This window comes from Janthinobacterium longum (assembly GCF_051380735.1).
Taxonomy (GTDB): domain Bacteria; phylum Pseudomonadota; class Gammaproteobacteria; order Burkholderiales; family Burkholderiaceae_D; genus Janthinobacterium.
The window spans coordinates 253,816-311,486 of record NZ_JBNYXQ010000002.1 but is presented as its reverse complement, the minus strand read 5'-3'; the positions used below and the strand labels follow the sequence as shown (position 1 = coordinate 311,486).

The 57,671-nt window shown below is 61.8% G+C and carries 39 protein-coding genes (1 of these 39 running past the window's edge); 15 read left to right on the top strand and 24 right to left on the bottom strand.

Annotated features, from left to right (window positions below; all coding sequences use genetic code 11):
• From rplB to creB, 7 genes are all read right to left on the bottom strand, one after another.
• Positions 1-598 carry the 5' portion of a 50S ribosomal protein L2 gene (rplB, locus tag ACQ4WM_RS09615; RefSeq protein WP_065310150.1) on the bottom strand. It extends 230 nt beyond the left edge of the window, so the window shows 598 of its 828 coding nt (coding positions 1-598); it begins with the start codon at positions 596-598; its stop codon lies beyond the left edge, outside the window.
• Entirely contained in the window at positions 598-915 is a 318-nt protein-coding gene (rplW, locus tag ACQ4WM_RS09610; RefSeq protein WP_010394398.1) for a 50S ribosomal protein L23, read from the bottom strand. Before rplW ends, rplB begins: the two co-directional genes overlap by 1 nt.
• Positions 912-1,532 (bottom strand): 50S ribosomal protein L4, encoded by a 621-nt coding sequence (rplD, locus tag ACQ4WM_RS09605; RefSeq protein ID WP_312434005.1) that lies wholly within the window; start codon positions 1,530-1,532, stop codon positions 912-914. Before rplD ends, rplW begins: the two co-directional genes overlap by 4 nt.
• 3 nt (positions 1,533-1,535) lie before the next feature.
• Entirely contained in the window at positions 1,536-2,192 is a 657-nt protein-coding gene (rplC, locus tag ACQ4WM_RS09600) for a 50S ribosomal protein L3 (RefSeq protein ID WP_010394393.1), read from the bottom strand.
• A gap of 226 nt (positions 2,193-2,418) precedes the next feature.
• The gene (gene creD / locus ACQ4WM_RS09595) at positions 2,419-3,828 is read right to left on the bottom strand and encodes a cell envelope integrity protein CreD (protein ID WP_436546466.1); all 1,410 of its coding nucleotides are present in this window, start codon (positions 3,826-3,828) and stop codon (positions 2,419-2,421) included.
• A gap of 80 nt (positions 3,829-3,908) precedes the next feature.
• Positions 3,909-5,330 carry a two-component system sensor histidine kinase CreC gene (creC, locus tag ACQ4WM_RS09590; RefSeq protein WP_436546465.1) on the bottom strand — a complete coding sequence of 474 codons (1,422 nt, stop codon included), beginning with the start codon at positions 5,328-5,330 and terminating at the stop codon, positions 3,909-3,911.
• 1 nt (position 5,331) lies between these two features.
• Positions 5,332-6,045 (bottom strand): two-component system response regulator CreB, encoded by a 714-nt coding sequence (gene creB / locus ACQ4WM_RS09585; RefSeq protein ID WP_436546464.1) that lies wholly within the window; start codon positions 6,043-6,045, stop codon positions 5,332-5,334.
• A gap of 196 nt (positions 6,046-6,241) precedes the next feature.
• Here creB and ACQ4WM_RS09580 point away from each other — a divergent pair, with 196 nt between their 5' ends.
• On the top strand, positions 6,242-6,802 hold the full coding sequence (locus ACQ4WM_RS09580) for a tetratricopeptide repeat protein (RefSeq protein WP_436546463.1): 561 nt from the start codon (positions 6,242-6,244) through the stop codon (positions 6,800-6,802).
• An 11-nt stretch (positions 6,803-6,813) separates the two neighbouring features.
• On the opposite strand, the gene ACQ4WM_RS09575 is transcribed toward ACQ4WM_RS09580, so the two are convergent.
• From ACQ4WM_RS09575 to rpsL, 7 genes are all read right to left on the bottom strand, one after another.
• Positions 6,814-7,659, bottom strand: coding sequence for a DUF817 domain-containing protein (locus ACQ4WM_RS09575; RefSeq protein WP_436546462.1), 846 nt, complete (start codon positions 7,657-7,659; stop codon positions 6,814-6,816).
• A gap of 140 nt (positions 7,660-7,799) precedes the next feature.
• A complete protein-coding gene (locus ACQ4WM_RS09570; RefSeq protein WP_436546461.1) occupies positions 7,800-10,613 on the bottom strand; it encodes a TonB-dependent receptor plug domain-containing protein in 2,814 nt (937 codons plus the stop codon).
• Positions 10,614-10,992: 379 nt separating this feature from the next.
• Entirely contained in the window at positions 10,993-11,310 is a 318-nt protein-coding gene (rpsJ, locus tag ACQ4WM_RS09565; RefSeq protein ID WP_010394389.1) for a 30S ribosomal protein S10, read from the bottom strand.
• 179 nt (positions 11,311-11,489) lie between these two features.
• The gene (gene tuf, locus ACQ4WM_RS09560) at positions 11,490-12,680 is read right to left on the bottom strand and encodes an elongation factor Tu (protein WP_436546431.1); all 1,191 of its coding nucleotides are present in this window, start codon (positions 12,678-12,680) and stop codon (positions 11,490-11,492) included.
• A gap of 71 nt (positions 12,681-12,751) precedes the next feature.
• Positions 12,752-14,857, bottom strand: coding sequence for an elongation factor G (gene fusA / locus ACQ4WM_RS09555; RefSeq protein ID WP_436546460.1), 2,106 nt, complete (start codon positions 14,855-14,857; stop codon positions 12,752-12,754).
• A 107-nt stretch (positions 14,858-14,964) separates the two neighbouring features.
• Positions 14,965-15,435 (bottom strand): 30S ribosomal protein S7, encoded by a 471-nt coding sequence (rpsG, locus tag ACQ4WM_RS09550; RefSeq protein ID WP_065310159.1) that lies wholly within the window; start codon positions 15,433-15,435, stop codon positions 14,965-14,967.
• Positions 15,436-15,585: 150 nt separating this feature from the next.
• Positions 15,586-15,969 (bottom strand): 30S ribosomal protein S12, encoded by a 384-nt coding sequence (gene rpsL / locus ACQ4WM_RS09545; RefSeq protein WP_010394376.1) that lies wholly within the window; start codon positions 15,967-15,969, stop codon positions 15,586-15,588.
• A gap of 391 nt (positions 15,970-16,360) precedes the next feature.
• On the opposite strand from rpsL, the gene ACQ4WM_RS09540 reads away from it, so the two are divergent.
• Positions 16,361-18,202, top strand: coding sequence for a phosphoethanolamine transferase (locus ACQ4WM_RS09540; protein WP_436546459.1), 1,842 nt, complete (start codon positions 16,361-16,363; stop codon positions 18,200-18,202).
• 92 nt (positions 18,203-18,294) lie between these two features.
• Here ACQ4WM_RS09540 and ACQ4WM_RS09535 read toward each other — a convergent pair whose 3' ends face one another.
• Together ACQ4WM_RS09535 and ACQ4WM_RS09530 are read right to left on the bottom strand one after the other, a co-directional pair.
• Positions 18,295-19,890: a MutS-related protein gene (locus ACQ4WM_RS09535; protein ID WP_436546458.1), complete on the bottom strand. Its 1,596-nt coding sequence runs from the start codon at positions 19,888-19,890 to the stop codon at positions 18,295-18,297.
• A gap of 81 nt (positions 19,891-19,971) precedes the next feature.
• A complete protein-coding gene (locus ACQ4WM_RS09530; protein ID WP_436546457.1) occupies positions 19,972-21,522 on the bottom strand; it encodes a methyl-accepting chemotaxis protein in 1,551 nt (516 codons plus the stop codon).
• Positions 21,523-21,756: 234 nt separating this feature from the next.
• Here ACQ4WM_RS09530 and ACQ4WM_RS09525 point away from each other — a divergent pair, with 234 nt between their 5' ends.
• The 8 genes from ACQ4WM_RS09525 to ACQ4WM_RS09490 are packed head-to-tail and all read left to right on the top strand — an operon-like array spanning position 21,757 to position 30,665.
• Positions 21,757-23,022, top strand: coding sequence for an efflux RND transporter periplasmic adaptor subunit (locus ACQ4WM_RS09525; RefSeq protein ID WP_436546456.1), 1,266 nt, complete (start codon positions 21,757-21,759; stop codon positions 23,020-23,022).
• 33 nt (positions 23,023-23,055) lie between these two features.
• Positions 23,056-23,766: an ABC transporter ATP-binding protein gene (locus tag ACQ4WM_RS09520; protein WP_436546455.1), complete on the top strand. Its 711-nt coding sequence runs from the start codon at positions 23,056-23,058 to the stop codon at positions 23,764-23,766.
• Positions 23,767-23,775: 9 nt separating this feature from the next.
• Positions 23,776-25,086 carry an ABC transporter permease gene (locus ACQ4WM_RS09515; RefSeq protein WP_436546454.1) on the top strand — a complete coding sequence of 437 codons (1,311 nt, stop codon included), beginning with the start codon at positions 23,776-23,778 and terminating at the stop codon, positions 25,084-25,086.
• Between the two features lie 24 nt (positions 25,087-25,110).
• Positions 25,111-26,346 (top strand): ABC transporter permease, encoded by a 1,236-nt coding sequence (locus ACQ4WM_RS09510; protein WP_436546453.1) that lies wholly within the window; start codon positions 25,111-25,113, stop codon positions 26,344-26,346.
• Between the two features lie 17 nt (positions 26,347-26,363).
• Positions 26,364-27,698, top strand: coding sequence for a sigma-54-dependent transcriptional regulator (locus ACQ4WM_RS09505; RefSeq protein ID WP_436546452.1), 1,335 nt, complete (start codon positions 26,364-26,366; stop codon positions 27,696-27,698).
• A gap of 14 nt (positions 27,699-27,712) precedes the next feature.
• A complete protein-coding gene (locus tag ACQ4WM_RS09500; RefSeq protein WP_436546451.1) occupies positions 27,713-29,032 on the top strand; it encodes a sensor histidine kinase in 1,320 nt (439 codons plus the stop codon).
• Positions 29,029-29,808 carry a spermine/spermidine synthase domain-containing protein gene (locus ACQ4WM_RS09495; RefSeq protein WP_436546450.1) on the top strand — a complete coding sequence of 260 codons (780 nt, stop codon included), beginning with the start codon at positions 29,029-29,031 and terminating at the stop codon, positions 29,806-29,808. The genes ACQ4WM_RS09500 and ACQ4WM_RS09495 overlap by 4 nt, the downstream gene beginning before the upstream one ends.
• Before the next feature lie 38 nt (positions 29,809-29,846).
• Positions 29,847-30,665 carry a class I SAM-dependent methyltransferase gene (locus ACQ4WM_RS09490; RefSeq protein ID WP_436546671.1) on the top strand — a complete coding sequence of 273 codons (819 nt, stop codon included), beginning with the start codon at positions 29,847-29,849 and terminating at the stop codon, positions 30,663-30,665.
• Between the two features lie 45 nt (positions 30,666-30,710).
• Here ACQ4WM_RS09490 and ACQ4WM_RS09485 read toward each other — a convergent pair whose 3' ends face one another.
• The 5 genes from ACQ4WM_RS09485 to ACQ4WM_RS09465 all read right to left on the bottom strand — a co-directional run bounded on the left by ACQ4WM_RS09485 (position 30,711) and on the right by ACQ4WM_RS09465 (position 48,111).
• A complete protein-coding gene (locus ACQ4WM_RS09485) occupies positions 30,711-32,366 on the bottom strand; it encodes a serine hydrolase (protein WP_436546449.1) in 1,656 nt (551 codons plus the stop codon).
• 22 nt (positions 32,367-32,388) lie between these two features.
• Complete coding sequence (locus ACQ4WM_RS09480) at positions 32,389-34,248, bottom strand: M1 family metallopeptidase (protein WP_436546448.1); 1,860 nt, start codon at positions 34,246-34,248, stop codon at positions 32,389-32,391.
• 120 nt (positions 34,249-34,368) lie between these two features.
• Positions 34,369-36,741 carry a M1 family metallopeptidase gene (locus ACQ4WM_RS09475; RefSeq protein WP_436546447.1) on the bottom strand — a complete coding sequence of 791 codons (2,373 nt, stop codon included), beginning with the start codon at positions 36,739-36,741 and terminating at the stop codon, positions 34,369-34,371.
• 117 nt (positions 36,742-36,858) lie between these two features.
• Positions 36,859-45,570 (bottom strand): glycoside hydrolase family 94 protein, encoded by an 8,712-nt coding sequence (locus tag ACQ4WM_RS09470; RefSeq protein ID WP_436546446.1) that lies wholly within the window; start codon positions 45,568-45,570, stop codon positions 36,859-36,861.
• A gap of 501 nt (positions 45,571-46,071) precedes the next feature.
• Positions 46,072-48,111 carry an aminotransferase class V-fold PLP-dependent enzyme gene (locus ACQ4WM_RS09465; RefSeq protein WP_436546445.1) on the bottom strand — a complete coding sequence of 680 codons (2,040 nt, stop codon included), beginning with the start codon at positions 48,109-48,111 and terminating at the stop codon, positions 46,072-46,074.
• Positions 48,112-48,234: 123 nt separating this feature from the next.
• Here ACQ4WM_RS09465 and ACQ4WM_RS09460 point away from each other — a divergent pair, with 123 nt between their 5' ends.
• Complete coding sequence (locus tag ACQ4WM_RS09460) at positions 48,235-48,732, top strand: Lrp/AsnC family transcriptional regulator (protein WP_436546444.1); 498 nt, start codon at positions 48,235-48,237, stop codon at positions 48,730-48,732.
• A gap of 164 nt (positions 48,733-48,896) precedes the next feature.
• A complete protein-coding gene (locus tag ACQ4WM_RS09455; protein ID WP_436546443.1) occupies positions 48,897-50,828 on the top strand; it encodes a methyl-accepting chemotaxis protein in 1,932 nt (643 codons plus the stop codon).
• Here the strand turns inward: ACQ4WM_RS09455 and ACQ4WM_RS09450 are convergent.
• On the bottom strand, positions 50,821-51,330 hold the full coding sequence (locus ACQ4WM_RS09450; protein WP_436546442.1) for a thioredoxin family protein: 510 nt from the start codon (positions 51,328-51,330) through the stop codon (positions 50,821-50,823). The genes ACQ4WM_RS09455 and ACQ4WM_RS09450 overlap by 8 nt on opposite strands.
• A gap of 205 nt (positions 51,331-51,535) precedes the next feature.
• Here ACQ4WM_RS09450 and ACQ4WM_RS09445 point away from each other — a divergent pair, with 205 nt between their 5' ends.
• The 3 genes from ACQ4WM_RS09445 to ACQ4WM_RS09435 all read left to right on the top strand — a co-directional run bounded on the left by ACQ4WM_RS09445 (position 51,536) and on the right by ACQ4WM_RS09435 (position 55,710).
• The gene (locus tag ACQ4WM_RS09445; RefSeq protein ID WP_436546441.1) at positions 51,536-52,702 is read left to right on the top strand and encodes an HPP family protein; all 1,167 of its coding nucleotides are present in this window, start codon (positions 51,536-51,538) and stop codon (positions 52,700-52,702) included.
• Positions 52,699-53,796 carry a M48 family metallopeptidase gene (locus ACQ4WM_RS09440; RefSeq protein WP_436546440.1) on the top strand — a complete coding sequence of 366 codons (1,098 nt, stop codon included), beginning with the start codon at positions 52,699-52,701 and terminating at the stop codon, positions 53,794-53,796. Before ACQ4WM_RS09445 ends, ACQ4WM_RS09440 begins: the two co-directional genes overlap by 4 nt.
• Before the next feature lie 111 nt (positions 53,797-53,907).
• Positions 53,908-55,710, top strand: a complete 1,803-nt coding sequence (locus ACQ4WM_RS09435) for a DUF885 domain-containing protein (RefSeq protein WP_436546439.1) — start codon at positions 53,908-53,910, stop codon at positions 55,708-55,710.
• Positions 55,711-55,818: 108 nt separating this feature from the next.
• Here ACQ4WM_RS09435 and ACQ4WM_RS09430 read toward each other — a convergent pair whose 3' ends face one another.
• Both ACQ4WM_RS09430 and ACQ4WM_RS09425 read right to left on the bottom strand, forming a co-directional pair.
• Positions 55,819-56,658 carry an HDOD domain-containing protein gene (locus ACQ4WM_RS09430; protein ID WP_436546438.1) on the bottom strand — a complete coding sequence of 280 codons (840 nt, stop codon included), beginning with the start codon at positions 56,656-56,658 and terminating at the stop codon, positions 55,819-55,821.
• A gap of 75 nt (positions 56,659-56,733) precedes the next feature.
• Positions 56,734-57,348 carry an ArsR family transcriptional regulator gene (locus ACQ4WM_RS09425; RefSeq protein ID WP_436546437.1) on the bottom strand — a complete coding sequence of 205 codons (615 nt, stop codon included), beginning with the start codon at positions 57,346-57,348 and terminating at the stop codon, positions 56,734-56,736.
• Between the last annotated feature and the right edge of the window lie 323 nt (positions 57,349-57,671).

The window sequence follows — 57,671 nt, the reverse complement described above, 5'->3', positions numbered from 1 at the left end:
GTTCGGCATTGCCGACTTCGCCCACGGTTGCACGGCACTCAATGTGCACGCGACGTACTTCACCCGAGCGCAGGCGCACTTGAGCGTAGGTACCTTCACGAGCCATCAGCACGACGCCGGCGCCGGCGGTACGTGCCATTTGAGCACCTTTACCTGGCAGCATTTCGACGCAATGCATCACGGTACCGACCGGGATGTTACGGATTGGCAAGCAGTTACCCGATTTGATCGGTGCTTCCGAACCGTTCATCACGCTGTCGCCAACGGACATGCCTTTGGTTGCGATGATGTAGTGACGTTCGCCGTCGGCGTAGCACAGCAGAGCGATATTCGCGGTGCGGTTCGGATCGTATTCGATACGTTCCACTTTCGCTGGAATACCATCTTTGGTGCGCTTGAAGTCGATCAGGCGATAGTGTTGCTTGTGACCACCACCGATATGACGGGTGGTGATGTGACCGTTGTTGTTACGACCAGCGGTCTTGGATTTCTTTTCAACCAGGGCAGCGAACGGACGACCTTTGTACAGGTCCGGGTTCACCACCTTCACCATGCCGCGACGGCCTGGCGAGGTTGGTTTCATCTTAACGAGTGCCATTATGCAGCCTCCTCGGAGAAGTTGATTTCCTGGCCAGGCTTCAGGCACACGAAAGCACGCTTGGTATGGTTACGACGGCCGTTGAACTTGCCGGTGCGCTTTTGCTTGCCTTCGCGGTTTGCAGTTTGCACGGACAGGACTTCGACCTTGAACAGCAGTTCGACTGCTGCCTTGATTTCAGGCTTGGTTGCATCCGGCAGTACGCGGAATACAATTTGCTCGTTCTTTTCCGCGACCATGGTGGCCTTTTCGGAAATCACGGGCGCCAACAGCACCTTCATCAAGCGTTCTTCGCTATGTTTCAAAATCGCGCTCATGCCAGCATCTCCTCAATCTTGGCCAGTGCAGCTTTGGTGACCAGGATCTTCTTGTAGAACACCAGGGACATCGGGTCTGCATGACGTGGCTCGACGACGAGTACGTTAGGCAGGTTGCGCGATGCCAGTTCCAGGTTTTCGTTCAGAACGTCGGTGATGATCAGAACCGAATCAAAGCCCAGGCCGTTCAATTTTTGCGACAGCAGCTTGGTTTTTGGCGCGTCGATCGTCAGATCGTCGATGACGACCAGGCGCTCTTCGCGAGCCAGCTGCGACAGGATCGAGCAGACACCTGCGCGATACATTTTTTTGTTCACTTTGTGGGTGAAGTTTTCGTCAGGCGAGTTCGGGAAAATCCGACCACCGCCGCGCCACAGTGGCGACGACGACATACCAGCACGAGCGCGGCCGGTACCTTTTTGGCGCCATGGCTTTTTGGTCGTGTGGTGAACTTCTTCACGGTCTTTTTGCTTGCGGTTACCGCTACGTGCATTCGCTTGATAAGCGATCACGACTTGGTGGATCAGCGCTTCGTTGTAATCACGGCCGAAAATTTCATCAGCAGCGACGACGTTGGAGCCGGCTTGACCTTGCGCATTCAGAAGCTTGAGTTCCATCGTTTAAGCTCCCTTCTTGGCTTTGGTTTTGATGGCTGGCGAGACAACTACCTGGCCATTTTTCGCACCTGGAATCGCGCCTTTGACCAGCAGCAGCTGACGGTCGGCATCGATACGGGCGATCACGAGGTTCTGGATCGTACGATTCACGTCACCCAGGTGACCGGTCATGCGCTTACCAGGGAAAACACGACCTGGATCTTGCGCCATACCGATGGAGCCTGGCACGTTGTGCGAACGCGAGTTACCGTGCGTTGCACGGCCAGAAGCGAAGTGGTAACGTTTGATAACGCCTGCATAGCCTTTACCGATGGTAACGCCTTGCACGTCGATCTTTTGACCGACTTCGAACAGGGAAGCAGCGACGACATCGCCAGCTTTCAATTCGGCGGCTTTAGCAGCATCAACGCGGAACTCTTTCAACAGAGTACCAGCTTCAACACCAGCTTTAGCATGATGACCAGCAACAGCTTTGGTCACGCGGGAAGCGCGACGTTGACCGAATGCGACCTGAACAGCGGAGTAACCATCTGTTTCAGGGGTTTTGATTTGCGCAACACGATTGTTCGATACGTCCAGCACGGTGACAGGAATCGAGTCCCCTTCGTCCGTGAAAATGCGCATCATACCAACCTTGCGACCGAGAAGGCCTAGGCTCATTTTTTCTCCATTCCCACCTGCGATTGGGCGGGGCTTGTTTAACTACAAATAACGTAGGACTCAAAAAAGGACGAATCCATACCGAAGCCGGCTAGTATATAGCACAAAAACCCTTGACGCAACAAGTTAACACGAGGTATGTCAAAGTGTTGTTGTGCGCTTCGCGGCAAGTTGCCGGCATTGCCGCGAAGGAGCGCTAAGGTAACACACATCGGCCGCGCAGCGGCTATTCATGCGCCTTTCCAGCCGGCAAAGCACCGCCCTTGCCCACCTGATACCAGTCGACCTTGCGCGTCACCACCATCACGACCGCCAGCACGGCAAACAGCAGGATGCTGCCCATCACCAGCGCATTGCTTTCCGAATTGAGCAGGCCATACAGGGCGCCGTACAACAGGGTCAATGCAACGCCGAAGCCGATTGCCCTCGCCGCGCTCCTGAGCACATAGGTCAGGTAGAAGCTGGTCAGCACGATACATGCGGCGCTGGCAATCAGATAGGCCATCCAGAAGGCGATATGCTCGGCCAGGCCCACCAGCAGCAGGAAGAAGATCACCAGCGCCAGCCCGACCAGCAGATACTGCACCGGGTGGATCGGCAGGCTCTTCAGTATTTCGAAGATGAAGAAGGCGGCAAATGTCAGGGCGACGAACAGCAGGCCATACTTGGTGGCGCGGTCCGACTGAGAATACACATTGACGGGCTCGATAAAGCCCACGCTGAAACGGTCAACCTGGCCCAGTGGCGCGCTGTCGGGCACCTTGAATTCAGCTTCGATAGCGGAGATCTGGCGCTGCGCGTCGGAGGCCAGTGCCGAGATGCCCCACTCCACCACGAAACCGTTGGCGTCGATCTGGCGATGTTTCGGCGAAGGCAAGAAGCGCCCGCCAAACTGCGGATGCGGCCAGTTTGACTTGAGGACGACCTGGGTGTTTTTGGCCACCGGCACGAAATGCTGGCGTTCGATGCCGTCCAGGCCCAGATCGAAGCTGAATTTCACCTGCTGCGGCGCTGCCAGGGGCATGGCGCCCAGCGGCGCGTGCAGGCCACTGCGGAAGGCAAACAACTCGCTGCCCTGCTCGAACTCGATCTGGCGCCCGCCCCAGTCGATTTTCGGGATATTGCGGATGCCGCGCACATCCTCGATCGACAGCGCAACAAAGGGTTGGCCAGCCGTAATGCGCGCGTCCGGCGTCTTGCGCGGCAGTTGCTCCAGGCTCGGCATGGTGAAGTCGCCCTTGAAAGCATGCTGGCCGCTGTAGACCAGTACCTGGTGGATGCCGCGGTAGCGGCGGTCGGTTTCGATGCTGCCCTGCTGCAGCAGATTGTTCGGGTACACCAGCAAGCGGCGCTGCATCACGCGGCGCCGTACTTCAGTGCGCACCGGCACGCTGCTTTTCACGTCCTTGTCGGCTGCGATCTCAACCCGCTCGTCATACTGCTCCACATACGGTATCACCAGGATCGGCCCGATCAGGGTTTGCTCGCGCACGGAATCGGCAGCGATGCTGTCGACCGCTTCCTGGCGAAACTGCATGCGCTCCTTGATGGTTTCCTGGATCATCAGCAGCGGCAGGCCGATCAGCAGCATCAGACCGAACACGATCAGCGCCTTGATCAATAATGTTTTTTGCATGGTGCCTCCAAATGGTAAGGAGGCCAGTCTAGAAAAGCTGTATGCGCTGATGATGCGTTGCGTGTGAAGTGCAGGCTTTTTTATGCCATCGGCAGCCATAGCCGCGCCAGTGCGCCGCCCTCGGCATGGTTGCCCACTTCCACCGTGCCGCCATGCAGCAGGGCCACTTCGCGCACAAAGGGCAGGCCCAGGCCGGTGCTTTTCCCTGCCGAAGGCCGCGGCAGCGAATAGAAACGCTCGAAGATCCTCTCCTGCGCGTAAGCCGGTATGCCCTCGCCACGGTCGCGCACGCCGATCTCGATCCCCTGCCCGCTTCTGCCAGCCTGCAGGTCGATGCGGCTACCCTGCGGTGCAAAGCCGATGGCGTTCTCCAGCAGATTGCCCAGCGCCTGGCGCAGCAGCAAGGCGTCGCCGGCAACCGTGGCATCGACGGCGCTCACTTCCAGCAGTACGCCGCGCGCCGCCAGCGAGGCGGCGGCATCCTGCGCCACCTGCGCCAGCAGTGGCGCCACGGCGATCAGCTCGGGCGTGTCGAGGCGCTGCTGCTTTTCCACGCGCACCAATGCCAGCAGCTTGTCGATCAGTTGCCGCTGGCGCGCGTTCTGCTCCAGGATATTGCCGAGAAAACGCGCGCGTTCGGCAGCCGGCATGTCTTCCTGCAGCAACTCGGCCGACGCCTGGATGGCGGCGATCGGGCTTTTCAATTCGTGCGTCAGCGTATGCATCAGCTGTTCGACATATTCCTTGCCTTCAAGCCGCGTGCGCATGGCGTCGAGCGCCCGCCCCAGGATACCGATTTCACTGTTGCCCAGCGGCGGCAGCGCCACCTTGCGCCCCGCTTCCACCGCGCCTATATACGCCATCAGTTTGCCCAGCGCATGGTGCAACCACCACGCAAAAGCCAGGCCGATCAGCAAGGAGAGCAGCAGCAGGATCGCGCCGCGTTGCAGGATAATGCGCTGGCTGCGTTCCACAAAGGCCTGCACGCTGGCGTTCGGCTTGGACACCGTCAGCACGCCGATAATGGCGTCGCCATCGCGAATCGGCGCTGCCACGTGCATCACGGTCGACATCTCGTTGTCGGGGTACGAGCGCGTGCTGCGCGCGCCATATTTGCCCTGCAAGGTGAGATACACATCGTTCCAGCGCGAGTAATCTTTGCCCACGTCGCGCCCGCTGGTATCGAACAGCACCACGCCATGCCGGTCGGTGATATAGATCCGGTAGTCGAGCGAACGCTTGCGCACGCCGTTGATATTGACGTCGATGGCGCGCTGCGCGTAATGCTGCATGCGCTGCAGCACGGCGGAGTCGTCAAGCCTGCCATCGCGCATGTCGGCCGCCACCAGCGCGGCCAGCAGCTGCGAGGTGTCGACCAGGGTGTCTTCCAGGGTCGAGCGCACGCCGGGCTTGACCTGCTCCATGAACACATTGAGCAGGAACCAGGCGGCCAGGCCCACCACCAGGAAATAGCCGCACAGGATGCGCAGGCCGATCTTCATGTCAGGCGCCCGCCAGGCTGTAACCCAGGCCACGGTGGGTCTGGATCGGATCGACCTTTGCATCAACGGCGCGCAGCTTGGCACGCAAGGATTTCACGTGGGCGTCGACCGTGCGCTCCAGCGTGTCGGGCGCGCCGCTCCAGACGCGCTCCATCAGCTGCGCGCGCGACAGCACGTGACCGGGATGCTCGAGCAGGGTTTTCAGCAGAAGGTATTCATAGCGGGTCAGGTCCAGCGGCTGGCCATGGAACAGCACGCGCGCTTCCGGGGTGCGCAATTCAAACCGCGCAGCATCGGCGCGTGGCGGCTGGCCGGCTTCCGGTAGGGGTGGCGCAACTCTTGCGCGGCGCAAAATGACGCGAATGCGCGCCACCAGTTCGCGCGGGGAAAACGGTTTTGTCACGTAATCGTCGGCACCGATTTCCAGCCCCACGATGCGGTCGATTTCATCGCTGCGGGCAGTCAGGAAAATCACCGGCACATCGGAAAACTGGCGCAGCTGGCGGCACGCTTCCAGGCCGTTCATGTCGGGCAGCCCGATATCGAGCACCACCAGCTGCGGCGCGGCGCAGGCGTCACTGCTGCTGCGCATGACAGCCAGCGCCTGTTCACCGAGCATCACGTGATACGGCGTAAAACCATCGGTGCGCAGGGCATAGGCGATGCTGTCGGCGATCGCCTGTTCATCTTCGACGATCAGGATGGTACGGGTCATGGCGGCGCCGTAATGGATGAGGAGAACGCAGTATCCCTGAAGCGGGCAAGCAGCGTCAATCGCGCCCGCCGCAAGCATTCTGTGGGGAAGTGCGCACAAGCGTGTAAATAAATTCTCACAGTAAACTAGTTATAGTATATTTATCAGAGGCTTCCAAAGAGATACACCCTGTATCCACCGCCTGCACGAGGAAAACATGAAGACATCGACCATCAGCCTGTTATGCATCGCCAGCTTGCTCACTGCCTGCGCCACCACCCCTGATCCGGCACCCGCCCTTGCCGCCTCCAGCGCGCAGCATGACGCCTGCAATGCAGCAGAACTGAAGGGCCAGCTGGCCGAAGCGGAACTGGCCTGCAAACAGGCGCTCGACAGCGCCATCAAGGCCGGCGCGAAAGATGAACTGCTGTCGCAGCGCCAGTACAACCTGGGCCGCATCAAGCGCCTGCTGGGCAAGCATGTGGAAGCCGAAGCGCTGTACAAGCAGGCGCTGGCGACCGAGGAAGCAGCCCTGCCGCGCAGCGATGCACGCATCGGCCGGCGCCTGGTGGAACTGGCCTCGGCGCTGTCGGCGCAAGGCAAATGGCAGGAAGGCAGCGCCTACCTTGAGCGTTCGCTGCCGCTGCTGCACAAGCTGTCCGAAACCTCGCGCACCTACTCGGCCGAAGTGCTGCGCCAGTATGCGAAACAGCTGCAGGGCGGTCCGCAAGCGGCGCTCGGCAAGCGCTTCCTGGAAACGGCCGCCATCCTGAAATAAGACTGGCCGGATTAAGCGCGCGCCACGTGGATGCTGTGCTTGATGTGCTTCAGGTGGGCGATGATGGTAAACGTCATCACCACCAGCAGCGACCATGAACTCCATTTGCTGACATGCACCGCCGACCAGGCGCCCAGCTGGTTCGGATAGCGCCACACGCCCCAGAAGGTGCTGATGTTTTCGGCCAGCCAGATGAAAAAACCAACCAGCACGAAACCGAGCAGCAAGGGCATGCTGCGGTCGCGGTCGAGCGGACGGAAGACCACCGTGGTGCGGGCATACAGGCCCAGCGCGCAGGCGGCCAGGTACCAGCGGTAGTCGCCGATATAGTGATGCGTGAAGAAATTGGCATAGATCAGCAGCGCGATCATCACTGCCATCCAGTACGGCGGATGATGGCGGATGCGCATGTCGAGCAGGCGCCAGCTCTGGATGATGTAGCTGCCGACAGCCGCATACATGAAGCCCGAGAACAGCGGCACGCCGAACACTTTGCTCCAGGCGAAATCGGGATAGCTCCAGGACCCGATGCTGCCCGATACCTTGAACACCTCCAGCGCGAAGCCGACCGCATGGAACAGGCACACGGCCTTTAATTCATCCCAGGTTTCCAGCTTGCCCCAGACCATCGCGCCCTGGATAGCCAGCGCCACCAGCAGCAGCACGTCGTAGCGCGGCAGGCCCAGGATACCGGCACGCGGCACCAGGAACACGGCGCCGAAGAACAGCCCGACGAACAGGCAGGCCCTTGCCTCCTTGATGCCGAAATACACGAACTCGGTGAGAAAGCGCTGCCAGCCACGCAGGCCGCCACGCGGCGCGGCATTCAACAGATGGGTATCGAGGGTATTAAGCATGCGGCAACTTTAGCGCCCGCCTGACACACTGTAAAGCACTATCGTCCGCTGGCGACAGTACAAAAAAAACCAGGCGCGAGGCCTGGTTTTCATGTGCTCCCGGCAAGAAGGCCGGGACTGGCAAAATCAACGCACTACAATCAGAAGAACTTGTAGCTGGCCGAAACGCCGATGCGGCGGAACTGTGGCGTGTAACCATCGCGCCACTGAACCGGAGCATCTTTTTCGAACAGATTGTCGATGAACAGGTTCAGGCGGGTGTTTTTGATACCGCTGTAGGCCAGGTTGTAATCGACCGTCGTGTTGCTGCCAACGCGGGCGCAGGCCGACATGTTTTCAGCCGCGACCTTGTTGGTGACGCAGTAGGTTGGCGACGACAGGCTGTCGTTGCTGTAACCACTTTCGTAGTTGACCGTCACGCCATGGTCGAAATTACCGTTCTTCAGGCTGGCGCGCGCTTTGGCTTTCATGCGCGAACCCAGGTCGTAGGTACCGGCCATATTGGTGTCATAGGCATTGTCGGTGACGCTGAATTCCTGGTATTTCCACAGGTAGGTACCTTCCACTTTCAGGCGAACCTGGCCGATGGCGGTGTTGAAACGGCCACCTGCATCAAAGTCGAAGCCCGAAGCACGGGTCTTGCCGCTGTTGACGTATGGGTTGAACAACAGGCCGACCGCACCCACGCCACCGAAGTTGAGCGTGTTGCTTGGTGCGTATTTCTTCACCAGTGCCAGGAACTGCGCATCGGAAGCCGAATTGTCCACGCGAATCAGCTGGCCTGGTGCCAGATCAGCTTCGCCGCGCAGGATGTCCGAGATCGAACGGGTACCGATTTCGTCCTTGCGTTCGATATGGTAGTAGTCCAGTGCCACGGTCCAGTTCTTGATCGGCTCAAACACGAAGCCGGCGGTCAGCGAACGCGAGGTTTCCGGTTTCAGGTCCTTGTTGGAGGACACGAAGGTCGGCACACCGAACGAGCAGTCCGCATTGCGGAAGGTGTTCGCCTGCGCCTTGTCGGCGCTGGTGGCTGCAGGGTTGTTCTGCACCAGGTTGTTCAAGGTGCTGGAAGTGGTGCAGCGGCGTGGATCGGTCTGTGCGGTCGCGAACGAGCTACGACCCAGGCCGTTACCGGTTTCAACGATGTTCGGTGCGCGGAAGCCGCCCGATGCCGTTGCACGCAGCAACAGGGTGTCGGTGGCATTGACGCGCAGGCCCAGTTTTGGCGAGAAGTGCACGTCGCTGTTGCTCGACTTGTCGGCACGTACTGCGGCGCTCAGTTCGACGCGTTTCATGACAGGAATGGTCGCCTCGGTAAACAGCGCGTAGTGATCCGACGTGTCTTTCACTTGCAGGCCGGCGATGCCGACCAGCTCGCCACGCAGCACGTTATCCGAGCTGGCCATTTCATATTTTTCGCGACGGATATCGGTACCAAACGCCATGCTCACGGCACCTGCCGGCAGTTGGAACACTTCGCCGGACGCGGTGGCGTTGATGAAGGTGGTCTTCGATTCGCCGAAGGTGGTACGGACCGGGAACATCGATTCGAGCAAGGCTGCATCGTTTTGCTGGCCGAACTTGTAGGTACCGTTGTTGATGGCATTGCTGTAGCCGTCTTTACTGACAGCGCGGGTCGCCTTGGTGGCCGACGACTTCATGAAACCGGCCGACGATTTCCAGTCAAAGCTGCCGATATCGCCGTTCAAGGTCAGCATCACGCGGGTCTGGTCCGACTCGGTGCGGTTGAAGTTGAAACCATTGCCGGTGTCCATCATGCGTGCGCGGTATTCCACCGGCACGGCGTACGGATTCATGGCGTGGCCGACCGGCAGCTTAGGATAGAAGAACGGACCGACCATCTTGCCGTCAATCGCGTTGTACCAGGTGCTCGACGAGGTCGTCGCATTGCCATTGCTGACACTGAACGGGGCGACGATATAGTCATTGCTGGCGCCGGCATTGGTGATCTCGAAGTTGGCGTCGATATCCTTGCCAATGCGGAAGTGCGTATTGCTGGCCAGTGCATAGCGTTTGGCATCGGTGGTCAAGCCGGTGTACGGCAGGATGTCCATCTTGCACAGACCATCTTTCGGGTCGATATTGCCGGCAGGGCAGCCTGGTGCGGCAACGATGTTGGTGCTGCTGCGGTAGTAGTTACCAGTCGGCGAGAACGAGCTGCCGGCATCCCAGGTCGAACGGCCCGGGGTCAGGCGGTGCCATGCCGGGTAGTGACTACGCAGGTCGCCGGTGGTGTAGCCGTCGCTCTTGTACGCTTCATACGTCAGGTAGGTATTGAAGCCATCCTTGTCGATGTCGCCATAGCCGATGATGCCCGACACGTTGCGGTCACGCTGGTCCTTGAAACCGTCCGATTCCTTGTAGTTGCCGGTCAGCTTGGCACCAACGAATTCTTTCAGCAGGATGATGTTGATCACGCCGGCAATCGCGTCGGAACCGTAGATCGCCGATGCGCCGTCTTTCAGGATCTCGATGCGTTCGATGGCGGAAGCTGGGATCGCGTCCAGATTGGTGAAATTCTGTTGTGCGTTGTCGGCCAGGCCGTATTGCGCAATGCGCTGGCCATTGACCAGCACCAGGGTGGCGACCTTGCCCAGGCCACGCATGCCAACGCCCGACGAACCGGTCGCGAAACCGCCCGAGCTGGTGCTCGACGAGTTGAGCGAGGTGCTGATGGCGGACGAGGAATTGAGGATGCCCAGCGCGGTGGTCTGGCCGGTACGCTCGATGTCATCGCGGGTCAGTATCTGGATCGAACCCGCCGCTTCCGCTTCGGTACGCTTGATGCTGCTACCGGTGACTTCGACGCGTTGAATTTTTTCTACAGGTTCTGCAGCTTGTTGTGCGAATGCATATGGCGAGAATGCCAGGGTCAATGCGATTGCAATGGTGCTTTTTTTAAAACCTGGTGTGTTGATTACAGTTTTGTTCAAGACTACTCCCGAGCTGTCGTTTTGTGTGAATTGTCGACACGAGCAAGTGATATTCCTCGTAAGAACATCGTACTTTGTAACGTGGGACATGAATTTCTCACATCGAAGTAGCCCTGCAAAGGGGAAAAGCCCGATATTGCGATTATTGACTCATTTTTTGACTAGTCTGTTGTTTTATGGAATCATATTTAGTATATATTTAGCACTATATGAAAATAAACTTTCTCATCTCGTCATAGTGCCGGCTCGCTTGCAGCCGCTCAAAAGGTATAGACAGGTCTATATCTGGACGTAAAAAACCGGGCCTGTCACGATCGTGAACAGGCCCGGCTTTTTATCAGCTGACGGTCAGGAAACCCTGGCCGCCACCTTGAATCGATTATTGCAGTTTGATTTCGACATCAACACCAGCTGGCAGGTCCAGCTTCATCAGTGCGTCAACGGTTTTGTCCGTTGGGTCAACGATGTCCATCAGGCGTTGGTGCGTACGGATCTCGAACTGATCGCGCGAAGTTTTGTTGACGTGCGGGGAACGCAGCACATCGAAACGCTGAATACGGGTAGGCAGTGGTACTGGGCCTTTGACGACAGCGCCGGTGCGCTTCGCGGTTTCAACGATTTCCAGAGCGGACTGGTCGATCAGTTTGTAATCGAAAGCCTTCAGGCGGATACGGATTTTTTGGTTTGGTGCCGACATGATATTTCCTTAAAAGAACGAACCGCGCGGTCTGCACGGCAATGAGGTCATACGGGGAATTTCTGACGCAACAACCGTCAGGGTCGACATGATAGCACCAAAATGCTTGCCTACCCCGGCAGTTGAATAAAAAGAAGGGCGCCGGGCGACGACGCCTTCTTTTTTTACAGGCTTAAGAATTAAGCCAGGATTTTTGCAACAACGCCGGCGCCGACGGTACGGCCACCTTCGCGGATAGCGAAACGCAGACCTTCTTCCATCGCGATCGGGTTGATCAGCTTGACGGTGATCGACACGTTATCGCCTGGCATGACCATCTCTTTGTCTGCTGGCAACTCGATCGAACCGGTCACGTCCGTCGTACGGAAGTAGAACTGTGGACGATAGTTGTTGAAGAATGGCGTGTGACGGCCGCCTTCGTCTTTCGACAGAACATAGATCTCGCCGGTGAAGTGGGCGTGTGGCTTGATCGAGCCTGGTTTTGCCAGAACTTGACCACGTTGCACGTCTTCACGCTTGGTGCCGCGCAGCAGCAGACCAACGTTGTCGCCAGCTTGACCTTGATCCAGCAGTTTGCGGAACATTTCCACGCCGGTGCAAGTCGTTTTGACGGTATCGGTGATGCCGACGATTTCGATCTCTTCGCCGACCTTGATGATGCCGCGCTCGATACGACCGGTCACAACGGTACCGCGACCCGAGATCGAGAACACGTCTTCCACTGGCATCAGGAATGCACCGTCAACAGCGCGCTCTGGCGTAGGGATGTAAGCATCGAGTGCATCGGCCAGACGCAGCACTGCGTCAACGCCCATTTCGCCTTCTTTGCCTTCCAGCGCCATACGTGCCGAACCTTTGATGATAGGCAGGTCGTCGCCTGGGAATTCGTACTTCGACAACAGCTCGCGCACTTCCATTTCAACCAGTTCCAGCAGCTCTGCGTCGTCGACCAGGTCGCACTTGTTCAGGAACACGATGATGTATGGAACGCCAACCTGGCGGGCCAGCAGGATGTGTTCGCGGGTCTGTGGCATTGGGCCGTCAGCTGCCGAGCACACCAGGATCGCGCCGTCCATCTGGGCTGCACCGGTAATCATGTTCTTGATGTAATCGGCGTGGCCTGGGCAGTCAACGTGAGCGTAGTGACGGGTAGCCGTTTCGTACTCGACGTGTGCGGTGTTGATGGTAATGCCGCGTGCTTTTTCTTCTGGAGCCGCATCGATCTGGTCGTATGCTTTGGCTTCGCCGCCGAATTTCTTCGACAGAACCGTTGCGATTGCAGCGGTCAGCGTGGTTTTACCGTGGTCGACGTGGCCGATGGTGCCGACGTTGACGTGCGGCTTGGTCCGTTCGAATTTACCTTTTGCCATTTTATTCTTCCTTAGAACAATGATTTAAATGTAGGACCGGCATTCTCGTGAAAGCCGGCCCGGCACAACAATTACTTAGCTTTCGAGCTTACGATTGCTTCAGTCACATGTTTCGGAGCTTCCGAATAGTGCTTGAATTCCATCGAGTAAGTCGCACGGCCTTGCGTTGCGGAGCGCAGCGAGGTCGAGTAACCGAACATTTCCGACAGTGGTACTTCGGCCTTGATGATCTTGCCGCCACCGCCAGCAATCTCGTCCATGCCTTGCACCATGCCGCGACGCGACGACAGATCGCCCATCACGGTACCGGCGTAATCTTCCGGCGTTTCCACTTCCACCGACATCATCGGCTCCAGGATGACTGGCGATGCTTTGCGGCAGCCATCTTTGAATGCCATCGAAGCGGCCATGCGGAATGCATTTTCGTTCGAGTCGACATCATGGTAGGAACCGAAGAACAGCGTGACTTTGACGTCAACGACTGGGTAGCCAGCCATCACGCCCGAAGTCAGCGTGTCGCGCACACCTTTTTCAACTGCAGGGATGTATTCGCGAGGAACGGTACCGCCCTTGATCGCGTCAACGAATTCGAAACCCTTGCCCGGTTCTTGCGGTTCGATCTTCAGAACCACGTGACCGTATTGACCACGACCACCCGATTGCTTGACGAATTTGCCTTCCGACTCTTCGCAAGTTTTGCGGATCGTTTCGCGGTAAGCCACTTGTGGCTTGCCGACGGTCGCTTCAACGTTGAATTCACGTTTCATGCGGTCAACGATAATTTCCAGGTGCAACTCGCCCATACCACCGATGATGGTCTGGCCCGATTCTTCATCGGTTTTCACGCGGAACGAAGGATCTTCCTGTGCCAGGCGGTTCAGCGCCAGGCCCATTTTTTCCTGGTCAGCCTTGGTCTTAGGCTCGACGGCCTGCGAGATCACTGGCTCAGGGAAAACCATTTTTTCCAGGGTGATGATGGCCGATGGATCGCACAGGGTTTCGCCCGTGGTTGCATCTTTCAGGCCCACCGCTGCGGCGATATCGCCGGCGTGTACTTCCTTGATTTCTTCGCGCTGGTTCGCATGCATCTGCAAAATACGGCCAAGACGTTCTTTCTTGTTCTTGATCGGATTGTAGACGGTGTCGCCCGACTTGATCGTGCCCGAATAGACGCGGAAGAAAATCAGCTGGCCGACGAACGGGTCGGTCATGATCTTGAATGCCAGCGCAGCGAATTTCTCGTTGTCGTCGGCTTTACGGAAGATCGGCTGGTCATCTTCATCCATGCCTTGCACTGGCTTGATGTCCAGTGGCGATGGCAGGTATTCGATCACGCCGTCCAGCATGGCTTGCACGCCCTTGTTTTTAAAGGCGGTGCCGCACATCATTGGAACGATTTCCGACGCCAGAGTACGGGCGCGCAGAGCAGCCTTGATTTCAGCTTCCGTCAGGTCGCCTTCTTCCAGGTACTTGTTCATCAGTTCTTCGGACGCTTCGGCAGCAGCTTCCACCATCTTCTCGCGCCACTCGGCGGCTTGATCAGCCAGCTCTGCAGGGATATCACGGTAGTCAAACTTCATGCCTTGCGACGCGTCGTCCCAATACACAGCCTTCATCTTGACCAGATCGACCACGCCCAGGAAGTTCTCTTCGGCGCCGATAGGAATCTGCAGAGGAATCGGGTTGGCTTTCAGGCGGGCACGCATCTGCTCGTAGACCTTGAAGAAGTTGGCGCCGGTACGGTCCATCTTGTTCACGAAGGCCAGACGTGGCACTTTGTACTTGTTAGCCTGGCGCCATACCGTTTCCGATTGTGGCTGCACACCGCCGACTGCACAGTAAACCATGCAGGCGCCATCCAACACGCGCATCGAGCGTTCAACTTCAATCGTGAAGTCAACGTGGCCCGGGGTGTCGATGATGTTGATGTGGTGCTCAGGGAAATTGTTAGCCATCCCTTTCCAGAAGCAGGTGGTCGCTGCGGACGTAATCGTGATGCCGCGCTCTTGCTCTTGCTCCATCCAGTCCATGGTGGCAGCGCCATCATGCACTTCGCCAATCTTGTGATTGACGCCCGTGTAGAACAGCACGCGTTCGGTGGTGGTCGTCTTACCTGCATCGATGTGAGCGGAAATACCGATATTGCGGTAGCGCTCAATGGGGGTCTTGCGGGCCATAATTAATCCTAAATTAATGAACAAAACCGAGCAGCATTTTTTTGCAAAAATGAGCCCGGCCTCGAACAACAGATCTTGACAGCCGCCTTGCGACAGCTGGCTTTTTATTAGAAGCGGAAATGCGAGAACGCTTTGTTCGCTTCAGCCATGCGATGGACTTCGTCGCGTTTTTTCATCGCGCCGCCACGGCTTTCAGCCGCTTCCATCAGCTCACCGCCGAGGCGTTGTGGCATCGATTTTTCGCTGCGCTTGTTAGCAGCTTCGCGCAACCAACGCATGGACAGAGCCATACGACGCACTGGGCGAACTTCGACCGGCACCTGGTAGTTTGCACCACCGACGCGACGGGATTTCACCTCAACGAGCGGCTTGGCGTTGTTGATTGCGGTAACAAAAACTTCGAGTGGATCTTTACCCGATTTTGCTGCGATGTGCTCGAAAGCACCGTAGATGATGTTTTCTGCAACCGATTTTTTACCGGACAGCATCAACACGTTTACGAATTTGGCGACATCAGTGTTGCCGAATTTTGGATCTGGCAAGATTTCGCGCTTGGGTACTTCACGACGACGTGGCATATCAATTCCTTTCAATCTTCAGTTGAGCGCGCGTTCTTCGCACACTCGCGGACGACCATCATAGTCACCCACTTACTCGACCAGATGCGGTCGACTACATTCACTTAGCTAGTTGCCACTGAGCGAAACTTGGGTTTGCTGCTACAACTATTACTTCTTGCCTGCTTTAGCGCGCTTGGTACCGTATTTCGAACGCGATTGCTTACGGTCTTTGACGCCTTGGGTATCCAGAGCACCGCGAACCATGTGGTAACGAACACCTGGCAAATCTTTTACACGACCGCCGCGCAGCAGAACAACGCTGTGCTCTTGCAAATTGTGGCCTTCACCGCCGATGTACGAAATAACTTCGAAACCGTTGGTCAGACGCACTTTGGCAACTTTACGCAGAGCCGAGTTAGGCTTCTTTGGAGTCGTGGTGTAAACACGTGTGCAAACGCCACGTTTTTGCGGGCTGTTTTCCAGCGCCGGCGATTTGCTCTTCACGGTCAAGGCGACGCGTGGATTGCGAATCAATTGATTGATGGTTGGCATCGTTATAAATCCAACAAAAAACTACGATTAATAACCCGGACATTGCTGCCCGGCGACTAAAACCTCGTCCCGCTTTTATCGTTCCACACCGGAGGCGCCCGTAGCCACTCAACGAGGAGCGGCTGAAAAATGCCTGGTAACACGTAAACGATGTGCAGAATAAAATCGAGAACTCGCTAGTTTAGACCTAGTGTTACAGGGGGTCAATCAGTTTACGGCTTTTTGCTATAAAAAAGAGCAAAGTAAACGTGCGTACGTGGCATTTAAGCCAATTTTTCCTGCCCGAGCCCCACTGGCGCCATGCTGGCGGCTCCATGTTGAACGACCGCAAGACAGCAAAAGGAATGATAATAGCGGACATTTTTTCGCTGCCGCCCCGCCGCCATCCTTTATGCGCTTCTTGTTTCGCCCTGCCGGCGCCAGCCTGGCCAACGCCTTTTTGCTGCTGACCTATGCCTTGCTGACGGCCGTACCCTTTTTGCCGGTATTGCTGGGACGCACACCAGAGCATCCGTGGCAACTGCTTACTTTCGAACTGCTGGCCTGGCTGGCCGTGTGGAGCATCTTCCAGCGCCCGGCGTATTTTCACTGGCTGCTGGTGCCCGCCTTCCTGGCGCTGCCGACCGAGATTTACCTGTTCGTGTTTTACGGCCAGGGCATCTCCACCCACCACCTGGGCATCATCTTCGAGACCAGCCCCAAGGAGGCGATGGAGTTTTTGGGCCAGAAAGTATGGCTGATGGGCGCCGTGATGCTGGGCGTGGTCGCGTGGTGCGCGGCAAGCTGGTATGCGGCAACGCGCACACGCAGCCTGGACTGGCGCGGCAAGAGCCGGCCGGCGGCCATCGCCGTGTTGCTGCTGCTGAGCGCCAGCTGGTGGTATGGCCATGAGTTCGGGATTGCCGCCGGGACCCAGGCTTCCCAGGCTTCGGCCTCGACATCCAGCGAGGAAACCGCCATCGAGGGTGCCGATGACACAGGCCTGGACTGGCCAGCCCTGCCGCGCTGGCTACGCCTGCCCTACAGTTTCGGGACCGTCAGCAGCGCCTGGCCCTTCGGCCTGATGGCGCGCGGCGTCGATTTTTACAAGGAACGCCGCTACCTGGCCGAACTGGGTGACAAGAGCAACAGCTTTACCTTTGGCGCCCACCAGCAGGACCCGGACACGCAGCCGGAAGTGGTGGTGATGGTCATCGGCGAATCGTCGCGCTACGACCGCTGGAGCCTGAACGGCTATGCGCGCGAGACCAATCCCCTGCTCAAGCAGGAAGATAATCTGGTGCCGCTGGCCGACGTCATCACCGCCGTCTCGGCCACCCGCCTGTCGGTGCCGGTCATCGTTACGCGCAAAAAAGCCACCGAAAGCCTGAAGGCCGGCTTTTCGGAAAAATCGTTTTTGTCCGCCTACAAGGAAGCGGGCTTCAAGACCTACTGGCTGTCGAACCAGATCTCGTTCGGCAAGTTCGACACGCCCGTTTCCGTGTTTGCCAAGGAAGCCGACGTGGTGCAGTTCCTGAACCTGGGCGGTTTTACCAACAGCTCGAACTTCGACCAGATTTTGCTCGATCCTTTGAGGAACGCGCTGGCCGATCCGGCGCCAAAAAAACTGATCGTGCTGCACACCCTGGGCAGCCACTGGAACTACAGCCAGCGCTATCCGAAACAATTCGACCAGTGGCAGCCATCGCTGTTCGGCGTCGACAAGCCGGTCTACACGGATACGGCCATCAAGCCGCAACTGAGCAACAGCTATGACAGTTCGATTTTATACACAGACTGGTTTTTGTCGCAGGTGATCGGCACGCTGAAAGACGGCGGCGAACGCACGGCGCTGCGCAGCTCGCTCATGTATGTGTCCGACCATGGCCAGACGCTGTACGACGGCACTTGCCGCCTGGCCTTCCACGGCCACAACACGCAGTTCGAATTCCACGTGCCTGCCTTTGTCTGGTACTCGCCACAATTCGCGCTGCGCTACCCGGACAAAGTGAAACAGGTGCGGCGCCACCAAAAGTCGAAACTGTCGACCGAAAACATGTTCCACACGCTGCTCGACCTGGGCGACATCCGCTACGCCGGCGAACAAGCCGAGTGGAGCATCGCCAGCGCCAGCTTCAGGCAGCACAAGCGCTATGTCGACAGCTACGGCTGGACCGACTACGACAACGCTACCTTGCGCGGCGACTGCCACGAAGTGATCGACAAGGGCACGCCAAGGAAGCAGGAAAAATAGAGCCTGGGCTGCTGCCAACTCGCGCTCGGCGTCGCGCAGCAGCGCCTCGGGCACGCCGCGCTTTTTCAGGGCTTCGACATATTATGTATTTACTATGTCAATACATTTTGCATTTCATGCCGCCCTCCCTCTTCCAGCACGCCGCTGCAATCGGTGGGCTGCGCCATATGGCTGCTGAGCCAGTCGAACACCCTGCCCGCCTTGTCTTCGATACTGCGGCCAAAACCGCGCTCGGCCAGCAGCGCGATGCCGTTGGTGGCCTGCAGCACGCCGGGCGCCAGCCACAAGACGCCGGTGGCATCGCGCTGCACGCACCATGGCGCCAGGCAGTCTTCCAGCAGCGGCGCGAGCACCAGGTTGTGCGAAGACACGATCACCAGATGGTGCGCCGCCAGCGTGTGCAGCACGGCGGCAGCGGCCGAAATCGATTCGAGGTGATTGGTGCCACGAAATATCTCGTCGATAATGAACAGCGCCGGCGCACCACTGTCGGCCAGCGCCAGCAGCTCGCGCGCACGGCGCAGTTCGGCCAGATATAAGCTTTCGCCGCCGGCCAGCGAGTCTTCGCTCTGCATGCTCGAGTATAGCGGCAGCAGCGGCACGCGGGCCGCCTGGGCATGGCAAAAGCCGAAAGCACGTGCGCAGACCAGGTTAATGCCCAACGTGCGCAGCAGCGTGCTCTTGCCGATGCCGTTCTGGCCCGAGACAAAGGCGCCGCGCCGGTCCAGGGTCAGCGACAGCGGCACTGCTGCTGGCAGCAGGGGATGGACCATGTCTTGCAGTTGCATTTCGCGCGGTCCGACCACGCTGGCCCGGCAGAAAACAGGCGCCTCGATCAAGTGGCGTGCCAGTGCCAGATCCGCTTCCAGGGCAGCGACCTGGCTGAAACTGTCACGCAGAAAATCGCGCTGCGCTGCCACCAGTTGGCGCGTACGAAAGTAGCGCGTGATATTTTTCAGCAGCAGCCAGTCGCCATACTCGGCCACCACCGTATCGACCATCGGCAGGTAGCGCAGTAGCGAACGCTCGATGCCGCGCATTATTTTTTTCACCTGCGCGTGACTGTCCTTGAAGTGCGCCGTTGCCGGTATATCGAGGCGCGCCAGCGCCGCATGGGCCTTGAGCAGATGGCGCAAGCTGTCAAGCCTGCTCTCCCATTGTTTGCTCACCTCATAATAGTGCGACTGTATCGTCATCAGCGCAACACAAACGGCCAGTACGCCAAACAGGGCAGGCCAGCCCACTACCCAGACGGCGGCGATCGCCAGCAACAAGGCCAGCGGCACCAGCCACAGCCAGGCATGCCACCACGGCGCCGGCGCCAGCTTGGCGCCGTACAGGGTGGCGGCAACTTCGGTATCGGCCTGGCGCAAGCCATGGCAGGCGCGCTGCAGGCTGGCCGCCAGCGGCGCATCAGCCATCAGCAAGAGCGGGCGTTCGATGGCGGCGTCGCCGGCCTGGCTGCTGCACAGGCGGCGATGCAATTCCTGCTGCCCGAAAATACTTGTACCTTGGGTCAGGCGGTCCGTATATTGATCGAGCAGCAGATCGTCCCAGGTTTGCCGGTCGATCTGCGGCACGGCGCCAGCCAGCGTTTGCAACATCGCCACATCGCTGCGTGCAAACGGATAATCGAGTACCGGCGCGAGCACGACGGCGGGGAACAATCGCTGTAGAAAACTGAACATGGTGCCTTGATCAAGGTGGCAGGAAACAATGTTGCCTATATGCACCCAATTATCAACTTATCAAGGCCTGCGCAGCACATTTCAGTTCAATTTGAACAGACTCACCGTTTGCGCCAGTTCGCCCGCCTGGTCCTGCAGCGACTGCGTGGCTGCTGCCGCCTCTTCCACCAGCGCCGCATTCTGCTGCGTTACCTGGTCCATCTGGGCGATGGCCTGGTTGACCTGATCGATGCCGTCGCTCTGTTCGCGGCTGGCGGTGGCGATCTCGCCGACGATCTGCGTTACCTTGCGCACGTCGCCCACCAGCGTATCCATGGTAGTGCCGGCGCGCTCGACCAGGCTGGTGCCGAGCGCGATCTTGCCGACCGAATCGTCGATCAGCAGCTTGATTTCGCGCGCGGCCTGGCTCGAGCGCTGCGCCAGGCTGCGCACCTCGGTGGCGACTACCGCGAAGCCCCTGCCCTGCTCGCCGGCGCGCGCCGCTTCGACGGCCGCGTTCAGGGCCAGGATATTGGTCTGGAAGGCGATGCCATCGATGACGCCGATGATGTCGACGATTTTCTTCGACGATTCATTGATCGCGTTCATGGTGCTGACCACGTCCTGCATCACTTCGCCGCCTTGCGCCGCCGTGCCCGACGCACCCTCGACCAGGCCGCGCGCATGCTGGGCGTTTTCGGAATTCTGCTTGACGGTGCTGGTCAGCTCCTCGATCGAGGCGGCCGTCTGTTCCAGCGAACTGGCCTGCGTTTCCGTGCGCGAGGACAGTTCCATATTGCCAGCCGCCAGTTCCTGCGAACCGCGATTGATCGCTTCGGCGCCGCCGCGCACGCGCGCCACGGTCGACAGCAAATCCTGCTGCATGCGGCGGATGGCAGCGAGCAGGCGGCCGATCTCGTTGTCGCCACCCGTGTCGATGCGCGCCGTCAGGTCGCCATGCGCCACCTGGTCCAGCAGCACCACGGCGCGCGCCAGCGGCGCGATCACCACCTGGCGCAGCATGTAATGCACGCCAGCCACCAGCGCCAATGCCAGCAGCAAGCCCAGCGCGACCAGCCACTTGACGATGGCGTAGTCCCGGTCACGCGTCGTCATCAAGGTCTTGATCTGCTCGTCGCTGAGCTTCTGGAATTTCTCCAGCTGTACCGAAAATGCGGCGCCGGCCGGCGTCAGTTCGCGCGTGTTGATGCCCGTGTAGGCGTCAGCATCGTTGGCGGCCAGCGCGGTACCGGCCCGTTCCAGCGCCTGCATCTGCGTGCGCGCCGCCGCGATCAGCGCTTCCTTGAGCGGCGCATCCTGGCCTTCATAGACCGGCGCGCTGGCGTATTGGCCGATGAATTCCAGCGCACGCTGGTGCGACTTGCGCGCGCTGGCCAGCGCACTGTCGCGATCGGCCTGCGCACCGCCATTCTTGATGCTGGTGTAGGCACGCGTCAGCGCGGCGCGCACGCGCGTGGTGTCCTTGTAGGCGTCATTGATGACGATCACCTGCGACGTAACCTGATACATGGTGGACATGGAGCTGGTCGACTGGCCCAGTGCGTAAATGCCCAGCGCGGCCCCTACCACCAGCATCCCGGCAAACAGCAGCAGCACGCCGAGCAAACTGGCGCGCACGGTGAGGTTTTTCATGTCGTCTCCACTATATTATCAATAAAACATTTAACATCAAGCAATACTTCTTGGCCGACTATACCAAGAATGCCAGTCTGATGGATGAAAAAAAAGCACGCCGGGATGCGTACGCAACGGACAGCGCGGACACGTCCGGACAGCGGACAAGCGACCTGCCGCCCAATCAAATCAGGTACTTGGAGCTGGCACGTATCGTGCTGTAGCTCAGTTATTCTTTTTAATGCCACCACCATGATCCGCGACACTTCCCACCAAGACGCCGTTATCGCCGCCCCAAAGGGTCAGCTCGGCAAGCGCCGCCTGCTGATCGCCGCCGGCACCCTGGCCTTGCTGGCCTGCGCCTATGCCGCCTTCCACAGCTGGCGCGGCAGCGAACACTCGGTCAACGCCAGCCGGCTGCGCATCGCCGAGGTCACGCGCGGCACCTTGGTGCGCGATGCCGCAGTCAACGGCCGCGTGGTGGCCTCGGTCAGCCCCACCCTGTATTCGACTACGGTGGCCACCGTCACCCTGAAAGCCAAGGCTGGCGACACGGTGAAAAAAGGCGACATCCTGGCGGTGCTTGAATCGCCCGACCTGTCCGACGCCCTCAAGCGCGAACAATCGAGCGTGCAGCAGTTGGAAGCAGAAGTGGCACGCCAGCAGATCCTGGCCAAGAAGCAGAAACTGCTGGCGCGACGAGAAGCCGATACGGCCGAAATCGAACGCCTGTCGGCGCAGCGCACGCTGGAACGCTACGAAAGCGTGGCGCAGGTAGGCATCATCGCCAAGATCGATTATCAAAAGGCGAAGGACGCCCTGAATTCGGCCGAGATCCGCAGCCGCCACGCTTCGCAGGCGGCCGGCCTGGAAAGCGAAGACGTGACCCTGGCCCTGAAGACCAAGGCCAGTGAACTCGAACGCCAGCGGCTCAGCCGCGACAACGCCCAGCGCCGCGTCGACGAACTGACAGTGCGCGCCCCCGTGAACGGCTTTATCGGCACTTTGTCGGTGGCCAACCGCAGCGTGGTGCAAGCCAACACGGCCTTGATGACCCTGGTCGACCTGTCGCAGCTGGAAGTGGAGCTGGAAGTGCCGGAGACCTATGTGGCCGATATTGGCCTGGGCATGCGCGCCGAGATCGAGGTGGCCGCCGTCAAGGCGACCGGCAAGCTGTCGGCATTGTCTCCCGAAGTGGTCAAAAACCAGGTGCTGGCGCGCGTGCGCTTCGATGGCGAACAGCCGGCCGGCATGCGCCAGAACCAGCGCGCCACGGCGCGTTTGCTGATCGATGAAAAACCGAACGTGCTGATGCTGGCGCGCGGCCCGTTCGTGGAAGCCGAAGGCGGCCGTTTCGCCTATGTGGTGCGCGACGGCGTGGCCGTGCGCACGCCGATCCGCATGGGCGCGACCAGCGTGTCGGCGGTCGAGATCGTCGACGGCCTGCAGCAGGGCGACAAGGTGGTCATCTCCGGCACCGAAAACTTCGAGAACGCGGCACGCGTCTCGCTCAACTGACATTGATTCATTTACTTTTACAAGAGGCTCCCCATGCTGCGCATGCAAAACCTGAGCAAGGTCTACCGCACCCACATGATCGAAACGCACGCGCTGCGCGGCTTCGACATCCATGTACGACAAGGCGAATTCGTCACCGTCACCGGCCCTTCCGGCTCGGGCAAGACCAGTTTCCTGAACATCGCCGGCCTGCTCGAAGAATTCACCGACGGCCAGTACATCCTCGACGGCGTCAACGTCCAGGGCATGGACGACAACGCCCGTTCGCGCCTGCGCAATGAAAAGCTGGGCTTTATCTTCCAGGGCTTCAATCTGATCCCCGACCTGTCGCTGTTCGACAATGTCGACGTGCCGCTGCGCTACCGCGGCTTCAACCGCGCCGAGCGCCGCGAACGCATCGAGGACGCGCTGGCCAAGGTCGGCCTGGCCTCGCGCATGAAGCATTATCCATCCGAGCTGTCGGGCGGACAGCAACAGCGCGTGGCAATCGCGCGTGCGCTGGCCGGTACCCCCAAGCTGCTGCTGGCCGATGAACCGACCGGCAACCTCGACACGCAAATGGCGCGCGGCGTGATGGAGCTGCTGGAAGACATCAACGCCCAGGGCACCACCATATTGATGGTCACGCACGACCCGGAACTGGCGCTGCGCAGCCAGCGCAATGTACACATCATCGACGGCCAGGTGTCTGATCTGGTGCAGCAGGAAGCGTCGCTGGCCGGCAGTCATGCCGTCCGTGCCTGAGGAGTGCCCATGCTACGCTACTACTTTTTGCTGGGCCTGCGCAGCCTGCGCCGCAACCCGGCACTGACGGCACTGATGGTGCTGACCCTGGCCATCGGCGTGGCCGCCAGCGTGTCCACGCTGACCATCCTGCACGTCATGTCGGGCAATCCGCTGCCGCACAAGAGCGACCGCCTGTTCGTGCCGCTGTTCGACAATGGTTCGCTGTCCGGCTACACGCCCGGCAACAAGGCCGGCGACAACCAGCTCAGCTACCGCGACGCCGTCAATCTGCAGAATAGCAAGATCGGCGAGCGGCGCAGCGTGATGTATGGAGTCGGCGGGCCGGTCGAGCCGGCGCGCAAGGATATCGGCGCCTTCACCAGCCGCGGCCTGGCCGCCTACCGTGATTTCTTCGCCATGTTCGAGACGCCATTCCGCCATGGCCAGCCGTGGAGCGCGGCCGACGACGCGGCCGGCGCCGATGTGGTGGTGCTGTCGCGCAAGTTGGCCGAAAAACTGTATGGCGACGCCAACCCGGTCGGCCAGCGCATGACCTTGCTGGGTTTTCCCTACCAGATCGCGGGCGTGCTCGACACTTGGGAGCCGGTGCCGCGCATCCACCGCATCATCGGCAGCGGCGCGTTTGGCAGCGACGACGAATTCTTCATTCCCTTCACCAGCGCGATCCGCCACCAGACATCGCATGACGGCAGCATGAGCTGCGACGGCGACCGCGCGGCGGGCTACCAGGGGACGCTCGATTCCGAATGCACCTGGCTGCAATTCTGGTTCGAGATGGCGCGCGACGGCCAGCGCAGCGAACTGCAAAGCTACCTGGACAGCTATGCGCAGGAACAGCGCAAGCTGGGCCGCCTGAAGCGCAATGCGCCCAATCAGTTGTTCAACATCGACGAGTGGCTGGCGCACCTGAACGTGGTCGGCAACGACAACCGCCTGTCGGCCTGGCTGGCCTTCGGCTTCCTGGCGCTGTGCCTGGTCAACACCGTCGGCCTGCTGCTGGCGAAGTTTTCCGTGCGCGCCGCCGAAGTGGGCATCCGCCGCGCGCTGGGCGCCTCGCGCGCCGATATCTTCCGCCAGTTCCTGCTCGAAACCACCGTCATCGGCCTGGCCGGCGGCGTGCTTGGCTTGCTGTTGGCGTATGGTGCGCTGGCCCTGATCGGCATGCAGTCGCGCCAGCTGACGGTGGTGGCACACATGGACTGGAAGATGCTGTGCCTGACCTTCCTGGTCTCGATCGGCGCCGCCATCCTGGCCGGCCTGCTGCCCACCTGGCGCGCCTGCCAGGTAACGCCGGCGATCCAGCTCAAGTCGCAATAAACCTATCCTACAATGAGACCGATCATGGAAATTCGTCCCATCCTGTCTGCGCTGATGCGCAGCAAAACCGGCGCCATCCTGGTGGCAATGCAGGTCGCACTGAGCCTGGCCATCCTGGCCAATGCGCTGCACATCGTCAATGTACGCCAGGAAGTGGCGGCCCGGCCCAGCGGCGTAGCGGCCGAGAACGAGGTGTTCAGCCTGCTGGCGCGCAATATGCGCCCGGCCGGCCATAACGAGCAGCTGGCGCTGCAAAAGCGCCAGGTGGCCGTGCTGCGCGCCGTGCCCGGCGTAGTGTCGGTGGCGCAGGTGAGCCAGATACCGCTGTCGCGCAACGGCAGCACCTCGGGCCTGTCGGCCAATCGCAGTGACCAGAAAAACACCATCCAGGCCGCCGTCTATATCACGCCCGATTCGCTGATCAAGACCTGGGGCTTGCAACTGGTGGAAGGACGCGACTTCACGCCCGGTGAAATCACCGAAATCGACCAGAACGTGACGGAAGAATTTCCGCCGCAGGTCATCATCACGCGCGCGCTGGCCAACAAACTCCATCCCGGTGGCGGCAGCATGCTGAAGCAGCCGGTGTTCATGGGCAGCGGCGTCGGCGCACAGCAACTGCAGGTGGTCGGGGTAGTGGAACGGCTGCAGACGCAAGGCGCCGAGACCGGCCAGCGCGGCGAGTATTCGATGCTCACGCCAGTGCGCCTGACGGGCGACAGCGATACCCTGTTTACCGTGCGCGCCGAAGCGGGCCAGCGCGATCGCGTGATGAAAGACGCCGAACAGGCCATCCGCGCCGCCTCGCCCGGCGACGTCATCGTGCGCGTGCGCACGCAGGGCGAAGAGCGCGACAAGCGCTACCGGGCCGACCGCGCGCTGTCATGGATGCTGATCACGGTCTCGACCCTGCTGCTGCTAGTCACCGCCAGCGGCATCGTCGGCATCGCCAGCCTGTGGGTGTCGCAGCGGCGCAAACAGATCGGCGTGCGCCGCGCACTCGGTGCGCGCCGCGTCGATATCCTGCGCTACTTCCTGACCGAGAATTTCATGATCACCAGCGTCGGCGTGGCCGCTGGCGTGCTGCTGGCGCTGGGCCTGAATCACCTGCTGGTGAGCCAGCTGGAAATGGCGCGCCTGCCGCCCGGCTACCTGCTGGCAGGCGCGCTGGTGTTCTGGCTGCTGGGCGTGGGGGCAGTGTATGGCCCGGCCTGGCGCGCGGCCAGCATTTCGCCGGCCACCGCCACCCGCAGCACTTGAAATGCTATGCTGCGCGCATGCCTACCGTACTGATTATTGACGACCATGCCGCCGTGGCGATCGCGCTCGAGGTGCTGTTTTCCCTGCACGAGATCGATAGCATCAGCGCCGCCACACCCGAAGAGGGCCTGGCGCTGCTCGCACGCCATCCTGTAGACCTGGTGGTGCAGGACATGAACTTTTCGGCCGACACCACCTCCGGCGAGGAAGGCGCCTCGCTGTTCCACGCGATCCGCGCGCGCCACCCCGACCTGCCGGTGATCTTGCTGACCGCCTGGACCCAGCTCGACGCAGCCGTTGACCTGATCAAGTCGGGTGCGGCCGACTACCTGGCCAAGCCCTGGGACGACCGGCGCCTGGTGGCCAGCGTGCGCAACCTGCTGGAACTGGGCCAGGCCAGCCGCGCCTTGCGCGAACGGGTGCTGGCCGAGCAGCGCCAGCGCCATGCGCTGGAACACAGCCATGACCTGCGCGGCATGGTATGGCAGGACCCGGCCACCGAGCGTGTGGTGCACCTGGCATGCCAGGTAGCGCGCGCCGACGTGCCGGTGCTGATCTCCGGCCCGAACGGCAGCGGCAAGGAGCGCATTGCCGCCATCGTGCAGGCCAATTCGCTGGTGGCTGCCGGCCCCTTCGTGGTGCTCAATTGCGGCGCCGTGCCGGTCGACCTGATCGAGGCCGAACTGTTCGGCGCCGAGGCGGGCGCCTATACCGGCTCGACCCGCGCGCGCGACGGCAAGTTCGACGCAGCCGATGGTGGCACCCTGTTCCTCGACGAGATCGGCAACCTGCCGCTGGCCGGGCAGATGAAACTGCTGCGCGTGCTGGAAACGGGCCGCTTCGAACGCCTGGGCTCGAACCGTGAACGGCAGGTCAAGGTGCGCGTCATCAGCGCCAGCAATGCCGACTTGCAGGCGATGATCAAGGCGGGTACTTTTCGCGAAGACCTGTTCTACCGCCTCAACGTAATCGAACTGCGCTTGCCGCCGCTGGCGCAGCGTCCACTCGATATCCTGGTGCTGGCGCGCCATTTTCTGGGCCCGGAAAAAACTTTGGACGCGCAGGCGCAGGCGGCACTGCTGGCACACGGCTGGCCCGGCAATGTGCGCGAACTGAAAAACGTGATGCAGCGCGCCAGCCTGCTGACGACCGGTAGCATGATCCACGCGCCCGAACTGGGCTTGCCGGCCGCGCCGGCAGCGCCAGCGGCAGCGATGGAACCGGACCGCGACAGCGTTATCGAAGCGCTGGCGCGCGCGCGCGGCGTGGTGGCGCAGGCGGCGCAGGAACTTGGCCTGTCGCGCCAGGCGCTGTACCGGCGCATGGAACGCCTGGGCATCGCGCGCGCCTGATGGTACCCGCCACCATGCGCCTTTCGCTGCTGACGCGCTGGACGGCGCTGATCGTTACCTTGCTGATGCTGGGCGTGATCATCGCCGTGGCGCTGGCGCGTTATTTCCCGGCCCGGCCGCTGCTGGTGCTGGGCGCCACCCTGCTGTGCGTGCTGCCGATAGCCATCATCACCATCCGCGCCCAGCTGCAGGCGATGCTGTCGCTGTTTCGCGCCTTGTCGGGCACCGTCACCAGCTATCAGGACGGCGATTTTGGCTTCAGCCTGCGCTGGCCGCAGAACGATGAACTGGCCGACCTGGTGGCAGCCCACAATGCGCTCGGCGACGTGCTGCGCAAGCAGCGCCTGGACCTGGTGCAGCGCGAACTGCTGCTCGATACCATGGTACAGAACACGCCGGTGGCCATGCTGCTGGTGGCCGAAGGCAGCGCCATCGTCTACGCCAACCTGGCCGCGCGCCAGCTGCTGCACCATGGCCGCCGGCTAGAAGGCCACCACCTGGCAGACATCGTACGCAAGGCGGAACCGGCCCTGGCCGAAGCGCTGGCGCGCGGTAATGACGGTTTATTTACCAGTGGCGAAGGAGAACAGGAAGAGGTATATCACCTGGCCCGGCGCAGCTTCAGCCTGAACGGACGCCGCCACGAACTGCTGCTGCTGCGCCAGCTGACGCTGGAACTACGGCGCCAGGAAGTGCAGACCTGGAAAAAAGTCATCCGCGTGATCAGCCACGAACTGAATAATTCACTGGCGCCGCTGGCCTCGCTGGCCCATTCCGGTGCGGAACTGGTGCGGCGCGGCCAGACCGAACGGCTGCCGCAAATCCTCGCCACCATCGAAGAGCGCACGCGCCACCTGGAGAGCTTCATCCTCGGCTACGCGCGCTTTGCCAAGCTGCCCACGCCGCGCCTGGCCAGTTGCCAATGGCCGCCTTTTCTCGACAGCCTGGCGGCGCAGGCCACCTTCACGCTCGAGTGCGAGCCTCCCGCGCAGCCGGCCATGTTCGACGCGGCGCAGCTGCAGCAAGCCTTGCTCAACCTTCTGAAAAATGCGCTGGAGTCAGGCTCCAGGCCCGAACATATCGGCTTGCACATCAGCCATGCGCAAGGCATGCTGCGCATCGAAGTGCGCGACCGCGGGCCGGGCATGAGCGGTGCCGTGCTGGAAAACGCGCTGGTGCCGTTCTATTCCACAAAGCGCAGCGGCACCGGCCTGGGCCTGGCGCTGGCGCGCGAGATCGCCGAAGCGCATGGCGGGCGCATCAGCCTGTCGAACCGCGACGGCGGCGGCCTGGCCGTGGTGATGGTACTGCCGGCTGCTACACTGGCGCCATGACGATAGAATTTACCTCCAACACCAACGCCGCCTTCAGCCATCCCGGCCATCCGCCGGCCACCATCACGCAGCACCGCGGCATCCGCTATATGCACCTTGGAACCAAATGGGTGCAGGGCGCCATGCGCCTGGACAAACCGGACGCCATCGAGCTCGAATACGTGCAGATGATGATGATGTGGATGCTGTTCAAGAGCGAGCCGAAACGCATCGTGCAGCTGGGCCTGGGCAGCGCCGCGCTGACCAAGTTCAGCTACCGCCGCTTTCCCGACGCCACGGTGACGGCGGTCGAACTGAACCCCAACGTGATCGCCCTCTGCGGCGCCCAGTTCGCGCTGCCGCCGAACGACGCGCGCCTGGACGTGCGCGAAATGAATGCGCTCGACTTCGTGCTCGACACCGCCAACCACGGCACGGTCGACGTGCTGCAGGTCGACCTGTATGACGAAGAAGCGCGCGGCCCGGTGCTCGACACGCCGCAATTCTACCAGGCGTGCGCCGACTGCCTGACCGAAGACGGCATCATGTGCACGAATGTATTCGGCGACTTTCCCAACTACGACAAGAACCTGCAGGCGATGGAACTGGTGTTCGACGCCGTGGTGTGGGTGCCGGAACTGGAAGACGAAAACATCGTCGTGCTGGCGTTCAAAAAGTCGCCTGCGCTGGACTTCAGCGAATTGTACGAACGCGCGGCGACCATCAAGAAACAAGTCAACCTGCCGGCCAAGAACTGGGTCAACGGCTTGAAGCAGTGGATGCTGGACCAGCAGTAAAACCTTTTTCCTTAACAAGCATGGAGCGCAAGATGATGATGAAGCGAGTATTCCTGGCTGCCGCCCTGGGCGCAGCAATGATCACGGGCGCTGCAGCCGTGGCTGCCGACAGCAGTGACGCGGCGTTGAAAGCGGCGATTGCCGGCAGCGCGCGCACGCCTGCCAACGTGGCGCGCGACGGCGCCCGCCATCCCTACGAAACCCTGACCTTTTTCGGCATCAAGCCAAACATGACGGTGGTCGAACTGGCGCCAGGTGGCGGCTGGTACACCGAGATCCTGGCGCCTTATCTGCGCGAACAGGGCAAGCTGATTGCCGCCGGCAGCGACCCGCAAGGCAGCGAAGGCGCACGCCGCAGCGCCGCCCGCTTCCAGCAAAAACTCGACGCCAACCCGGCTGCATACGACAAGGTGGAAATCGGCGCTTTTGCGCCACCGACCACCTACCGCATCGCACCGAAAGGCACGGCGGACATGGTGCTGACCTTCCGCAATATCCACAACTGGATCCCGATTGGCGACGAGGGCTTGAAGGTACTGTTCAGCCAGGTCTACGACAGCCTGAAACCGGGCGGCGTATTCGGTGTTGTCGAGCACCGTTTGCCGGCAAACAAGGTACAGGACGCGAAGGCAAGCAGCGGTTACATGCACGAAGCGTATGTGATCAAGCTGGCCGAAAGCGCCGGCTTCAAGCTGGCCGGCAAATCGGAAATCAACGCCAACCCGAAAGACAAGGCCGACCACGAAGGCGGCGTCTGGGCACTGCCGCCCACTTACGCCAACAAGGATGTGGATCGCGCCAAATATGAGGCGATCGGCGAGAGCGATCGCATGACGCTGAAGTTTGTGAAACCGTAAGCACCATGCAAAAAGCCACCTCACGGTGGCCTTTTGCATTCTCGGTTACTTCTTCTCTTCTTTTGCCTTGACCGGCACCAGATTCAGATCCTGGAAGTCATAACTGAAGTCGGTTTCCTCCGAAACCGGCTCCATCTTCACGCGGTCAATGCTGCCGTCCGGCTTCAGAGAGAAAGTCACATAGGCATCGGCGTTGAAGTTGCGCTCCTTCCAGCGCACGATAAAGGTATCGTGCTGCCAGTGTTCCAGTTCGCCCGTCAGGTCCGGCGTGCGCGTAAAGGTCAGGATATGCTTCTTGCCCTGCGGTGCGATCACCACCTTGCCGTACCAGGCGTCTTCGTACTCGCCGTCATAGGCCGCCAGCGGCAGCGAAGGCTGCGATTTTGCCGCGCGGGCTTTTGATGCACTGCCCTGCTTTTTCACTTCTTCGGCGTGCATGTCCTGCTCCACCTTCGACACCAGGCCGATCCAGTCCGACGGCGCGACGTTGAGATAATGGTCGACAATGCGCCACTGCAGCGCCGTCATGGAGCCGCCGTTTTCCGCATTGGTCAAAATCGCCACGCCCAGTTTCGCCTGCGGCACCATCAGCACGCGCGAATAAAAGCCCTGCAGCGCACCTCCGTGCATGGCCACCTTCATGCCCTGGTAGTCGCGCAACTGGAAACCCAGGCCATAGGCGCTGAAGTTCGGCTTGGTGGCGGCCAACGCCGGTTTCGGCTCGCCGATCTTGACCGGAGTTTGCGCGGTCCACAATTCAGTGGCCTGCTTTTCACTGAACAGGCGCGCTTCCTTGCCGTCCTTGTCCTGCACGCCGGCGATCTTGCCGCCGTCGAGCAGCACCATCATCCACTTGGCGATATCTTCCGCGTTGGTGTTGATGCCGACCGCACCGACCGCGTTCGGGACCGGCATCGATTTGACGGCGGCGACCTTGCCGTTGATCTTGCTGTGCGCGCTGGCCACATCGGGATTGCCCGCGTTCTCCGCCAGGCTGGTGGTGGTGCCGGTCATGCCCAGCGGCGCCAGGATGCGCTCGTGCATGGCCTGGCCCCAGCTCTTGCCGGTTTTCTCGGCGATGATCTTGCCGGCCACGATGTACAGCAGGTTGTCATAGGCGTAGCTTGCGCGGAAACTGGTGGCGGGGCGGATATAACGCAGTTTCTCGATAATCTCGTCAGTGGTGAAGGTGGTGGTTGGCCACCACAGCAAGTCGCCCGCGCCCAGGCCCAGGCCACTCCTGTGCGTCAGCAGGTCGCGGATGGTCATTTCGCCTGTCACATACGAGTCGTGCATCTGGAAACCAGGCAGGTGTTTGGTGACCGGGTCATCCCAGGCCAGCTTGCCTTCGTCGACCAGCATGGCCAGCGCAGCGGCCGTAAAACCCTTGGAATTGGACGCCACTTCGAACAAGGTCTTGCCGTCCACCGGCGCCGGCTCGCCCAGTTTGCGCACGCCGAAACCCGTGGCGGCGATCACCTTGCCGTCCTTGACGATGGCAATTGCGATGCCGGGCACGTCGAAGGTTTTCAGGGCGCTGTTGACATCATTCGCCAGGTCAAATGCGGGCGCAGGCAGTTGCGCCGCGACAGGCGCGGCAGGGGCAGGGACAGGATCGGCGGCCAGCGCCGGCAAGGCGGCGCTGGAAAACGCCAGCACAATGGCGGCGGCAAGGGTGTGCAAGGGATGCATGGATTTCATGGTGTGGATTCCTGAAGGTGGATCAATGTATTTGTGCGGCCATCAATTTGTCGACGCTTTCCTGCGTCACCGGGTGGTAGCGTTCGCGCGCTTTGGCATACACGTCTTTCGCCCACTGCTGGCCCTGCGGCGTTTTCATCAGCGCGCCGTACAGCGGCACGACGAACTTCTGGCGTCCCACGCTCAGCAAAAACGTTTGCAGCGGCGCGCTCACGTCGTAGCCGGCATTCACCGACGCCAGGTAGAAGCGGTAGGCCACTTCATTGTTGCCGCTCTTGGCGACGCCAAAGACGTCGTCCAGCTCGCGCAATTGCGCGGCGCTGGCGCGGCCGTTGATATCGTTCAGGAAGTGCATCGATTCAATCGCAATCCACTTGTCCATGCCCAGTTCCCGCGTCGGCAGCGTACCCTTCAGCCACGCCTCGCGATGCTGATCGAGCAGCGCCAGGCGCGGCGAAACCACCGGCCTGGCGCCGGCCGGCACGCCGGTGCCGTACAGCCAGTCGTTCAGCTCTGCTTCCGGCATTACCTCGGGATGCTGCGCCAGCAGGTTCTTGCGCAGGTAGGCGATGAACTGGTCGGTCGTCACGCTTTGGAAGGCATGCTGGTCGAACCAGCCGCGCAGGAAGGTATCGAACACTTTGCGGCCGGCGCGCTGTTCCATGGTGGCCAGGAACCAGGCGCCCTTGGGATAGATGATGCCGTCGTCGGTGTAGGTCTCGGCGGGGTTGGCGTCAGGGTCGCGCGTGAGCAGGGCAGTCTTGGCGGCAGGCAGTTCCCTGATCGACGCGGCCAGCTCTTCCTGGTCGACCTGTACGCCCATCTGCGCTACCTCGCTGCCGTACAGCTGCTCGACGATGCGGGTAGTGACGTAGGTGGTAAAGCCTTCGTTGAGCCACATATGTTTCCACGAAGCGTTGGTGACCAGGTTGCCCGACCACGAGTGCGCCAGTTCATGCGCGATCAGGTCGACCAGGCTGCGGTCGCCGGCGATCATGGTCGGCGTCAGGAAGGTCAGGCGCGGATTTTCCATGCCGCCGTAGGGGAACGATGGCGGCAGCACGATCATGTCGTAGCGCCCCCAGCGATAGTCGCCATACAGCGTTTCGGCCGCCTTGATCATTTTCTCGGTGTCGGCCAGCTCGTATTGGGCGGCCTTGATGCGTGGCGGTTCGGCATACACGGCCGAACGCGGGCCGAGCTTGCGCACTTCCAGCTCACCGATGGCAATCGCCAGCAGATACGATGGAATCGGCTGCGGCATGCGGAACTTCCAGCCCCCCTTGCCGGTGGCCTTTTCGTCATTCTCGGCGCTCATTACCACGCGCATGCCGGCAGGCGCTTCGATACGGGCGCTGTAGGTAAAGCGCACGGCCGGGGTATCCTGCGACGGCACCCAGGAACGGGCGTTGATGCTTTGCGACTGGCTGAACATGAACGGCAGCCTGCCCGACATGGTCTGCTGCGGCGTGAGCCACTGCAGCGCGATGGCGCCCGGCGCGGTGTGGTAATACACACGCACTTTTTCCGGCTGGCCGGGGGTGGTGATACGCAGCGCCTGGCCCTTCTCGGCGTCGACTGCGTCGAGCTGGAACGAGGCCATCTGCCACGCGCCGCGCTGGTCCTGCACCTGCACCCTGGCGATCACCAGGTCGCGCGTATCGAGCACCAGCGTGCGCGCAGCCGGGTCTATCCATTTCAGGGTCAGCTCGGCATAGCCAGACAGGGTCTTTTGCGTAAAGTCCGCCTTCAGGTCCAGCTGCAGGTCGCGCGTGCGCACCTGGTCGTAGCGCGCATAGCTCAAGGGGTCGGCGTGCGCGGCCAGGCTGGCCTGGCACAGCAGCGCGCAGCCGAGGGCGCGCAGGAAAGTCATCGTTTGCATGGTCGTCTTTTGAATGATTTGCGAAAGCCCTGGCACATGTAAGCCAGGGCGTCGCGCAGAATAGCATTTCCAGCCCAGGCTGGCAGGAATAGCACCGCGCCGGCTGGCGCCGCTGTTGCACTATTTTGCTTCGGCCGGTTTCAACGGCGTATTGAAATCCTTCATCAGGTTGTTCTTGTCACGGTCCTGCTTGAACAGTTCCAGCCGCGATGGCGTGATTCTGCGCGGCCAGGCGTTGTTACTGGTGTCGATGTCGGCCGTTTCCCAGTACGGGTCCTGCACCAGGCCCACCATCGGTTCGTCAAGGACGATCACCTTGCTGATTTTTGTCGGTGAATAGCGCCACACTTCGGCCGGCACGCGCTCGATGATCTTCTTGCCGCTTTTCAGTTCGATTTCCAGTATCAAGGGCATCACCAGGCCACCGAGGTTGGAAAAGTCGACCAGGTAAAGGTATTTTCCGGCGTTGCGCTGTGCCAGCAATTTGCGCTCCCACGGCTCGAGTGCTTCAAGTTCCTCGGCGTAGCTGTTGCGGTCCTTGTTGGTGACCGTGAAATCATCATGGCGGTTGTAGAAATCCTTCAATGACGGGTCCTGGTCGACCTTCTTCGGCAGCGCCTTGTTGCGCTGCGCCGAAATCGACAGCGGCTGCGCATCATGCTGGGCCTTCTTCCAGGCCTTTTCGATTTCCGGATCTTTCGTGCTGACGCCATATTCGCTGATGCCATCGATGCTGATATCGACCGCATCGGTGGTGTAGAACCAGCCGCGCCAGAACCAGTCCAGGTCGGTGCCGGAGGCGTCTTCCATGGTGCGGAAAAAATCGGCCGGCGTGGGGCGCTTGAACTTCCAGCGCTGCGCGTACTGTTTGAAGGCGAAGTCGAACAGTTCGCGGCCCAATATTGTCTCGCGCAGGATATTGAGCGCCGTGGCCGGCTTGTCGTAGGCATTCGCCGAGAACTGCAGCAGCGACTCGGAGTTGGTCATGATGGGCACCTGGTGCTGGCTGCGCATATAGTCGACAATCTTGCGCGGTTCGCCATTCCACGAAGGGAAATCTTCTTCCCATGCCTGCTCGGCCAGGTACTGCACAAAGGAGTTCAGGCCCTCGTCCATCCAGGTCCATTGGCGCTCGTCGGAGTTGACGACCATCGGAAAATAATTGTGGCCCACCTCGTGGATGATCACGCCGATCAGGTCGTATTTGGTCTTTTTCGAGTAAGTCAGCTCGCCCGTTTTCTTGTCCTTCACGGGGCGCCCGCCGTTAAAGGCGATCATCGGATACTCCATGCCGCCAACCGCGCCGTTGACGGAAAGCGCCACCGGATACGGATAATCGAAGCTGTATTTGTTGTACTGCTCGATGGTGTGCACCACCGCGCGCGTGCTGTACTGCTGCCACAGCGGATTGCCTTCGTTCGGGTAGTAGGACATGGCCAGCACGCGCTTGCCGCCGCTGTTCAGGCCCTGCGCATCCCAGATGAACTTGCGGCTCGACGCCCACGCCACGTCGCGCACATTGGCCGCCTTGTAGTGCCAGGTTTTCATGGCAGTGCTGCGGTTTTTTTCCGCCGCCAAGGCTTCCGCCGGCGTGACCACCATCAGCGGTACGTCGCTGCTTTTCGCGCGGGCCAGGCGTTCGCGCTGCACGCCGGACAATACTTCCTGCGGGTTTTGCAGCTCGCCGGTGGCGGCCACCACATGGTCGCCGGGCACCGTCAAATACAGCTCGTAGTCGCCGAATTCCAGCGTGAACTCACCCGAGCCGAGAAACTGCTTGTTCTGCCAGCCGACGGCGTCGTAATAGGCGGCCATGCGGGGGAACCACTGCGCCACCTGGAAGATGGTGTTTTTATCGTCTTCAAAGTACTCGTAGCCGGAACGCTCGACCAGCACCTTCTGGTCGTTGATCAGGTAGGACCAGGCGATATTGAAGGTGATGCTCTGGCCGGGCGCCAGGGCCACCGGCAGGTCGATGCGCAGCATGGTCTGGTTGACCACATGCGCCAGCGGCTGGCCATTGGCGAGGGTAATCGCACCGAGCTTGAAGCCGCCGTCGAATTCGCGCCCCGCGTGGATGGCACGCAGGTCCTCGAATTTCAAGGCCTGCTCTTCGTCGCCGCTGAGCCATGCCTGGCGCGACGGCGCGCTCAGCACGCGGCGCTGGTCGGCATCCTTGCGCAGGCCGTTCTGGTCCAGCTGCAGCCACAGGTAGGCCAGGCTGTCGGGCGAGCGGTTGTGGTAGGTGATTTTCTCGCTGGCGGTAATCGCACGGCGCTCTTCGTCCAGGGTGGCGCGGATCACGTAATCGGCGCGCTGCTGCCAGTAGGCGTGGCCCGGCACACCCGAGGCGGTGCGGTAGCTGTTTGGCGTAGGCAGCAATTCTTCGAGCTGGCGGAACTTGTCGTCGAACGGCGCGGCCGGGCCGCACAGGCCCGGCAAGGACACCAACAGGGGCAGACACAGGGCAAGCAAGCGAACCAGGACCGGCATGGTGCATTCCATCATAAAGGGAGACAGCCTGCATTCTATGTCGAGTCCGTTGGCAAACCAATCATTGTTATTGACGGTCGACCCGACACGTTGCACCGGCGTCCCCCCTGCCGGAGCCTACACGCGCAACAACACCCTGTATTCGCGCTGCTCGTCGCGCAAGGAAATGGTGTCGCCCGCCACCGCCACGCCGTCCACCGTCAGGCCGGTCGCCTGGCCCTGAGCTTTCTCCACCGTGATGGCGTAGCTGCTCTCGCCAAAGCGATAGTGCAGCTTGAAGCTGTTCCACTCGGCCGGCAGCATGGGCGTCAGGCGCAGCTGGTTCGCTTCGCGCGACACGCCCAGCAGCGACTCGATGATCAGGCGGTACAACCAGCCCGAGGAACCCGTGTACCAGCTCCAGCCGCCGCGTCCCACGTGCGGCGAGACGGCATACACGTCGGCCGTCACCACATACGGTTCGACCTTGTAGCGCGCCACCGCTTCGGCGTCCTCGCTGTGACGCACGGGGCTGATCATGCGCATCAGCTCCCATGCTTTTTCGCTGTCGCCCATGCGCGCGAACGCCATCGCCGTCCAGATTGCTGCATGCGTGTACTGGCCGCCGTTTTCACGCACGCCCGGCACATAGCCGCGGATATAACCGGGATTCAGGTCGGCCTTGTCGAACGGCGGGTCGAGCAATTGAATCACGCCCGAGTCGCGTCGCACCAGGCGCGCATCGACCTGGCGCATGGCGCCGGCCACCCTTTCCTTGTTTGCCGCGCCCGACAGCACGCCCCAGCTTTGCGAAATCGAATCGATCTGGCATTCGAGGTTGGTGTGCGAACCGAGCGGCGTGCCGTCGTCGAAATAGGCGCGGCGGTACCACTCGCCGTCCCATGCATGTTGCTCGACATTGGCCGACAGTTTCACCGCTTCATCGCGGCAGAACTGCGCAAACGGCTGGTCGCCGCGCAGCACTGCCACTTCGGCAAAACGCTGCAGCACTTCATACAGGAAGAAGGCCAGCCACACGCTTTCTCCCTTGCCGTGCTCGCCCACCTTGTCCATGCCGTCGTTCCAGTCGCAGGAACCCATCAGCGGCAAGCCATGCACACCCATTCGCAGGCCGTGGCGTATCGCCCGCACGCAGTGTTCGTACAGATCGGCCGATTGGTTCGAACGTACCGGCAGGTCGTAGTAGGAATCCTCTTCCGGCTTGACGGGGCGCCCTTCGATAAAGTGCACCACCTCCGACATCACGGCCAGGTCGCCGGTAGCCGTCACATAGCGGCAGGCGGCCAGCGGCAGCCACAGGTAATCGTCCGAACAGTGCGTGCGCACGCCACGGTCTGCCGGCGGATGCCACCAGTGCATCACATCGCCTTCGAGGAACTGGTGCGCGGCGCTGACCAGCAGATGCTCGCGCAGCAGCTGCGGCGCGGTATGGATCATCGCCATCGCATCCTGCAGCTGGTCGCGGAAGCCAAAAGCACCACCGGACTGGTAGTAGCCGCTGCGCGCCCACATGCGGCAGGCAATGGTCTGGTACATCAGCCAGCCATTGGCGATCACGTCCAGGGTCGGATCAGGCGTTTCGATGCGTACCGCGCCCAGCGTGCTTTCCCAGTGCGCGTGCACGTGCGCCAGCGCTGCGCGGGCCGCATCCTTGCCCATGTGACGCTGCACCATGGTGCTGGCGTCGGCATTGCGGCGCCCGCCCACACCGAGGATAAAGACGATTTCGCGCTCCTGTCCGGGTTGCAGTTCGAACGGCACCTGGATTGCGGCGCAGGCGTCCAGGCCGGTGCCGGCCTTGCCGGACAAGCGCACGCGGCGCAATGCGGCCGGCTGCGCCAGGCTGCCGTTGCGGCCGATGAATTCATTGCGGTCGCAAGTGATCGAGCGGATGCTGGCGTCGGTATTGAAAAAGCCCACGCGGCCCGAAAACTCGGTGTTGTAGTTATTGCGCGCGAACAGCGCACCGCTGATGCTGTCCACTTCCGTCACCACATGCATGCCGGACTTGGTGCGCAGGTCGGCCAATACCCATTCGATGTAGCCTGTGACGGACAGGCGGCGCGCCACGCCGCTGTCGTTGCGCAGCTTGACCACCGAATATTTCACCGGCGCGTCCAGCGCCACATAGGTACACAGCTCGCTGGAGATACCGCTTTCGCAGTGCTCGAACACGCTGAAGCCGAAGCCATGGCGCGTCACGTAATCGCCGCTGCCACGCGCCGGCAAGGCCGTCGGCGACCAGAACTGGCCGCTGTCTTCGTCGCGAATATAAAACGCTTCGCCGGACAAATCGGAGACCGGATCGTTATGCCATGGCGTGAGGCGGAATTCATGCGCGTTCTCGCTCCAGGTATAGGCCTGGCCGCTTTCCGACACCACGGTGCCGAACTGCGCATTGGCCAGGACGTTCGACCATGGCGCTGGCGTGCGCTGGCCTTCGCCGGTGGTGATCACATATTCGCGGCCATCGGGCGTAAAGCCACCCAGGCCGTTTTCCAGGATCAGCTCGCGCTTGGGCGCACGGTGCGGCGCCAGCACCACTTCGCGGCCGCCTTCAAGCATCAGCGGCGGCATGCGCAGCACCGGGCTGGCTGGACGCTTGACCTGCTCGGCCAGGGTGCCGCGCGTGTCGCTGATAATGGCGCGCGCCACCGATTGCAGCAAGATGCGGTCTTCGTTGGCGATCTGGTCGGCCAGGCGCACGAAGATGCCGCCCGGACGGTCGATCGACTGGGCGTCGATGCCCGAGGCGATCAGGCCCATGATCTGTTCCTGCAGCAGCTGGCGGTAGCCGGACTGGTCTTCGTACCAGATCACCAGGTCGACCACCAGCCCCTTCAGGCGCCAGTAGGCATGCGCCTGCACCATCTGGCGGGCCAGCTCGATATTGGCCGGGTCGCGGATTTGCAGCAGCACGATAGGCAGGTCGCCGGAAATCGCGTAGGCCCACAGGCCTGACTGGCCGCGGTGGTTCTTCAGCAGGATGCTGGCGTCGGCGCGCAGCGAGGCATTCGGATAAATCACGGCATTGGCCAGGCGCGCATACAGCTGGGCGTCCGCTTCGCTGGCGTTCAGCTGGCGCAGCACCACCTGGCTGTGGGTCCAGGCCAGTTCGAACACGCGGTCGGCCAGATGGCGATCCTGGTATTTGTCGATCAGGTGCAGCGCCGCCTCGCGCTGCTCGACCATGCCCGTCACGCTGTCGACGGTGATGGCCTGGTCGGGCGCCAGCGTGACCACGTAGCGAATCGCCACCACAGGATCGAGCACCGAACCCTGGCTACCGCTCAGCGGGCCGTCCTGCTGCAACACCAAAGGCAGCTGCGCCGTGTTGCCGCGGCCGATAAAACGCGAGCGGTCGGTCTCGAACGAGACCTCGTAGCCGCTGGCGTCATGCACCGTCATCACATGCAGCATCCACGGCATCTGCTCGCCTTTCGAGCGCGGACGACGCGTGCACAGGATGGCGTTTTCCTGCGTCAGGATTTCGGTCTGCACGAACAGTTTGCTGAACGCCGGATGGGCCGCATCGGCGGCCGACGGCGCCATCACCACCTCGGCAAAACTGGTGATCTCGATGCGCCGCTGGCGGTTCGAATTGTTGCTGATGCGGGTGCGGCGGATCTCGATATCGTCCTCGGGCGAGACGACGATTTCCGTGTACAGGTCCAGGCCATGGTCGGCGCGGCGGAACTCGGCGCGCCCTTCCGAAAAGATCACTTCATATTTCTTTGGCTCGACCAGGGTCGGCTGGTAAGTGGTCGACCACACATCGCTTTCGTCGAGGTCGCGCAGGTAGCAGAAATTGCCCCAGTTGTCGCGCGTGCTGTCTTCGCGCCAGCGCGTGACCGACAGGTCTTTCCAGCGGCTGTAGCTGCCGCCGGCATTGCTGACCATCACGTGGTAGCGGCCGTTCGACAGCAGCTGCGTTTCGGGCACGGCGCTGTTGGCCTGGGTGAGGATGCGCATCGGCATGGTCTGCTCGGTGGCATTGCTGCGCAGCACGGCCAGTTCGGCCGTGTGCGAGTAAAAGGCACCGGCCTGCGGCGTACGTTCCTGCAGCACCAGCAAGGCAGATTGCAGCAGCGGATCAGCTTGGAAACGGCGCTGCATCGGCCGGTCGTGCAGCAAATAGCTGAGCGCCAGGAAGCCCATGCCCTGGTGGTGCACCATATACGAACGGATCACGGCGCTGGTCTGGCCACGCGGCAGGCGCGCAGCCGTAAAGTCGATCGCTTCGAAAAAGCCATAGCGGCCCATGTAGCCGGCCGCCTGCATGCGCTGCATGTTCTGGCACGACTCTTCCGGCTTGACCATCAGGCCCATCATGCTGGCGTACGGCGCGATCACCAAGTCGTCGGCCAGGCCGCGCTTGAGGCCCAGACCCGGCACGCCGAACGCGCGGTACTGGTAATTAAGGCTGGCATCGACCGTGTTGTAGCCCGACTCGGACACGCCCCACGGCACGTCGCACTGGCGGCCATAGTCGATCTGCGCTTCGATCACCGAGTGATAGGTCTGGTCGAGCAGGGTATTCGGGTAGTTCGGCATCACCAGCAGCGGCATCAGGTACTCGAACATCGAGCCGCTCCACGACAGCAATACCGGCTGGCCGGCCACCATGCACAACTGGCGGCCCAGCGCAAACCAGTGCTCCTGCGGCAGCTGGCCCTGGGCGATGGCGATAAAGCTGGCCAGGCGCACTTCGGACGCCAGCAAGTCGTAATAGCTGGCGTCGAGGCGGCGTTCGCTGACGTTGTAGCCGATCGCCAGCAGCTTGGTGGCCGGGTTGTACAGGAAACCGTATTCGATCTGCGCAAAGTCGCGCGCCTGGCCTGCGGCCTGGGCGATCTCGTTTACATTGCGGATTGCCTGTTCGCGTCCTTGCGCCAGCAGGCTGGCCAGTTCGGGCAGGGTGCCAGGCGCCGCTGCCAACGTGGCCAGTTCGCGCAGGGTCGGCACGCGCGCAAGCGATGCATCGAGGCCCGCATGGGCGGCCCATGGCGCCAGTTGCAGCAGCTCGGCCAGGGCAGCGCGGCACTGGCGTGCCAGCGCATCGCTCCACATCGCCAGCTCGGTGTCGCTGTCTTTCAGCGACAGCGACAGCAGCACATCTGCAGCGCTGTTGGCCGCGCTCAGGTAGGCATGCCACTCGGGCAGACTGGCCGGCGTGGCCTCAGCCAGCAGCGGCGCCAGTGCCTCGTGCGCGCCTTTGGCGCCGCCGTCGACGGTGATGAATTGCTGCAGCACCTGCGCGGTGGTGCGGATGCCACCGACCAGCTGCGCGCCGATGATCGGTGCGTCATACAGTTCGACCAGGCCAGGCTGCAAGGTCAGCAGGTGGCCGGCCAGGTTGCCGCTGTCGACCGTCGAGATATACATCGGCTGCAGGGGTTTGCGCGTCTGCGTGTCGTACCAGTTGTAGAAATGGCCCTGGAAGCGTTCCAGTTCGCCCATGCTGTCCAGCGTTGCGCGGCTGCGTTCGATCAGCTGGCCCATGGTGATATAACCGAAATCGTAGGCGGTGAGGTTGGCCAGCAGCGCCAGGCCGATATTGGTCGGCGAGGTGCGGTGTGCCACCACCATGCTGGGGTGTTCCTGCATGTTATCGGGTGGCAGCCAATGGTCGTCCGGGCCGACAAAGGTGTCGAAATAAGCCCAGGTCTTGCGCGCCACGCCGTGCAGGAACTGGCCCTGTTCGGGTGACAGGCGGGCAACGGCGCGCCTGATCGGACGGCTGATGCGCCAGGCGATGACGGGCGCGGCCAGCCACAGCACAAGGATGATGACGGCGGCCGGCAAGGCTTCCGAGCGCCAGTGCAGCAGCGCGCCGAATGTGGCCAGTGCCAGCAGCGGCGAGGTCCACATGGCGCGCCAGCTGTCGCCCAGCGTGCCCTTGGAGCTGTGCAGGTTCGAAGCACGCCAGTCGAGCAGGTGCTTGTGCGAGACGTTCAGGCGCCACAGCGTGCGCACGATGGCGTCGAGGCTGATGAACGCTTCATACGGCAGGAACACCAGGGTCAGCATGGCATGCGAGAACTGCACGCCGCAACGGCGCTCGAAGGCGTCCAGGTGCTGGCGCCACGTGGTGTCGCCCGGTTTGCGCAGCAGGTCGTACAGGGCCGACACCACCGGCGGCAGGAAAATGATCGCCAGCACTGCCGCGCTCCAGTACGCTATATGCGGCAGGAAGCCCCATATCAGCAGCAAGGATGCGGTAGTGGCCGGCGCCACCAGGCTGCGGCGCAGGTTGTCGAACAGCTTCCAGCGCGACAGCATCGACAGCGGATTGCGTTCGCGCTTGCCGCCACGGCCGGGCACGCGGCCCAGCAGCCAGCCGATCAGCTGCCAGTCGCCGCGAATCCAGCGCTGGCGGCGGCTCACATCCGCATCGTAGCGGGCCGGATATTCTTCATACAATTGCGAGTCGCTCAAGAGGCCCGCGCGCAAGTAGCAGCCTTCGAGCAGATCGTGGCTGAGGATTTTATTGTCGGGCAGGCGATGGCCCAGCACGCGCTCGAACATGTCGAGGTCGTAGATGCCCTTGCCGATAAAGGAGCCTTCGTAAAACACGTCCTGGTACAGGTCGGAGACGGTACGCGTATAGGGGTCGATGCCCGGCTCGCCGCCGCACAGCAGTTCGTACTGCGAGGCGTTGGCGCTGGGCAGGGCGACCGCCACGCGCGGCTGCAAAATACCGTAACCGGCGATCACGCGCGAACCGGCAGCATCCAGCACGGGGCGGTTCAGCGGATGCATCATGGTCGCGACGAAATGGCGCGCAGCATCGCGCGGCAGCTGTGTATCGGTATCGAGCGTGATCACGTATTTGATGGTGCGCAGGCCGCGCAATTCACCCTCGACCAGCATGAATTTGTCGCGCGCGCCACCGCGCAGGAACAGGTTCAGGTCCGACAATTTGCCGCGCTTGCGCTCCTGGCCCATCCACGCGTTCTGCTGGGAATTCCACAGGCGCGGGCGGTGCAGCAGCAGGAAGGGGCCGGCCTGGCCCAGGTCTTCCGGATCGGCAGGGTCGCCGTTGTCCTTGAATTGCTCGCCTTCGACGCAGTATTTCTGGTTCAGGCTACGGATCAGGGTTTGCGCCTGGCGCAGCAGGGCTTCGTCGCCGGGCAGGGTTTGCGTGGGCGCGTCGACAAAATCGGTCAACAGGCAAAAGCGCAGGTTGGGATCGCGGTTGGCCAGGTAGCGCACTTCCAGCGCTTCGCACAGCTCGGCCACGTTGGCCTCGCTGTAGATCAGGGTCGGCACCACCACGATGGCGCGTGCATCCGACGGAATGCCGTCCTTGTAGTCCATGCGCGGCAACGGATGCGGCACCGTCATCAGGGTCGCCACCCAGTTGACCAGCGCGACGGCCAGCTGGCTGCTGCCCATCAGCGCCAGCACCGCAAGCAGCGCCAGCGACCAGCCCGAGACCCCATAGCGCACGGCGCGTTCCAGCAGCAGCGCGCTGGCAGCCAGGCTCAGGAAAGAGATCGCCCCCAGATACACGGCCAGCGGCGCGGCGCGCGCAGTATGCTCCAGCGCTTCACGCAATGGCAGCCTGGCGCCGGCCTGTTTTTCCAGGATCAGCACGCCGCGACCGACCAGGTAAAAGCCGATATGGCCCTTGCGGGCATCGGTGCTGGCGCCATGTGTGTGCGCCAGTTGTACCGCCATTTCGGCCACTTCCTTTTCGCTGCGTTCGCTGCGCTTGGCGATGCGTTCGATCGCATGGCGGTAGCTGTCGCGGGTGGCGAAATCCATCGCGCCATAGGTGCCGGCCGGATCCAGGCGCAAGGTCTGTTCGACCACGCTCATGGTCTCGACGAATTCCTGCCAGTCCATCGTGCCCAGGAAGCGCAGGCTGCCGATGCTGTTGGCGATAGACACCTGGTCGGCCGCCTGTTGTCCGATCTCGGCCTGCACCTGCTGGTCGATGGTCAGGCCCGATTCGGCCAGTTTATGGGTCAGCCACGACAGGGCCAGGCTCAGGGACGGGCTCTGCCCCTGCAGGCGGCGCGACAGTTCGGCCACGAAGGCGCTGGTGGTGGGCGGATTCGAGCGCGCCATGTCGGCCACCAGCAGGATCAATCCGCTGGGGTTGCTGTCGGCGATCTCCATCATCTGGTCGGCCCAGCCGTTGGCCAGGTCGCGCTGCAGGCGGTCGTCGGCCACGCGCGCGGCCACGCGGCGCAGGTTCTCGATCAGCGCCAGGCGCAGCATGATGGGCACGGCCCACAGCTCGCCCAGGGTCAGGGTGGCGACCTCCTGGTAGGCTTCGACGAATTGGCACAGGTTTTCCATATCGACATGGCCATCGCCATGCGAAATGATCTCCAGCGCGATTTTATACACGCGCGGACAGCCGGCATCGAGGCCGGTGCTCAAGCGCGGCAGCTCCTTGCTGTAGTTCTTTGGCAGGTGGCGCCGCGTGGTGCGGATCTGTTCTTCGATCAGGTAAAAATTATCGAGCAGCCATTCCGAGGCGGGCGTGACTTGCCGCCCGTTTTTCACGGTCTCGGTCAGTTCATTGACGGTGGCCGTGATCAGCGCGGCATTGTCGGCCAGGCGGGCCAGAAGGCGGTCGCGGCCGTGACGTTTGCCAAGCGCATCGCCGGCGGCGAGATTCCTGCCGTGCGCCGCCATCTGCATGGCGCTGAACAGCTCCGAACGCAGAGGCAAGGCGTCATCGCGCGCGGCATCGAAGCTGTCGCCGGCGCGGCCGGAATTGATATTGCCCTGGAAAATGTCCTTGAATCGGGATAGCTTTTCCTTGACTGCTGCTGTGTACTCTTTCAACTTGGCCTCGCTAGGTGCGCGCATGAAGCGACGGCACCCGCCACCATGCCAGCGACGGTTTGCAGGAGCAAAGCAGAGACTGGCGAAGACGGAAAGCAAAGTACCGGAGCGTTGCGACGAATCTCAATAATCAGAGAGATTTTCTGACCTTCATCGTAGGGGTGCGTACGGTACGCCACCGTACGCTGGCGTACATATACGGGGCTTTGGGAAGGCCACGGACCCAGAAAGTGTCCGCAAGGCAGGAAAAATGATTCTATTTGACAACAACGCCGGACCGCAGAGGCAAGCGTCAAGTTAGCGCCTTGCACCACAAGCATGCCTGCAAACGAATTAAAACCCCAGACGCTGGCAAAGGCACATCGGGCCAAGCGGGTCCGAAAAATGTCGAGGGCAAGGCGCAGCGACGACGACAGTACGCATGTACGGTTAGGAGCTGCAACGCCGCCATCGGCATTTTCTCGGGCTCGCGTCTCCGGCCCGCCATTCTTAAGTTTTTACGCCTTTGAATTTAAATGCACCGGCTCAGGCAGCAAATGCCAGCGACGGAAGAGTGGCAAGCGTGGCCATGGCCAGTCCACCATTCAGTTGCCAAGCCGCCTTGTGACCCAGGCGATGCAAACAAGCCGCCGCGCGCGCGCTGCGGTTGCCGCTGCGGCAAACAAACACCAGCGGGCGCTGCGGCTCGCGCAGCCAGCCAGCCACTTCGCCGGCCAGTCGGCTCAGTGGCACGCTGTGCACCGTGCAGCCGTCGAACACGCGCGTGGCGCAGGCCGCATGCTCGTAAGCTTCACGCACATCGACCACGATGGCGTCCGGCTGCGCACGCAGGAACGCTTCCAGGCCGGCCGCATCGAGCTGTGGCGCAGCACTGGCTGCGGCCTGCTGCTGCGCGGCGCGCACGGTGTTGCAGACACTGCCATCGTCGCGCGAAGCGCACAGCACGGTGTCCAGGCGCAAGGCCTCTGCCAGCGCAGCGATGGCCGCCTGCGGCGCCAGCGTGCCGATAAAGGCAAACTCCTGCCCCAGCAAATACATGCTAGCGTCGCCACAGGCAAGGCGGCGCAGGCCGGCGCCAAACGCCAGCGTGCCGTGTGCATCGAACTCGTCAAGCTGCGTGATCTCCAGTGCAGCGGCCAGCATCTGGTGCGCAGCGTCAGCTTGCGGCGAGGTTTCGGTCTGCACGATGGCGCGCACCGTGTAATCCTGGCAGCCGATAAAGGCCGCGATGCGCGGCACCAGCGCCGCCAGCGGATCGATCACGACACAACTGGCGCTGGCCGCGTCCGTCAGCAGCCAGGTGGTGTGCCCGTCGACGCTCAGTGCGGTCACGCCATCGCGCAAGGCCGCCAGGGGTGACAGGGGTGACAGGATGGATGGCAGCAAACAGCTGCCGCGCAGCGCCTCGCCGCAGTGTTCGATGCGCTCGCAGGCGGCAAGAATGGTCGCCTCGTCGGTCAAGGGGCCGAACGACAGGCGGATGGCCGAACTGGCGCGCCAGGCCGGCACCTGCATCGCTGCGAGTACATAGCTGGGCAAGGCTTTCGCTGCGGAACATGCGCTGCCCGAACTGACGCGCACGCCGGCTGCATCGAACAGGTCCAGCAGCTCTTTCGAAGACAGGCCCGGCACGGAAAAATTGACGGTGGTGGGCAGAGACCGGTCAAACGGCATATTGAAGACGATGCCCGGCAAGGCCGCTTCCAGGCTGGCCACCAGGCGCGTGCGGAAGGACAACAGTTCGGCATGGCTGCGGAAGGTGCTGCCATCGTCCAGCGCCGCCAGCACCGCGCCCAGCGCGGCGATGCCGGCCATGTTTTCGGTGCCCGAACGCAGCCCGGTTTCCTGGCCGCCGCCCATTATCAGGGGCGTAAAAGGCGCGCCAGCGCGTACATACAGCATGCCGATGCCTTTCGGCGCATACAGCTTGTGGCCGGAAAACGGTGCGTAATCGATGCGCGTGGCGGCCAGGTTCAGTTGCAGCTTGCCCAGTGCCTGCACGCAATCGACCATCCAGTATGCATGCGCGCCACGCTCCTGCAGCAGTTGCGCAATCGCCGACAAATCGCTGATCACGCCCGTTTCATTATTGGCCGCCATGGTGCACAGCATGGCGGTGTCGCCTATCAGTTCGCCCAGCACGTCCAGGTCGTGGCGGCCGTCGGTGCCGACCGGCAGTTGGCGCAAGGTGAGGTTCAGGCCCAGCAAGCGGTTCCAGTGCGCCAGGCTTTCCGGCACGGCCTTGTGCTCGGTGGCACCATACAGCAGCAGGGCGCCGATTCGATGCCCGGCATCACGCCGCTCGCGCAGCGCGCACAGGGCCGACAACACGGCTGTCTGGATGCCCTCGGTGGCGCCGCTGTTGAACATCAGCCGCCCTTCCCCCGCACCCAACAGGCGGCGCGCCAGCGCGCGCACGCCATCCATCATGGCCTTCGCTTGCAGGCCGGTGGCATGGGTGCTGCTTGGATTGCCGTAACCATGCGCCATGGCGGCGCTGGCAGCGGCAACGGCGGCGGGCAACACGCTGGTGGTGGCATTGCAGTCGAGGTAGATGTCTTTCATGATCGTCGCTAGGGGTTGGGCAGATCAATAGTCTACCAAGCGTCACCCGTAAAGATATGCCAAAAGACACTGCAAATACGCTATCATGCAGCATAAACATGCTATTTATAACGATATATAAAAATGAATTCACTTTCGCATCCGCTCGATAAATTCGACTGCGCCATCCTGGCCGCCCTGCAGAGCGACGGCACGCTGTCGATCGCCGCCTTGAGCGAACGCATCGGCTTGTCCAGCACGCCGTGCTGGAAGAGGGTCAAGCGCCTGGAGGAAGAGGGTTATATCGAGAGCCGCGTGGCCATCGTCAACCGCCAGAAAGTCGGCTTGCCGGTAACGGTGTTTGTCAGCGTGCGCACCGGCCAGCATGACGAAAAATGGCTGCGCCGCTTTGCCGCCGCCGTCATCGTCCTGCCCGAGGTGCAGGAATTCCACCGCATGAGCGGCGATATCGATTACTTGCTGAAAGTGGTGACCACCGATATCAAGGGCTATGACCTGTTCTACAAGAAGCTGATCAAGGCGGCGCAGTTGCTGGGCGTATCCTCGGCGTTTTCCATGGAGCAGATCAAATACAGCACGGAATTGCCGCTAGAACTGATCGCCCACGGCCTGCCCGCCTGAAACCATTGCAGTACGCGCAAGTTTGCTCTTCCGCTACGTTGCCTCACCACAACGCAACACAACGTGAACTGGACGAAAGACAGGAAAACGGACCGGGTAACGACGGCCAGTGAGTATACTTTGCCGCTTGCCCGCAGCGCGCGGGGTCACGCACAAGGTTTTCCATGCATTTTTTCCGCCGCCTTTCAATCCAGAAAAAACTGATGTTCGGCATGGGCTGCTGCCTGCTGCTGTTCATGGCGATTTCGTCTTTCCTCAGCGTGCGCATGAGCAGCGACTACGTGCGCGAGCGCGTCGTCAACCAGGAATTGCCGGCCCAGGTGGGCGAGATCCGCAACGATGTGCTGCGCCAGATCAGCCAGCCTTTGTCGGTGGTGCAGACCATGGCCAACGATATCTATCTGCAGGACTGGGAAGATGCGGGCCTGCCAGACGACGGCCTGGCCGCCTTCCGGCGCTACGCAACCGCCATCAAGACCAGCAACAAGGCCGCTTCGATCAACTGGGCCTCGGGCAGCACCGGCAAGTATTTCACCACCGAAGGCTTGCTGCGCACACTGGACAAGAACGCCGCGTCAGACCAGTGGTTCTACGGCCTCTTGGCCGGCGACAAGCCTTATACGCTCGATATCGACAAGGCTGTCGATTCCAGTAGCATCATGCTGTACCTCAATGCACGCGGCCAGACGGCCGGCGGCAAAACCTTTGCGGCCGGCCTGGGCCTATCCATCGATGCGCTGGCCGACACCATCCGCCACTACCAGATCGGCAAGACCGGCTACGTTTATCTGGTGCGCGCCAATGGCACCGTGCTGATCCACCGCGAGGCGGCGCTGGCTGACGGCAAGCATCTGCTGAAAGACCTGCCCGGCTTCGACGATGAACTGAGCAAGATGCTGCTGACCGGCAAAAAATACACGTCCAGCATGTACACGGCGCCGGCCGGCAAGCAATTCGTTGCCGCCTCGTTCGTGCCGGAACTCAATTTGTATGTGGTGGCCGAAGTGCCGGAATCGGAAGTGCTGGGCAATGTGCTGCAGTCGTCGCTGATCGCCGCGCTGGTGGCCGGCCTGGTCGGCGGTGGCGTGGCCCTGGCCATCATTTACATGATCAGCCGCGCGATTGCCGCACCGGTGGCGCGCGCCGCCCACATGCTCGGCGATATCGCCAGCGGCAATGGTGACCTGAGCCGCCGCATGGTGGTCGAATCGGAAGACGAAGTCGGTGCGCTGGCGGCCGGCTTCAACCGTTTTGTGGCGTCGCTGAACGTGACGATACGCGAGGTACGCGACAGTACGGTAGCCATTGCCAGCGCGTCGAGCGAGATTGCCACCGGCAACCTCGACCTGTCGGCACGCACGGAAGCGCAGGCGTCAAGCCTGGAAGAGACGGCTGCCGCGATGGAAGAGCTGACCTCGACGGTCAAGCAGAATGCCGACAACGCACGCCAGGCCAATCAGCTGGTGGTATCGGCCTCTTCGTACGCCATCAAGGGCGGAGACGTGGTCAACCAAGTGGTGCAGACCATGGGGGAAATCACGGCAAGTTCGCGCAAGATCGCCGATATTATCGGCGTGATCGACGGCATAGCTTTTCAAACCAACATTCTCGCCCTGAACGCGGCGGTCGAGGCAGCACGCGCTGGCGAACAGGGCCGCGGCTTCGCGGTCGTCGCCACCGAAGTGCGCAATCTGGCACACCGCTCGGCCGCTGCCGCGAAGGAGATCAAGGACCTGATCAATGACTCCGGAAACAAGGTCGAAGCGGGCAGCCGCCTGGTCGATACGGCGGGCGCCACCATGCAGGATATCGTCGTGTCGGTGCAGCAAGTGGCCGACCTGATGGGAGAAATTGCCTCGGCCAGCCACGAGCAAAGCCAGGGCATCGCGCAAGTCAATGCCACGGTCACGCAGATGGATGACGCCACGCAGCAGAATGCCGCGCTGGTGGAGGAAGCTGCCGCGGCCGCCCAGTCATTGCAGGATCAGGCGGCGCGCCTGGCGCAGGTGGTCGGCGTGTTCAAGCTGGAAGAAGCTGCCAGCCCGGCAGGCAAGCCGCCCGTCCGCCAGCCGGCTGCCAGCTTGCTGCTCAGCTAGCCGGTTGTTTGAGCGTGGCCGCGTGCTTGAAGAAGTCGTGGATGCCGCTTTCGCTCATGCGGCGCGCATTGGCCAGCTCGCCGCCCTTGGTGGCGTACAGCACCTGGTTGTCGCCGCTAGACACCAGCACGGCGGCCGGAATACCCTTTTTCAGCGGATTGCCATAGGCGTTCGCCACGTCCAGGTTATGGTCGAAATTGCCGACGTCGATTTTGACGACCCTGAATTCCTTCTGCATCAGTTCGGCATTTTTGCCCTCCTTCAAGGCCTTGTCCAGTGCGCGGCAGTCTTCGCACCAGTTGGCGCCAAAGATCAGCAGCACCGGCACATGGGCCGCCTTGGCTTCGGCCAGCGCACGGGCCACGTCGGCCTTGGCGTCGGCCGCCGCGTTGTACGGCAATTGCTGGCCAGTGGCAGCAGGGGCAGCGGCCGGCGTGGGAGCGGCGGCGATGGCGGCGCCGGACAGCAGCAGGCTGGCGAGAACAGTAGAAAGAAGACGCATGCAAGGCTCCAGGAAAATGGGACATGAGGCAAGCCGGCCAAGACCGGCGAGGGCGAGTGTCTAGAATATGCCTGCTGCGCAGAAATATCTACAATTCATTTGCACTGTGCGTATGCGGAAACGGTATATGCATGTGCCGGCAACGAATACGAACGCATGGGATAATGCTTCGCTCTGCATGAGCAACGCGAACCCGCATCCCACCATGAGCACTTCTTTCCTGGCACGCTGGCTGCCGCAACCGAACAATGGCAGCCGCCGCGAACAATTGCGCGCCTGCGCCGGCGCCATCTGCGGCCTGATGCTGACTGGCCTCACCTGCCATTTCCTGCTGGCGCCGGACAGTGCCAGCGTCTACCTGATCGCACCGATGGGCGCGTCCGCCGTATTGCTGTTCTGCCTGCCGGCCAGCCCGCTGGCCCAGCCGTGGTCGGTTGTGGGGGGCAATGTGATGTCCGGTCTGGTGGGCGTGGCCTGCGTCAAATGGTTCGGGCCAGGCGTGGGCGTGGCGGCGCTGGCCGCCTGCCTGGCGATCGCCGCCATGTTCGCCCTGCGCTGTCTGCATCCGCCCGGCGGCGCGGTGGCCTTGACGACGGTGGTCGGCGGCGCCAGCGTGCATGCGGCCGGCTTTGAATTCGTCTTCGTGACAGTGCTGTTCAATTCCGCCATCCTGGTCGCCTGCGCCGTGCTGTACAACAACCTGACGGGGCGCCGCTATCCGCACACCCAGCAACTGGCGCCGGCCCATCCGCATGCGACAGCCGACGAGGTACCGAGCGCGCGCCTGGGTTTTACGGCCGACGACCTCGACGCCGTGCTGCGCCAGCACAGCGAAGTGCTCGATATCAGCCGCGACGACTTGCAGGCGATCTTTTTGCAAACCGAGCTGCGTGCCTACCAGCGCCGCTTCGGCGTCGTCACCTGCCTGGACATCATGTCGAAGGACGTATTGCATGTCGAGTTCGGCACCCCGCTTGACGAGGCCTGGCAGACCATGCGCACGCATGACATCGGCGCCCTGCCCGTGCTGAACCGCGCGCGCCGCGTGATCGGCATCATCACGCAGACCGACTTCCTGCGCCACGGCGGCCTCGACGATTACCAGGGCATGCGCCATCGACTGCGGGGCATCCTGCAGCGCAGCGGCCTGTCGCACACGGAGCGCCCGGAAGTGGTGGGCCAGTTAATGACGCACAAGCCGCACACGGCCCGTTTGGGCACGCCGATTATCGACCTGGTGCCGCTGATGGCCGATGCCGGCTATCACCATATTCCCATCGTTGACGACGAAGACCGCCTGGCCGGCATCATCAGCCAGTCCGACCTGATGGCCGCGCTGTATGAAACGCGCTTTGCCGAGGCTGCGGCATGAAAACCTTCAACGCCTTGCTGACCAGTGCTGCGGGCAGCGTGCCCCTTGAAGCTCACTTCCATGGCAATGCCCTGGTGGCCGGAGATGGTGATGGCGACGGCGGCGTGGACGTGGCCCGGATTGTCGTCAGCGTCGGCGGCATGGAGCAGCCCGAACTGTTCCTGAACTGGCTTGATGCGCAAGGCAGGCAAGTGACACTGAAACCGCTAAGCGCCGACGATATCGCCACCGTCTTGCGGGATGCGCCGCCATCCTTGCAGCCCTCGCTGCAGAAACTGTGGAACGAGCGCCTGCATAACCGGCGGCAAGTATCGGGCTGGCTGGCAGGTTTGACGGGTGCGGCGCTGCTGGCTGGCGGTTTGTTGTGGTGGCAGGGAAATAATGCCATCGGCGCGGTCGCCGGCCTGATTCCGCTGTCGACGGAAAAGCAGCTGGGCGAGCTGGCGCTGGCGCAAGTGCGCACCCAGGGCAGCCTGACCGGCAACGGCGCCGCGCAGCAAACGGTGCAGGAAATCGGCCAGCGCCTGACGGCCGGCTCGCGCTACCAGTATCGCTGGTTCGTCAAGCAGGATGACAGCATCAATGCGTTCGCCATGCCGGGTGGCATTATCGTCGTGCATACGGGCTTGCTGCGCCAGGCCGGCAGCCCCGGTGAACTGGCCGGCGTGCTGGCGCATGAAGTGCAGCATGTGGAGCAGCGCCACTCGCTGCGGCAAATGATCACCAGCCTCGGCTGGGGCGCGCTGATGGCGGTGACCATCGGCGATATCAGCGGCGTGGCCGCCATGCTGGCGCACCAGGCCGGCACCATGTATTTCAGCCGTGACATGGAAGAAGAAGCGGACCGGCTCGGCGTACAAGCCTTGCAGCGTGCCCGCATACGCCCGGACGGCATGCTGACGTTCTTTCAGAAACTCGGTGAAGAGAACCAGGCGCAAGCGCCGGGCTGGATTTCCTCGCATCCGCAAACTGCCGCGCGCGTGCGGCGGATCACGGCGCTGATCGAGGCCACGCCCTGCCCCGCTTGCCAGCCGCTGGACAGCAACCATTGGCAGGCGATGAAGGCGGCGCTGCCGCCAGCTGACAAGAAATAAGCCACGCAATATTTCCTGCAAGCGAGTTAAACGATGGCGTATGCTTACGCCCGGCCACTGTTCATCCAGACACCGCCATCCCGTTCATTCTCCTTACCAAGGACACCGCGCATGAAGCATCGTTACACTCTCGGCACTCTCGCCGCCGCCCTCTTGTTTGCCTATGCGCCACTGTCGCAAGCGGCCCAGTCCGTTGCCAAGCCTGTCGCAGTCAGCACGCCGCAAGCGAAGCAGCGACTGCAGGTGGTGGCCGACCAGTACTACGATGCGCTGGCCCGTTTCGAGCCGATCAACGCCACCGAAAGCGGCGACAACCGTTTTGACGACCAGCTCGGTTCGGCCATCGTGCCGGCCGCGCGCGCCAAACAGTTTGCGCTGTACCACCAGTACCAGAAAACCTTGCGCGCAATTTCCCGCAAGCAGTTGTCGCAGCAGGACCAGATCAACTACGACATACTCGACTATGAACTGGCCACGGCGCTGTCGTTCGAGCGCTTCCCCGAATACCTGCTGCCCTTGAACCAGATGGACAGCATGCCCGTCACCCTGGCCAATTACGCCGGCGGCGAAGCGTCGCAGCCACTGGTCACCGTACAGCAATATGATGCCTACCTGAGCCGGCTGAACCAGCTGCCCGGCTGGATCGACCAGGCGATTGCCAATATGCGCGTCGGCATGCAAAAGAAGATCGTGCTGCCGAAGGCGCTGATCGAGTCCGCCCTGCCGCAATTCAAAAAACTGGTCAGCGCCACGCCACAGGACAGCGTGTACTACACGCCCGTCAAGAACCTGCCGGCCGCCTTTGGCGACGCTGACAAGCAGCGGCTGACGCAAGCCTATGCCGAGGTCGTCGGCACCAGACTGATGCCGGCCCTGCAGCGCCTGGCCACCTTTATGGAAAGCGAGTATCTGCCGGCTGGTCGTACCAGCAGCGGCTGGAGCGCCTTGCCCGATGGCGCCGCCTGGTACCAGGCGCGCGTGGCAGCGAGCACTACCACCGACATGAAGCCGGAACAGATCCATGCGATCGGCCTGAAGGAAGTAGCACGCATCCAGGGCCAGTACGCCATCGTCGGCCCGAAAATGGGTTACACGGGCCCGGCCGCCGGCCTGCCGGTGTGGGTCTCGGAACAGGCAAAATACCGTCCCTTCAAGACCGACCAGGAAGTGCTCGATGTGTATCGCAAGCTGAACGTGCTGCTGGACACCAAACTGCCGGCGCTGTTTACCCTGGTGCCCAAGGCGCCGCTGGACTTGCGCCTGGAGCCCGAACTGAGCCGCGACACGGCCGCCGACCACTACACGGCGCCGGCCGCCGACGGCTCGCGCCCGGGCGTGTTCTGGTCGGTAGTCACCGATCCCAAGCTGTATGGCGACACGGGCATGACTACCTTGTTCCTGCACGAAGGCAAGCCGGGCCACCATTTCCACCTGGCGCTGGTGCAGGAAATGGACTTGCCGAACTTCCGCCGCTTTGGCGGTAACAATGCCTTTACGGAAGGCTGGGCCCTGTACGCGGAAACCCTGGGCAAGGAAATGGGCCTGTTCGACGATCCGGCGCAATACTTCGGCCACCTGAACGATGAAATGCTGCGCGCCGTGCGCCTGGTGGTCGACACCGGCCTGCATGCCAAGGGCTGGACGCGCGAGCAGACCATCAAATACATGCGCGACACCCTGGGCTACGACGCGGTGGCGAAAAGCGAAACGGAACGCTATATGGCGTGGCCGGGCCAGGCGCTCGGCTACAAGATCGGCGCGCTGAAAATCATCGAACTGCGCCAGCGCGCACAAGCGGCATTAGGCGACAAATTCAGCCTGCCGAAATTCCATGAGGTAGTCCTGGGCGACGGCACATTGCCCTTGAAACTGCTGGAAGCGAAAGTGGACCGCTGGATCGCACAGCAAAAGTAAGCAAACCATGGCGGCAGCCCTGATCCGGCTGCCGCAGCTTCGGCTGGCGCAGCTTCGGCTGCCGCAGCTTCGGCTGCCGCAGCTTTTGCATGGCTCGGACCAGCAGAGCTATACCAGAAGGGCGGCGCTCATCGAGCGCACTTCTTCGTTTGACTCGGCCAGGATGCTTTGCAGGGTATCGTTATCGATAATAAAGTCGATCACGGAATCGGACGGCGTGAGCATTTCAATCAACGTCGTTTGCAGCGGCGAGGGCACCGGCGACAGCTGCTTGGCCAGCAGCAGGGTGTCGAGCAGGGAATCGGGCGGGATCGCCAGCAGGCCGTCACGCAAGCCTTCGATCGCCTCGCTCACCGGCTGCGGGATCAGCAGCCTTTTCATGACTTCACGCGAGATGATTTCTTCGGCCGACTCCATCCATTGTTCGCCATCATCGTCCAACAGGCCCGGAAACTCGTCGGCGCGCGACAGCAGATAAAAACCGCCCACCTCGTGCACGATGCCCGCGAACAGCGCCGTGTCGGCATCGACATGCGTCACGCGGCGCGCGATCACATGGGCCAGCGCCGCCACGTGCGCCGTATGTTCCCACAGCTGGGCCGCCTTTTGCCGCAGCACCGGGTCGACGATCTTGCTGCCGAACTGGCGCACCACCATTGCAGCGACCAGCGAATACAGGTTGCGGTAGCCCATGCGCATGACGGCAGCGCGCACGCTGGTCACGGGCTGCGCATCGCCACGGCTGTGGACGGCCGAATTGGCCAGGGCGACGGTGCGCGCCGCCAGCAAGGGTTCGGCCAGCACCAGTTTGATCGCATGATCGATATGGCAGTCGGGTTCCGCCAGGGCCAGTTGCAATTGCAACGCTGAATTGACGCTGATGGGAAACACCAGTTCGCCACGCACCGCCTGGGAAACAATCAGACCGAATGCCTGTAGTTTATTCATCGTGCACTCATTTGCCTCAGAAAGTATTTCGCATGCGTTAACTTTATCGCAGAAACCGCACTGTGTACGTTTTGCTCAACTGTTCGCATCAAACGCCGAAATCGCTTGCAACGTCGTTTCATCGCCAATCACGAACAATTTTGGCTGTTGCAATACCTGCAGCAAAAACGGCTGGCCTTCGCGCAGCCGGCGCTGGTAGTCGGCCAGGGTATACAGGTTAGGATTGATTTTACGGCGCAAGGTGCGCTCGGCCGGTGCCAGGCGCGTCAACAGATCGCCGTAATTGGCCAGCTCGGCCAACTCGGCCACCAGCAGCAGATCGATGGCGCTGCTGGGCAGGTCCTGGCCCCTGGCGGTGGCGCCACACACGAAGGCCAGCTGTAACTGCGCGCGCAGCGGCGCCAGCGTGCTGCTCAGTACGCCCACCAGGCCGAAGGTCTTTTGCACCAGGGCGCTCAATTCGGGATAGACCAGGCTTTCCTTGTTCGGCCAGAAGCGCCGCACATTGCCGATGCGCTCGGACGTGACCAGCCCCGCCTCGTGCAGCCGCCGCAACTCGCGCTGTGCCGACGCGCTGCCCAGGCCCGTCAGCCGCATGATCTCGTTCAGATGAAAACCTTCGTTGACACGGACAAACAGCAACCCCAGCAGCTTTTGCTGGGCGGGAGTGAACAGGGCTTGGGCGATCATGCGCCAGATATTAGCATAAGCATACCGGGAACTGGCGTGGGTACAAAGCTCAAGCTGGTGTGCGTTCAACATGTACCATTCGTATCTTCCCGGACGAAAAAAAACGGCACCAGGGATTTCTCCGTGGTGCCGTTCCTGTCAGCTAGCAGCGAGTGTTACGCTTCGTCGCCGTGGTGATGCTGGGCTTGCGTTTCGATGTCCTGCAGGGCTTCGGCAGCTTCGCCGGCCATCGAGGCTTTTTCGGCCAGCAGCAGGGCTTGACGCTCTTCGCCCATCTCGTACTTCTTTCTCTTTGCGTGCGCGGTGCAAGCAATCTGACCGAC

What these genes read in the sequence shown, in the direction of transcription:
- ACQ4WM_RS09520 (WP_436546455.1), top strand. Translation starts at nt 23,056, where the DNA reads ATGCTGCGCATGCAAAACCTGAGCAAGGTCTACCGCACCCACATGATC.
- ACQ4WM_RS09515 (WP_436546454.1), top strand. Translation starts at nt 23,776, where the DNA reads ATGCTACGCTACTACTTTTTGCTGGGCCTGCGCAGCCTGCGCCGCAAC.
- creD (WP_436546466.1), bottom strand. Translation starts at nt 3,828, where the DNA reads ATGCAAAAAACATTATTGATCAAGGCGCTGATCGTGTTCGGTCTGATG.
- ACQ4WM_RS09455 (WP_436546443.1), top strand. Translation starts at nt 48,897, where the DNA reads ATGCATTTTTTCCGCCGCCTTTCAATCCAGAAAAAACTGATGTTCGGC.
- ACQ4WM_RS09505 (WP_436546452.1), top strand. Translation starts at nt 26,364, where the DNA reads ATGCCTACCGTACTGATTATTGACGACCATGCCGCCGTGGCGATCGCG.
- rplD (WP_312434005.1), bottom strand. Translation starts at nt 1,532, where the DNA reads ATGGAACTCAAGCTTCTGAATGCGCAAGGTCAAGCCGGCTCCAACGTC.
- ACQ4WM_RS09540 (WP_436546459.1), top strand. Translation starts at nt 16,361, where the DNA reads ATGCGCTTCTTGTTTCGCCCTGCCGGCGCCAGCCTGGCCAACGCCTTT.
- ACQ4WM_RS09470 (WP_436546446.1), bottom strand. Translation starts at nt 45,570, where the DNA reads ATGCGCGCACCTAGCGAGGCCAAGTTGAAAGAGTACACAGCAGCAGTC.
- ACQ4WM_RS09495 (WP_436546450.1), top strand. Translation starts at nt 29,029, where the DNA reads ATGACGATAGAATTTACCTCCAACACCAACGCCGCCTTCAGCCATCCC.
- rpsJ (WP_010394389.1), bottom strand. Translation starts at nt 11,310, where the DNA reads ATGTCGGCACCAAACCAAAAAATCCGTATCCGCCTGAAGGCTTTCGAT.
- ACQ4WM_RS09535 (WP_436546458.1), bottom strand. Translation starts at nt 19,890, where the DNA reads ATGTTCAGTTTTCTACAGCGATTGTTCCCCGCCGTCGTGCTCGCGCCG.
- rplC (WP_010394393.1), bottom strand. Translation starts at nt 2,192, where the DNA reads ATGAGCCTAGGCCTTCTCGGTCGCAAGGTTGGTATGATGCGCATTTTC.
- tuf (WP_436546431.1), bottom strand. Translation starts at nt 12,680, where the DNA reads ATGGCAAAAGGTAAATTCGAACGGACCAAGCCGCACGTCAACGTCGGC.
- ACQ4WM_RS09460 (WP_436546444.1), top strand. Translation starts at nt 48,235, where the DNA reads ATGAATTCACTTTCGCATCCGCTCGATAAATTCGACTGCGCCATCCTG.
- ACQ4WM_RS09510 (WP_436546453.1), top strand. Translation starts at nt 25,111, where the DNA reads ATGGAAATTCGTCCCATCCTGTCTGCGCTGATGCGCAGCAAAACCGGC.
- ACQ4WM_RS09500 (WP_436546451.1), top strand. Translation starts at nt 27,713, where the DNA reads ATGCGCCTTTCGCTGCTGACGCGCTGGACGGCGCTGATCGTTACCTTG.
- ACQ4WM_RS09575 (WP_436546462.1), bottom strand. Translation starts at nt 7,659, where the DNA reads ATGCTTAATACCCTCGATACCCATCTGTTGAATGCCGCGCCGCGTGGC.
- ACQ4WM_RS09530 (WP_436546457.1), bottom strand. Translation starts at nt 21,522, where the DNA reads ATGAAAAACCTCACCGTGCGCGCCAGTTTGCTCGGCGTGCTGCTGCTG.
- creB (WP_436546464.1), bottom strand. Translation starts at nt 6,045, where the DNA reads ATGACCCGTACCATCCTGATCGTCGAAGATGAACAGGCGATCGCCGAC.
- rpsL (WP_010394376.1), bottom strand. Translation starts at nt 15,969, where the DNA reads ATGCCAACCATCAATCAATTGATTCGCAATCCACGCGTCGCCTTGACC.
- ACQ4WM_RS09450 (WP_436546442.1), bottom strand. Translation starts at nt 51,330, where the DNA reads ATGCGTCTTCTTTCTACTGTTCTCGCCAGCCTGCTGCTGTCCGGCGCC.
- ACQ4WM_RS09425 (WP_436546437.1), bottom strand. Translation starts at nt 57,348, where the DNA reads ATGATCGCCCAAGCCCTGTTCACTCCCGCCCAGCAAAAGCTGCTGGGG.
- ACQ4WM_RS09465 (WP_436546445.1), bottom strand. Translation starts at nt 48,111, where the DNA reads ATGAAAGACATCTACCTCGACTGCAATGCCACCACCAGCGTGTTGCCC.
- ACQ4WM_RS09445 (WP_436546441.1), top strand. Translation starts at nt 51,536, where the DNA reads ATGAGCACTTCTTTCCTGGCACGCTGGCTGCCGCAACCGAACAATGGC.
- ACQ4WM_RS09480 (WP_436546448.1), bottom strand. Translation starts at nt 34,248, where the DNA reads ATGCAAACGATGACTTTCCTGCGCGCCCTCGGCTGCGCGCTGCTGTGC.
- ACQ4WM_RS09525 (WP_436546456.1), top strand. Translation starts at nt 21,757, where the DNA reads ATGATCCGCGACACTTCCCACCAAGACGCCGTTATCGCCGCCCCAAAG.
- creC (WP_436546465.1), bottom strand. Translation starts at nt 5,330, where the DNA reads ATGAAGATCGGCCTGCGCATCCTGTGCGGCTATTTCCTGGTGGTGGGC.
- ACQ4WM_RS09440 (WP_436546440.1), top strand. Translation starts at nt 52,699, where the DNA reads ATGAAAACCTTCAACGCCTTGCTGACCAGTGCTGCGGGCAGCGTGCCC.
- rpsG (WP_065310159.1), bottom strand. Translation starts at nt 15,435, where the DNA reads ATGCCACGTCGTCGTGAAGTACCCAAGCGCGAAATCTTGCCAGATCCA.
- ACQ4WM_RS09485 (WP_436546449.1), bottom strand. Translation starts at nt 32,366, where the DNA reads ATGAAATCCATGCATCCCTTGCACACCCTTGCCGCCGCCATTGTGCTG.
- ACQ4WM_RS09430 (WP_436546438.1), bottom strand. Translation starts at nt 56,658, where the DNA reads ATGAATAAACTACAGGCATTCGGTCTGATTGTTTCCCAGGCGGTGCGT.
- ACQ4WM_RS09475 (WP_436546447.1), bottom strand. Translation starts at nt 36,741, where the DNA reads ATGCCGGTCCTGGTTCGCTTGCTTGCCCTGTGTCTGCCCCTGTTGGTG.
- ACQ4WM_RS09435 (WP_436546439.1), top strand. Translation starts at nt 53,908, where the DNA reads ATGAAGCATCGTTACACTCTCGGCACTCTCGCCGCCGCCCTCTTGTTT.
- rplW (WP_010394398.1), bottom strand. Translation starts at nt 915, where the DNA reads ATGAGCGCGATTTTGAAACATAGCGAAGAACGCTTGATGAAGGTGCTG.
- fusA (WP_436546460.1), bottom strand. Translation starts at nt 14,857, where the DNA reads ATGGCCCGCAAGACCCCCATTGAGCGCTACCGCAATATCGGTATTTCC.
- ACQ4WM_RS09490 (WP_436546671.1), top strand. Translation starts at nt 29,847, where the DNA reads ATGAAGCGAGTATTCCTGGCTGCCGCCCTGGGCGCAGCAATGATCACG.
- ACQ4WM_RS09580 (WP_436546463.1), top strand. Translation starts at nt 6,242, where the DNA reads ATGAAGACATCGACCATCAGCCTGTTATGCATCGCCAGCTTGCTCACT.